Origin of the sequence: Variovorax nitratireducens, assembly GCF_051216545.1 — a bacterium.
In the GTDB taxonomy this organism is placed as follows: Bacteria; Pseudomonadota; Gammaproteobacteria; order Burkholderiales; family Burkholderiaceae_C; genus Variovorax.
Map to the genome: position 1 here is coordinate 560,820 of NZ_JBPJZO010000003.1, position 52,535 is coordinate 613,354.

At 66.9% G+C, this 52,535-nt stretch carries 46 protein-coding genes (1 of these 46 only partly in view); 26 read left to right on the forward strand and 20 right to left on the reverse strand.

The genetic code is table 11. The features are described from left to right. From ACSFA8_RS11875 to tal, 5 genes are all read right to left on the reverse strand, one after another. Positions 1–362, reverse strand: partial view of a carbohydrate ABC transporter permease gene (locus tag ACSFA8_RS11875; protein WP_435479696.1) — the beginning only. 496 nt of this gene lie to the left of the window's left edge; the window shows 362 of its 858 coding nt (coding positions 1–362); its start codon is at positions 360–362; its stop codon lies off the left edge, out of view. A 71-nt stretch (positions 363–433) separates the two neighbouring features. Next, positions 434–1,741 (reverse strand): ABC transporter substrate-binding protein, encoded by a 1,308-nt coding sequence (locus tag ACSFA8_RS11880; protein ID WP_435479697.1) that lies wholly within the window; start codon positions 1,739–1,741, stop codon positions 434–436. Between the two features lie 220 nt (positions 1,742–1,961). After that, positions 1,962–2,294: a DUF805 domain-containing protein gene (locus ACSFA8_RS11885; RefSeq protein WP_435479698.1), complete on the reverse strand. Its 333-nt coding sequence runs from the start codon at positions 2,292–2,294 to the stop codon at positions 1,962–1,964. A gap of 90 nt (positions 2,295–2,384) precedes the next feature. Continuing rightward, positions 2,385–3,905, reverse strand: a complete 1,521-nt coding sequence (gene pgi / locus ACSFA8_RS11890; protein ID WP_435479699.1) for a glucose-6-phosphate isomerase — start codon at positions 3,903–3,905, stop codon at positions 2,385–2,387. After that, the gene (tal, locus tag ACSFA8_RS11895; protein ID WP_435479700.1) at positions 3,902–4,852 is read right to left on the reverse strand and encodes a transaldolase; all 951 of its coding nucleotides are present in this window, start codon (positions 4,850–4,852) and stop codon (positions 3,902–3,904) included. Before tal ends, pgi begins: the two co-directional genes overlap by 4 nt. A gap of 330 nt (positions 4,853–5,182) precedes the next feature. On the opposite strand from tal, the gene zwf reads away from it, so the two are divergent. Next, positions 5,183–6,658, forward strand: coding sequence for a glucose-6-phosphate dehydrogenase (gene zwf / locus ACSFA8_RS11900; RefSeq protein WP_435479701.1), 1,476 nt, complete (start codon positions 5,183–5,185; stop codon positions 6,656–6,658). A gap of 153 nt (positions 6,659–6,811) precedes the next feature. Here zwf and ACSFA8_RS11905 read toward each other — a convergent pair whose 3' ends face one another. The 7 genes from ACSFA8_RS11905 to ACSFA8_RS11935 all read right to left on the reverse strand — a co-directional run bounded on the left by ACSFA8_RS11905 (position 6,812) and on the right by ACSFA8_RS11935 (position 15,101). Further along, positions 6,812–7,849 (reverse strand): ABC transporter ATP-binding protein, encoded by a 1,038-nt coding sequence (locus ACSFA8_RS11905; protein WP_435479702.1) that lies wholly within the window; start codon positions 7,847–7,849, stop codon positions 6,812–6,814. Beyond that, complete coding sequence (locus tag ACSFA8_RS11910; protein ID WP_435479703.1) at positions 7,846–8,835, reverse strand: ABC transporter ATP-binding protein; 990 nt, start codon at positions 8,833–8,835, stop codon at positions 7,846–7,848. The genes ACSFA8_RS11905 and ACSFA8_RS11910 overlap by 4 nt, the downstream gene beginning before the upstream one ends. Beyond that, entirely contained in the window at positions 8,835–9,746 is a 912-nt protein-coding gene (locus ACSFA8_RS11915) for an ABC transporter permease (protein WP_435479704.1), read from the reverse strand. Before ACSFA8_RS11915 ends, ACSFA8_RS11910 begins: the two co-directional genes overlap by 1 nt. 46 nt (positions 9,747–9,792) lie before the next feature. Beyond that, positions 9,793–11,376: an ABC transporter substrate-binding protein gene (locus ACSFA8_RS11920; RefSeq protein WP_435479705.1), complete on the reverse strand. Its 1,584-nt coding sequence runs from the start codon at positions 11,374–11,376 to the stop codon at positions 9,793–9,795. A gap of 94 nt (positions 11,377–11,470) precedes the next feature. Continuing rightward, entirely contained in the window at positions 11,471–12,724 is a 1,254-nt protein-coding gene (locus ACSFA8_RS11925; protein ID WP_435479706.1) for a M20 aminoacylase family protein, read from the reverse strand. Continuing rightward, complete coding sequence (locus tag ACSFA8_RS11930) at positions 12,724–13,704, reverse strand: ABC transporter permease (protein ID WP_435479707.1); 981 nt, start codon at positions 13,702–13,704, stop codon at positions 12,724–12,726. The genes ACSFA8_RS11925 and ACSFA8_RS11930 overlap by 1 nt, the downstream gene beginning before the upstream one ends. Before the next feature lie 134 nt (positions 13,705–13,838). Beyond that, on the reverse strand, positions 13,839–15,101 hold the full coding sequence (locus ACSFA8_RS11935; protein WP_435479708.1) for a porin: 1,263 nt from the start codon (positions 15,099–15,101) through the stop codon (positions 13,839–13,841). A gap of 284 nt (positions 15,102–15,385) precedes the next feature. Between ACSFA8_RS11935 and coq7 the strand changes: the two genes are divergently transcribed. Next, complete coding sequence (gene coq7, locus ACSFA8_RS11940; RefSeq protein ID WP_435479709.1) at positions 15,386–16,015, forward strand: 2-polyprenyl-3-methyl-6-methoxy-1,4-benzoquinone monooxygenase; 630 nt, start codon at positions 15,386–15,388, stop codon at positions 16,013–16,015. 13 nt (positions 16,016–16,028) lie between these two features. Here the strand turns inward: coq7 and ACSFA8_RS11945 are convergent, their stop codons facing one another. Beyond that, the gene (locus tag ACSFA8_RS11945) at positions 16,029–16,478 is read right to left on the reverse strand and encodes an OsmC family protein (protein ID WP_435479710.1); all 450 of its coding nucleotides are present in this window, start codon (positions 16,476–16,478) and stop codon (positions 16,029–16,031) included. Between the two features lie 252 nt (positions 16,479–16,730). On the opposite strand from ACSFA8_RS11945, the gene ilvA reads away from it, so the two are divergent. Then, positions 16,731–18,275 (forward strand): threonine ammonia-lyase, biosynthetic, encoded by a 1,545-nt coding sequence (gene ilvA / locus ACSFA8_RS11950; protein WP_435479711.1) that lies wholly within the window; start codon positions 16,731–16,733, stop codon positions 18,273–18,275. Between the two features lie 6 nt (positions 18,276–18,281). Here the strand turns inward: ilvA and ACSFA8_RS11955 are convergent, their stop codons facing one another. Further along, positions 18,282–18,767, reverse strand: a complete 486-nt coding sequence (locus ACSFA8_RS11955) for a type II secretion system protein N (RefSeq protein WP_435479712.1) — start codon at positions 18,765–18,767, stop codon at positions 18,282–18,284. 47 nt (positions 18,768–18,814) lie between these two features. Here ACSFA8_RS11955 and gspG point away from each other — a divergent pair, with 47 nt between their 5' ends. From gspG to ACSFA8_RS12005, 10 genes are all read left to right on the forward strand, one after another. Beyond that, complete coding sequence (gene gspG, locus ACSFA8_RS11960; protein ID WP_435479713.1) at positions 18,815–19,255, forward strand: type II secretion system major pseudopilin GspG; 441 nt, start codon at positions 18,815–18,817, stop codon at positions 19,253–19,255. After that, positions 19,230–19,757 (forward strand): prepilin-type N-terminal cleavage/methylation domain-containing protein, encoded by a 528-nt coding sequence (locus tag ACSFA8_RS11965; protein WP_435479714.1) that lies wholly within the window; start codon positions 19,230–19,232, stop codon positions 19,755–19,757. Before gspG ends, ACSFA8_RS11965 begins: the two co-directional genes overlap by 26 nt. Next, on the forward strand, positions 19,754–20,119 hold the full coding sequence (gene gspI, locus ACSFA8_RS11970) for a type II secretion system minor pseudopilin GspI (protein WP_435479715.1): 366 nt from the start codon (positions 19,754–19,756) through the stop codon (positions 20,117–20,119). The genes ACSFA8_RS11965 and gspI overlap by 4 nt, the downstream gene beginning before the upstream one ends. Before the next feature lie 2 nt (positions 20,120–20,121). After that, positions 20,122–20,772 (forward strand): PulJ/GspJ family protein, encoded by a 651-nt coding sequence (locus ACSFA8_RS11975; RefSeq protein WP_435479716.1) that lies wholly within the window; start codon positions 20,122–20,124, stop codon positions 20,770–20,772. Then, positions 20,769–21,845, forward strand: a complete 1,077-nt coding sequence (gene gspK / locus ACSFA8_RS11980) for a type II secretion system minor pseudopilin GspK (protein ID WP_435479717.1) — start codon at positions 20,769–20,771, stop codon at positions 21,843–21,845. Before ACSFA8_RS11975 ends, gspK begins: the two co-directional genes overlap by 4 nt. A 136-nt stretch (positions 21,846–21,981) precedes the next feature. Further along, a complete protein-coding gene (gene gspL, locus ACSFA8_RS11985) occupies positions 21,982–23,193 on the forward strand; it encodes a type II secretion system protein GspL (protein ID WP_435479718.1) in 1,212 nt (403 codons plus the stop codon). Beyond that, positions 23,190–23,720, forward strand: a complete 531-nt coding sequence (gene gspM / locus ACSFA8_RS11990) for a type II secretion system protein GspM (protein ID WP_435479719.1) — start codon at positions 23,190–23,192, stop codon at positions 23,718–23,720. The genes gspL and gspM overlap by 4 nt, the downstream gene beginning before the upstream one ends. An 8-nt stretch (positions 23,721–23,728) precedes the next feature. Beyond that, positions 23,729–24,529: a type II secretion system protein N gene (gene gspN / locus ACSFA8_RS11995; RefSeq protein ID WP_435479720.1), complete on the forward strand. Its 801-nt coding sequence runs from the start codon at positions 23,729–23,731 to the stop codon at positions 24,527–24,529. 2 nt (positions 24,530–24,531) lie between these two features. Next, positions 24,532–26,817 (forward strand): type II secretion system secretin GspD, encoded by a 2,286-nt coding sequence (gspD, locus tag ACSFA8_RS12000; protein ID WP_435479721.1) that lies wholly within the window; start codon positions 24,532–24,534, stop codon positions 26,815–26,817. After that, complete coding sequence (locus tag ACSFA8_RS12005) at positions 26,817–28,208, forward strand: GspE/PulE family protein (RefSeq protein ID WP_435479771.1); 1,392 nt, start codon at positions 26,817–26,819, stop codon at positions 28,206–28,208. Before gspD ends, ACSFA8_RS12005 begins: the two co-directional genes overlap by 1 nt. Positions 28,209–28,210: 2 nt before the next feature. Here ACSFA8_RS12005 and ACSFA8_RS12010 read toward each other — a convergent pair whose 3' ends face one another. Beyond that, the gene (locus ACSFA8_RS12010) at positions 28,211–28,780 is read right to left on the reverse strand and encodes a hypothetical protein (RefSeq protein ID WP_435479722.1); all 570 of its coding nucleotides are present in this window, start codon (positions 28,778–28,780) and stop codon (positions 28,211–28,213) included. Positions 28,781–28,878: 98 nt separating this feature from the next. On the opposite strand from ACSFA8_RS12010, the gene gspF reads away from it, so the two are divergent. From gspF to ACSFA8_RS12035, 5 genes are all read left to right on the forward strand, one after another. Next, positions 28,879–30,111, forward strand: a complete 1,233-nt coding sequence (gene gspF / locus ACSFA8_RS12015) for a type II secretion system inner membrane protein GspF (RefSeq protein WP_435479723.1) — start codon at positions 28,879–28,881, stop codon at positions 30,109–30,111. 16 nt (positions 30,112–30,127) lie between these two features. After that, a complete protein-coding gene (locus tag ACSFA8_RS12020) occupies positions 30,128–31,027 on the forward strand; it encodes a 5'-nucleotidase (RefSeq protein WP_435479724.1) in 900 nt (299 codons plus the stop codon). 72 nt (positions 31,028–31,099) lie between these two features. Further along, positions 31,100–32,428, forward strand: a complete 1,329-nt coding sequence (argG, locus tag ACSFA8_RS12025; protein ID WP_435479725.1) for an argininosuccinate synthase — start codon at positions 31,100–31,102, stop codon at positions 32,426–32,428. Between the two features lie 60 nt (positions 32,429–32,488). Then, positions 32,489–34,288: an ABC transporter ATP-binding protein/permease gene (locus ACSFA8_RS12030; RefSeq protein ID WP_435479726.1), complete on the forward strand. Its 1,800-nt coding sequence runs from the start codon at positions 32,489–32,491 to the stop codon at positions 34,286–34,288. Continuing rightward, entirely contained in the window at positions 34,285–34,626 is a 342-nt protein-coding gene (locus ACSFA8_RS12035; protein ID WP_435479727.1) for an antibiotic biosynthesis monooxygenase family protein, read from the forward strand. The genes ACSFA8_RS12030 and ACSFA8_RS12035 overlap by 4 nt, the downstream gene beginning before the upstream one ends. Here the strand turns inward: ACSFA8_RS12035 and queC are convergent. Beyond that, a complete protein-coding gene (gene queC / locus ACSFA8_RS12040; RefSeq protein WP_435479728.1) occupies positions 34,587–35,306 on the reverse strand; it encodes a 7-cyano-7-deazaguanine synthase QueC in 720 nt (239 codons plus the stop codon). The genes ACSFA8_RS12035 and queC overlap by 40 nt on opposite strands. Positions 35,307–35,390: 84 nt before the next feature. On the opposite strand from queC, the gene ACSFA8_RS12045 reads away from it, so the two are divergent. After that, positions 35,391–35,801 carry a DUF2177 family protein gene (locus tag ACSFA8_RS12045; RefSeq protein ID WP_435479729.1) on the forward strand — a complete coding sequence of 137 codons (411 nt, stop codon included), beginning with the start codon at positions 35,391–35,393 and terminating at the stop codon, positions 35,799–35,801. 30 nt (positions 35,802–35,831) lie between these two features. On the opposite strand, the gene ACSFA8_RS12050 is transcribed toward ACSFA8_RS12045, so the two are convergent. After that, complete coding sequence (locus tag ACSFA8_RS12050) at positions 35,832–36,302, reverse strand: cyanophycin metabolism-associated DUF1854 family protein (RefSeq protein WP_435479730.1); 471 nt, start codon at positions 36,300–36,302, stop codon at positions 35,832–35,834. Further along, positions 36,299–38,578: a cyanophycin metabolism-associated ABC transporter gene (locus ACSFA8_RS12055; protein ID WP_435479731.1), complete on the reverse strand. Its 2,280-nt coding sequence runs from the start codon at positions 38,576–38,578 to the stop codon at positions 36,299–36,301. The genes ACSFA8_RS12050 and ACSFA8_RS12055 overlap by 4 nt, the downstream gene beginning before the upstream one ends. A 127-nt stretch (positions 38,579–38,705) precedes the next feature. On the opposite strand from ACSFA8_RS12055, the gene ACSFA8_RS12060 reads away from it, so the two are divergent. The 5 genes from ACSFA8_RS12060 (at position 38,706) to ACSFA8_RS12080 (ending at position 44,932) form a co-directional block, all read left to right on the forward strand. Next, on the forward strand, positions 38,706–40,946 hold the full coding sequence (locus ACSFA8_RS12060; protein ID WP_435479732.1) for a cyanophycin synthetase: 2,241 nt from the start codon (positions 38,706–38,708) through the stop codon (positions 40,944–40,946). Between the two features lie 3 nt (positions 40,947–40,949). After that, on the forward strand, positions 40,950–43,517 hold the full coding sequence (gene cphA, locus ACSFA8_RS12065) for a cyanophycin synthetase (protein ID WP_435479733.1): 2,568 nt from the start codon (positions 40,950–40,952) through the stop codon (positions 43,515–43,517). 245 nt (positions 43,518–43,762) lie between these two features. Continuing rightward, positions 43,763–44,170 carry a hypothetical protein gene (locus tag ACSFA8_RS12070; protein WP_435479734.1) on the forward strand — a complete coding sequence of 136 codons (408 nt, stop codon included), beginning with the start codon at positions 43,763–43,765 and terminating at the stop codon, positions 44,168–44,170. A 31-nt stretch (positions 44,171–44,201) separates the two neighbouring features. Next, positions 44,202–44,579, forward strand: coding sequence for a hypothetical protein (locus ACSFA8_RS12075; protein ID WP_435479735.1), 378 nt, complete (start codon positions 44,202–44,204; stop codon positions 44,577–44,579). A gap of 101 nt (positions 44,580–44,680) precedes the next feature. Then, the gene (locus tag ACSFA8_RS12080) at positions 44,681–44,932 is read left to right on the forward strand and encodes a hypothetical protein (protein WP_435479736.1); all 252 of its coding nucleotides are present in this window, start codon (positions 44,681–44,683) and stop codon (positions 44,930–44,932) included. Between the two features lie 458 nt (positions 44,933–45,390). Here ACSFA8_RS12080 and ACSFA8_RS12085 read toward each other — a convergent pair whose 3' ends face one another. Both ACSFA8_RS12085 and ACSFA8_RS12090 read right to left on the reverse strand, forming a co-directional pair. Beyond that, entirely contained in the window at positions 45,391–46,707 is a 1,317-nt protein-coding gene (locus ACSFA8_RS12085; RefSeq protein ID WP_435479737.1) for an ABC transporter ATP-binding protein, read from the reverse strand. 24 nt (positions 46,708–46,731) lie between these two features. After that, positions 46,732–48,459: an ABC transporter permease gene (locus tag ACSFA8_RS12090; RefSeq protein WP_435479738.1), complete on the reverse strand. Its 1,728-nt coding sequence runs from the start codon at positions 48,457–48,459 to the stop codon at positions 46,732–46,734. Between the two features lie 124 nt (positions 48,460–48,583). Between ACSFA8_RS12090 and yccS the strand changes: the two genes are divergently transcribed. Continuing rightward, positions 48,584–50,866, forward strand: coding sequence for a YccS family putative transporter (gene yccS / locus ACSFA8_RS12095; RefSeq protein WP_435479739.1), 2,283 nt, complete (start codon positions 48,584–48,586; stop codon positions 50,864–50,866). A gap of 160 nt (positions 50,867–51,026) precedes the next feature. Next, positions 51,027–52,184: an alpha-hydroxy acid oxidase gene (locus ACSFA8_RS12100; protein ID WP_435479740.1), complete on the forward strand. Its 1,158-nt coding sequence runs from the start codon at positions 51,027–51,029 to the stop codon at positions 52,182–52,184. The last annotated feature ends 351 nt before the right edge of the window (positions 52,185–52,535 follow it).

Below are 52,535 nucleotides of genomic sequence, written 5' to 3' on the forward strand. Positions count from 1 at the left end.
TGCTTCCACAGCAACGCATTGACCGTGGGCATGACGAAGAAGGGCGAGATCAGCAGCACGCGCACGACGCCGCGGCCCGGGAACGGCTCGTTCACCAGCAGCGCCAGCAGCACGCCGAACACCACCGTGATCACGATCACGCTGCCGATCAGCTGCAGCGTGTTCCACACCGCCGGCCAGAAGTCGGGGTCGGTCACGAAGTAGTGGAAATTCTCGAGGCCCGCGAACGGATGTTCGCCGGGCTGCATGAGGTTGTAGTTCACGAACGAGAAGTACAACGTCATCAGAAGCGGCACGATCATCCAGAGGAAGAGCGTGAGCACGGCCGGCGCCATCAGCGCCCGAGGCAGGAGTCTATTCATGGCGGCAGTCCCCGTCAGCGATGGAAACATCCGGGCCGGCGCGCATCGGCGTGCCGGCCGGGAACCTCACCTCACTTGTAGTAACCGGCCTTCTTCATTTCGCGTTCCGCCGCGGTCTGGGCGGTCTTGAGCGCCTCGTCGACCGTCACCTTGCCCGCGAGCGCTGCGCTCATCTGCTGGCCCACGGCAACACCGATGGCCTGGAATTCCGGAATGGCTGCGTACTGCACGCCGACGTACGGCGACTTGGGCAGCGTGCTGTCGTTCGGGTTGGCCGAATCGATGGCCTTCTTTTCGGCATCGGCAAACTTGGCGACCTTCTGGAACTCGGGCGTCGCGTAGGTTGACTTGCGGGTGCCGGTGGGCACGGTGTTCCACCCCGTTTCCTTGGCGACCAGCTTGACGTAGTCCTTGGAGGTGGCCCACTTGATGAAGGTTTGCGCCGCGGCGTCCTTGGTCGAACTGGCGGGAATCGCGAGGTTCCAGGACCACAGCCAGTTGGCGCCCTTCGGCGTGACCGCAATGGGTGCCTGCGCGTAGGCCACCTTGTCGGCCACCTTCGACTGCTTTGGATCGGAGATGAACGAGGCGGCAATGGTCGCGTCCACCCACATCGCGCACTTGCCTTCGTTGAAGAGCGCAAGGTTCTCGTTGAAGCTGTTGGCCGACGCACCGGGCGGGCCGTAGTTCTTCATGATGTCGACGTAGAAGGTGATCGCGTCCTTCCACGGCTTGGTGTTGATCTGCGGCTTCCACTGCATGTCGAACCACTGGCCGCCGTGGGTGTTGACCAGGGTTGTCAGGAAGGCCATGTTGTCACCCCAGCCGGGCTTGCCGCGCAGGCACATGCCGTACACGCCGGCCTTCGGGTCGTGCGCCTTGGCGGCGAACTCCCTGACCTGGGCCCAGGTCGGCTGCTCCGCAATCTTGATGCCGGCCTTGTCGGCCAGATCCTTGCGGTACATCAGCATCGAGCTTTCGCCGTAGAACGGTGCGGCGAACAATTTGCCGTCGAGCGTCAGGCCGCTGCGAATGGCCGGCAGCAGGTCGTCCGTGTCATAGGCGGCGTCGGTGGCGATGGGCTTGAGCCAGCCCTTCTTCGACCAGATCGGCGTTTCGTAAAGCCCGATGGTCATCACGTCGAATTGGCCGCCCTTGGTGGCGATGTCGGTCGTCACGCGCTGGCGCAGCGTGCCTTCTTCCAGCGTGACCCACTTGAGCTTGATGTCCGGGTTGGCCTTCTCGAAGATGGGCGTGAGCTTCTGCATCTCGATCATGTGGCCGTTGTTCACGGTGGCGATGACGAGTTCGGTGGCGGCCTGTGCCAGGCCGGCGCCTGCGAGTGCGACAACGAGGCCGGCCTTGATAAAACGCTTCATGAAATGTCTCCTTGTAGGCAGCGACCGTGCTGTCGCCGTGGCCGGATTCTGGAGACTCATGGAAGCATTTTTGGTACTTCGTTTGTCAGTCTCAATACTTTCATGCACCAGTTGACTGGTGGATTCCCTAGCAGCGGCAATACAGGATGTAACCTCATTTTGCGATCGCGCATGAAAAAGGGCCGCAAGCTGCGGCCCTGGAGGCGGGGAAGGCGACGGGTCAGGCCGCCACTTCGCCGTGCGTGTTCGATTCGGTCGTGCCGGGCTGTACCCAGAAATAGATGAGGACGAGGATGCCGAGCAGCGGGATCAGCACGATCAACTGCAGCCAGCCCGACTTGCCGATGTCGTGCAGCCGACGCGCACCGACGGCCAGTGCCGGCAACAGAAGGGCCAGGCCAGCAATGGACGCGACGATGTCGCCGAGAAACGAGGCCACGATCGCGACGATGAACTGGAACAGGGAAAACCACCAGAACTCGGAGCGGCGTGCGCGACCGCTGAAGTCGACGTATTTGCTCAGGCAGACCTGAACCGCTTGCATGAAATTCATGTTAAACAACTCCTCTTGTTGGATCCCACGGGAAAACCCCGGGGCCATCATATCGAGGGGTTGTTCGGATTCGGCGACAAATCTGCGCGCTCAGCGCTGCCGCAGCCGCGCCAGCAGGCCCGCGGTCGACGCATCCAGGCCGTTGGCATCGCCGGACGCGAGCCGCGGCTCGATGTCTTTCGCGAGCACCTTGCCGAGCTCCACGCCCCACTGGTCGAAGCTGTTGATGCCCCACAGCGCGCCGCTGGTGAACACGCGGTGCTCGTACATCGCGAGGAAGGCGCCGAGCGCCTCGGGCGTGAGTTTTTCGAACACGAAGAAGCTGCTGGGGCGGTTCCCCGGAAAGTTCTTGTGGCCGCCGGCATCGGCCTTACCAACCATCAGCGCCTGCGCCTGCGCGATGCAGTTGGCCAGCAGCTTGGCATGGTGGCCCTCGAGATCGTGCGAGGCATCGCGCACCGCGACGAACTCCAGCGGCGTCACGTCGGTGCCCTGGTGCAGCATCTGGAAGTAGGCGTGCTGGCCGTTGGTGCCGGGTTCGCCCCACAGCACCGGCGAGGTGCCGTACGGCAGCGGCTTGCCGTCGATGTCGACCTGCTTGCCGTTGCTCTCCATCTCCAGTTGCTGCAGGTAAGCCGGCAGGCGCTTCAGGGCGCTGTGGTAGGGCGCAATGCTGCGCGTCGTGAAGCGGTGGAAGTTGCGGTACCAGACGTCGAGCAGGCCGAGCCGCACCGGCAGGTTCCGCTCGAGCGGTGCGGTGCGAAAGTGCTCGTCCATCGCGTGCGCACCAGCCAGCAGGCGCTTGAAGCCCTCGCAGCCGATCGCCAGCGCAATCGGCAGTCCGATCGCCGACCAGAGCGAATAGCGGCCGCCGACCCAGTCCCAGAAGCCGAAGGTGGTGTCGATGCCGAATTGCCTGGCCGCCTCGACGTTGGTGGTGAGCGCGGCAAAGTGGCGCGCGACATCGACGCTGCCCGACTGCTCGAACCAGCGCTTGGCCGAAAGCGCGTTGGTCATGGTCTCGGCCGTGGTGAAGGTCTTCGACGCGATCAGGAACAGCGTGTGCTCCGGCGCCAGCCCCTTGAGCACCCCGGCCAGTTCATGGCCGTCGACGTTCGAGACGAAATGAAAACGCTTGCCCGGCGCCACGAACTCGTCCAGCGCCAGCACCGCCATCTGGGGCCCGAGATCAGAGCCGCCGATGCCGATGTTGACCACGTCGGTGATCGTGTGGTCGCTGCGCACCCGCTCGGCATAGGCCAGCATCGCATCGAGTGTCTCCAGCACCTCGGGCGTGGCGGCCGGGCTGCGCAGCAGGGTGTGCAGCACGGCGCGATCCTCGGTGCTGTTGATGTGCTGGCCCGCGAACATCGCGTCGCGGTGCGCTTCGAGCCCGCATTCGCGCGCCAGCGTCATCAGCAGCGCCTCGGTCGGCGCGTCGATCAGGTTCTTCGACAGGTCGGCGAAGAGGTGCGGCGCCTCTTGGCTGAAAGCGGCAAAGCGGCCGGCATCGGCAGCGAAGGCGCGACGCAAATCGAAGCCGCGCCCCTCTCCGTCGTGGTGCGCCTGCAGTTGGGCCCAGCTCGGTACCCGGTCGCAGCGCGCGCTCATTGGCCGCCCATGAGCTTTTCGAGCTTGATCGCATCGGCGGCAAACGCGCGGATGCCCTCGGCCAGCTTCTCGGTGGCCATCGCGTCCTCGTTGAGCGCGAAGCGAAAGCCCGGTTCGTCGAAGCCGGCCTTCGGGATGCCCTGCGACTTGGCCGCCTTGGCATCGAGCGCGTGGGTCAGCGGTGCGTCACTGGCGGCCAGCTCGGCCAGCAGCTCGGGGCTGATCGTCAGCAGGTCGCAGCCCGCGAGCGCGGCGATCTGGCCGGTGTTGCGGAAGCTCGCACCCATCACTTCGGTGGCGATGCCGTGGTGCTTGTAGTAGTCGAAGATCTCGCGCACCGACTTGACGCCGGGGTCGTTGGCGCCGGCGTTGGCGGCCTCTTCCCACTTGGCACCTGCCGATTTCTTGTACCAGTCGTAGATGCGGCCGACAAACGGCGAGATCAGCTTGACGCCGGCCTCGCCGCAGGCCACTGCCTGAGCGAACGAGAACAGCAGCGTGAGGTTGCAGTGGATGCCCTTCTGCTCCAGCGCCTTCGCGGCCTGGATGCCTTCCCAGGTCGAGGCGACCTTGATCAGCAGCTGCTTTTCGGTGTCGACGCCTTCGGCGCGGTACATCGCGACGATGCGCTCGCCACGCGCGATGGTGGCGGCCGTGTCGAACGACAGGCGCGCGTCGACTTCTGTCGAGACACGGCCCGGCACCAGCGTCAGGATCTCGGTGCCGAAGCGCACCAGCAGCCGGTCGATCACCTCGTCGATCGGCTTGCCGGCGTGCTTTTTGACGGCCTCGTCGAGCAGCGGCCGGTATTCGGGCTTCTGCACGGCCTTGAGGATCAGCGACGGGTTGGTGGTCGCATCCTGCGGTTTGGAAGCACTGATCTGCTTGAAATCACCGGTGTCGGCGACGACGGTGGTCCACTGGCGAAGGGCATCGAGTTGGTTCATCGAAACATTATCTGACGGCGCTTTGACAGTTGCCTGTACGTTATTGCGTTGTCCCGGCTTGCGGTGCAGCTACGCCTGCAGGCTCAGGACACGTCGGTCTTGGGGTTGTCCTTCTCGGCGATCAGCTGGGCCAGCGCCTCGCCAGCGACGGCACACCCACCAGCGCTGCGGCGCACAGAAGTTTTTTCCTTCGACCCTCGCCTTTAAAAAAGAAAATGGCGCACCGGGCCGCGCGTGAGCATAGTGATGCCGCTGCGTATCGAGCATCCGTACAAGTACCATTAAAGTGACGGGCTGATTCAGCTTCCTACCACCACACGGATATCTTTCATGAGTTTCGACCTCGTTCTGTTCGGCGGCACCGGTGACCTCGCATGGCGCAAGCTCATGCCCGCGCTGTTTCAGGCCTTCCGCCACGGCAGCCTGCCCGAAGGCGGGCGGATCATCGGCGTGGCGCGCGACGACCTGTCTGACGACGAGTACCGCGCGTTGATCCAGTCGCGCTTCAAGGCGGTCGAAGGCGCCAAGCGCCCGACCGAGGAAGAGTTCAAGGCGTTCGCGTCGATGCTCTACTACCTGCGGCTCGACCTCTCGAAACCGGCCGACTATGCGCAGCTCGCCGACATGCTGAAGTCGCGCAACGCGGGCAACATCGTGATGTACGTGGCAACGGCGCCGGCACTCTTCACGCAAACGGTCGAGCAGATCGCCGCGGCCGGCCTGAACGGCCCGAACACCCGCATCGTGCTTGAAAAGCCGCTGGGCCACGACCTCGCATCGAACCGCGCGATCAACGAAGCGGTCGGCAAGGTGTTGCGCGAGAACCAGGTATTCCGCATCGACCACTACCTCGGCAAGCCCTCGGTGCAGAACCTGTTTGCGCTGCGCTTCGGCAACGCATTGTTCGAACCGATCTGGCGCCGCGAGCACATTGCCAACATCCAGATCACGATCGCGGAAGACCTCGGCGTCGAGAAGCGCGGCGCTTTTTACGACCAGACCGGCGCGTTGCGCGACATGGTGCAGAACCACGCACTGCAACTGGTCTGTGCAATTGCGATGGAGCCACCGATCAACTCGCACGCCGACGCGATCCGCGACGAGAAGCTGAAGGTGCTGCGCTCGCTGGCGCGCTGGACGCCCGAGACGCTGGGCCTGCAGGCGATCCGCGGCCAGTACACGGCGGGCACCGCCTATGGTGAACGCGTGCCGGGCTATCGGGACGAGCCCGGCGTCGACCCCGAGAGCCGCACCGAAACCTTCGTCGCGCTGCGCACCGAGATCGAGAACTGGCGCTGGGCCGGCGTGCCGATCTACATCCGCACCGGCAAGCGCCTGGCCTCGCGCGACGCGCGCATCGAGATCAATTTCCGTCCCACGCCGCACGCCATCTTTCGCACGCCTGCCGGCGTGGCGAACAGGCTGGTCATCAACCTGCAGCCGAAGGACGGGCTGGAGTTGCACTTGCTGGCACAGGCGCAGGATCAGCGCGTCACCACCAAAGGCGGCGTGCGCGGCGGCATGCTGCCACTGGCACCGGTGCAACTCGATCTCGACTTCGACAAGCGCTTCGGCACCGAGCGCGTTGGTGCCTACGAGCGGCTGCTGCTCGACGTGATCGACGGGCGCCTCAACCTGTTCGTGCGCAGCGACGAGCAGGAAGAAGCCTGGCGCTGGGTCGAGCCGCTGATCGACAGCTGGGGCACGGATGGCGGCCCGCGCCCTTATGCGGCCGGCACCTGGGGGCCGAGCGCGTCGAGCGCGATGATCGCCCGCGACGGCTTCGCCTGGGGCGAAGAACAATAGGCTCGCCCCCAGTCTGCGGCGCACTGCGTGTCGCCTTCGCCAACCCCCTGCCGGGGGCAACACCAGCGGCCCGGCGGAGCCGGTTCCGCGGTGTTCCATGACAGACAGCCGATTCGACCAGCTGGTTCGACCGCTGTTTGTTGGCAGCGCCGCTTAAATTCGGCGCTCTTCCACCGCGTGGCAGGCGACCTGGATGCCTTCGAAGTTCTGCAGCTTCGGCCGCTCGGCCGAGCAGCGTGCGTTGGCGTGCGGGCAGCGCGGATGGAACGCGCAGCCGGCCGGCGGTGACAGCGGGTTCGGCACCTCGCCCTGCACCGGCGTGCGGGCGCGGCCGGTCGCGTGCATCTGCGGAATCGCGTCGAGCAGCATGCGCGTATACGGGTGCCGCGGCGTGGCGAACAGCGTGCGCTTCTCGGCCACCTCGACCAGCCGGCCGAGGTACATCACGCCGACCTGGTCGCTCACGTGGCGCACCACCGCGAGGTTGTGCGAGATGAAGAGATAGGTCAGGCCGCGCTCGCGCTGCAGGTCTTTCATGATGTTGAGCACCTGCGCCTGCACACTCACGTCGAGCGCCGAGGTCGGCTCGTCGCACACCAGAAACTCGGGCGCGGTGGCGAGTGCGCGCGCGATCGAGATGCGCTGTCGTTGGCCTCCCGAGAACTGGTGCGGGTACTTCACCATGTCGAGCGGGCTCAGGCCGACCGAGCGCAGCAGTTCGCCGACGCGATCGCGCAGCGCGCCCTTGTCCATCGCGAGCCCGTGCTCGACCACCGGCTCGCCGACGATCGCCTCGACCGTCCAGCGCGGGTTCAGGCTCGCGTACGGATCCTGGAAGATCATCTGGATGCGCTGGCGCAACGCCCGACCGCGCGCCGAGGCGAAGGTGCTGTGCACGTCCTCGCCGGCAAAGTTCACATGGCCCCGGCTCGGGTTGTAGAGCCCGACCAGCAGCCGCGCCACGGTGCTCTTGCCGCAGCCGGATTCGCCGACCAGCGCCAGCGTCTGTCCGCGCGGAATGGTGAAGCTCACGCCGTCGACCGCATGCAGCAGCAACCGCGGCTGCCGCTCGATGACGCGGTTGAGCCAGGGGGCCGAGACGTCGAAGGTCTTGGCGATGTCGTGGGCGACGACCAGCGGCGCGGCGTCGGTGGCTGCCGCGGGGGCTGCGTTCTGAAGCACTGCGCTCATGCCACCACCCTCGCGCCATGCGTGGCATCGTGCAGCCAGCAGGCCGCGCTCGTGGCGCCGGCCGCGATCAGGTCGGGCCGCTCTTTCGTGCAGCGGTCGAAGGCGCGCGGGCAACGCGGGTTGTAGGCGCAACCGGTCGGAATCGCATTGAGGCGCGGCATCGCGCCGTCGATCTGGTTGAGGCGTTCGCGCTCGATCGTCATGTCGGGAATGGCTGCCATCAGGCCGCCGGTGTAGGGATGTGCCGGCGCATGGATCACCTCGTGCACCGGGCCGATTTCGGCCACGCGGCCTGCATACAGCACGGCCACGCGGTCGCAGGTCTCGGCGATGACGCCCATGTCGTGCGTGATCAGCATCACGGCCGCGCCACGCTCGTGGCACAGGCGCTTGAGCAGCGTGATGATCTGCGCCTGGATCGACACGTCGAGCGCGGTGGTGGGCTCGTCGGCCACGATCAGCGTGGGCTCGGCCGCGAGCGCAAGCGCAATTACGACGCGCTGGCGCATGCCGCCCGAAAACTGGTGCGGGTAGTGGTCGACGCGCTGCGCCGCCGCCGGAATGCCGGTGTCTTCAAGCAGGCCGATGGCACGCTTGCGCGCTTCGGCCTCGCTGACGGGCAGATGCGCGCGGATGGTTTCGGTGAGCTGCCGGCCGATCGTGTAGAGCGGGTTCAGCGAGGTCAGCGGATCCTGGAAGATCGCGCCGATGCGCCGGCCGCGGATGTGGCGCATCTGGGCATGGTTGAGGTGGTCGATGCGCTCGCCCTGCAGCAGGATCTGCCCGCTGGCGATGCGGCCGGGCGGCTCCAGCAGGCCGATGATGGCCGCGCCGGTGAGCGACTTGCCGGCACCCGATTCGCCCACCACGCCGAGGATTTCACCCGGCGCGATGGAAAACGAAATGTCGTCGAGCGCGCGCAGCGTGCCGCGCCGGCCCGGGAATTCGACAACGAGGTTCTGGACTTCCAGCAGTGGCCTCGACATTAGTGCAGCCTCGGATTCATGGCGTCGCGCAACCAGTCGCCAAGCAGGTTCACGCTCAGCGCAATCAGGACGAGTGCAGCGCCGGGGAACACGATGCTCCACCACTCTCCGGAAAAGAGGAACTGGTTGCCGTTGCTGATCAGGGTGCCCAGGGAGGGCGACGTCGACGGCACGCCGACACCCAGAAATGACAGGGTCGCCTCGGTGATGATCGCGGTCGCGACCTGCACCGTCGAGATCACGAACACCGGCCCCATGACGTTCGGCAGCACGTGCTTGCGCATGATGCGCAGCGGCGAGACGCCGGTGACCCGTGCGGCCTGCACGTATTCCTTGTTGCGCTCGACCAGCGTGGAACCCCGCACGGTGCGGGCGTAGTCGACCCATTTGGTGAGCGAGATGGCAAGGATCAGGACGCCGAAAGCGACCGTGTTGTGCGCATTGGGAAACAGCGCCCGGCCGACGCCGGCGATCAGCAACGCCACCAGAATCGCCGGGAACGACAGCACCACGTCGCACAGGCGCATCAGGAACGCATCGACCCAGCCGCCGCGGAAACCGGCCAGCAGCCCGAGCGTCACGCCCATCAGCATCGACAACAGAACCGAGACAAAACCAACGACCAGCGAGACGCGCGCGCCGTACATCAGGGCGGACACGATGTCGCGACCCTGGTCGTCGGTGCCCAGCAGGTATTTGCGCGAGCCCTCGGCCATCCAGGCGGGCGGCAGGCGTGCATCACTGAGCTCGAGGGTGGCGAGGTCGTAGGGGTTATGGGGTGCGATCCAGCCCGCGAAGGCGGCGCTGAACACGCAGATAAAAGCGATAACAGCCGCCGCAATCGCCATCGGCGAATTGCGGAAGCTGTGGCCGACATCGCTGTCGAGCCAACGGGCGAGTGTTTTTTTCATTCAGCCGACCCGGCACGCAGGGTGCGTGCCAGGGGGTGCGTCATCGTTATGGCTTGATGCTCATCCACTTGAAGAACATGAAGTTGTCGGCAAGCTGGGTCAGTTCGACCTTCTTGCTGACACCCCAGGCCAGCGACTGCTGGTGCAGCGGCAGATGGCCCACGTCGTCGGCATGCAGCGCAAACGCTTCCTTGATCAAGGCGTTGCGCTTGGTCTTGTCGGACTCGGATTGGATCTGCTTGGTCAGCGCATCGAGCTTGGGATTGCAGTAGGCGCCCAGGTTGAACTGGCCCGTGCCCTTGTCGTCGGGACAGGCAGTCAGCGAGCTCAGCGCGTTGTGCGAGTCGTAGGTGGTGGGGGTCCAGCCGAGCAGGTAGAAGCTGGTGTCGCGGCGCAGGATCTTGGGGAAGTACGTGCCCTTGGTCTCGGTCACCAGATTGATCTTGACGCCGATCCTGGCCAAATTCGCGGCGACGCTCTGGCAGATCTGGCCGTCATTCACGTAGCGGTCGTTCGGGCAGTTGAGCGAGACCTCGAAGCCCTGCGGATAGCCGGCATCGGCCAGCAGCTTCTTGGCGGCTTCGACATCGAAGGGCGGGCGCTTGTCCTGCTCGGCGTTCCAACCATTGATGCCAGGGCCGACCAGCAATGCGGTCGGGCGCGAGGCATCACGCATCACGGTGCGCTTGATGCCGTTGATGTCGATGGCCTGGTAGAAGGCCTGGCGCACGCGCTTGTCCTTGAACGGGTTCTTTCCCTTCACGCTCGAGTACAGCAGCTCGTCGCGCTTCTGATCCATGCCGAGGAAGATGGTGCGCAGCTCGGCACCGGCGATCACGCGGGCGCTGGCCGTGGCGTTGATGCGCGCGATGTCTTGCACCGGCACCGGTTCCATCACATCGATTTCACCCGACAGCAGCGCGGCCACGCGGGTCGACGGATTGGCGATCGGCGTGAAGATGATTTCCTGCGCGTTGCCTTCGATCTTGCCCCAGTAGGTGCCGTTGCGCGTGAACACGGTGCGCACATTGGGCTGGCGTTCGCGCACGCGGAACGGGCCGGTGCCGTTGGCCTTGAACGACGCGGTGTTCTCGATGCCCTTGCGGCGGTCGACCGGCATCGTGGCCTTGTTCTCCTCGCACCACTTCTTGCTCATGATCATGGTCAGCGAGATCACGTCGGGCAGGATCGGGAACGGGCCGGCGGTTTCGATCTCGATCGCCAGGTCGCCGACCTTGCGCACTTCCTTGATGTCGCTCAGCGTGGCCCGCAGGTCGGAGCCTTCGCCTTTGGCGCGCATGAAGCTGAACACCACGTCGTCGGCGGTGAACGGCGTGCCATCGTGGAACTGCACGCCCTTGCGCAGTTCGAAGCGCCAGACATTGGGCGAGGTCTGCTTCCAGCTGGTGGCCAGCAGCGGCGCAAGGCTCAGATCCTTGTTGCGCCCGACCAGGGTTTCATAGACGTTGGAGTCGACGCTGAGCTGCAGCGATTCGTTCAGCGAATGCGGATCCAGCGAGAGCGCATCGCCCTGGTTCGCGATCCGGATGGTCTGCGCGCTGGCCATCAGACTTGCAGTACTCAACGCAGCGAACAAGCTGGCCAACAGCACTTTTGACTTGAAACTCATGGGAGGCACTCCTCTTGGGGGTTGGAAACAGGATCTACTGTGGAACGATGCGCCGGCTTGTGACCAACGCAAGGTGGGGGCCCGATCATGTGGGCTATTGCATGGCGCCGATCTTGGCGTTTTCCTGCGTTGCGGCAGCGGCTTTCAGTGGCATGCCCTGCTCGATCAGGCTTGCATGCATGGCGGCGCCGAGGGGCAGGATCTCGTCGTTGAAGTCGTAGCGGCTGTTGTGCAGAAAGGCGCCGTCCCGCACGTCCTGGCCGATGCGCAGGTAGGCGCCGGGTTTCTTTTGCAGCATGAAGGAGAAGTCTTCCGCGCCCATGCTGGGCTCCATGTTGCGCTCGACGTTGCGCGCGCCCACCAGGCCCTGCGCCACGTCGCCCGCGAACAGCGCCTCGGTCGGCGTGTTGATGGTGGCCGGGTAGATACGCTCGAAACGCACCGTGGCACTGGCACCAAAACCCATGGCCACCGCGCTGCAAAGCTCGGTCAGGCGTTGCTCGACCTGGGCCTGCACCTTGGCGCTGAAGGTGCGCACTGTGCCGACCAGCGTGGCCTTGCCCGGCACCACGCTCATCGCACCCAGATCACCGGCCTGCACCGCACAGACGCTGATCACCGCCGCATCGATCGGCCGCACGTTGCGCGAGACGATGCTTTGCACCGCCGTGATGATGTGTGCCGCGACCAGCACCGGATCGACGGTCTGGTATGCGTGGGCGCCATGACCGCCCTTGCCGGTGACCTCGATCGTGATGCGGTCGGCCGCCGCCATCATCGCGCCGCTGTTCAGGCCGATGGTGCCGGCCGGCATGCCGGGCCAGTTGTGCATCGCAAAGACCGATTGCACCGGAAAGCGGTCGAACAGGCCGTCTTCGATCATCACGCGGGCGCCGGCGAAACCCTCTTCGCCGGGCTGGAAGATCAGGACGGCCGTGCCGTCGAAATTACGTGTTTCGGCCAGGTAGCGCGCTGCGCCGACCAGCATCGAGACGTGCCCGTCATGGCCGCAGCCGTGCATCAACCCGTTTTTGGCGGAGCGCCAGGCAAAGCTGTTGTCCTCGCACATCTGCAGCGCGTCCATGTCGGCGCGCAGGCCGATCAAGCGGCCGCTGGCGGTCGACCTGCCGCGGATGACGCCCACCAGGCCGGTCTTGCCGATTCCGGTGTGGATCTCGTCCACCCCGCAGGCACGCAGCGCCTCCTGCACCCGCGCCGCGGTGTAGACCTCTTCGAAACCCAGTTCCGGATGTGCATGCAGATCGCGGCGGAACGCGGTGATCTCCGGATGAAAGCGCGCGATGTGCGCAAAGGCCCGGCCCGCAACCTGCCAGCGTGGCAACCCCATCAATGTCCTCCCGTGGTGGAAACGCGCAGCCGTGGATCGACGGCGAAATACAGCAAGTCGACGACCAGGTTGATGGTCACGAAGATCAGCGCAATCAGGCACAGGTAGGCCGCCATCACGGGGATGTCGGCATAGGTCACGGCCTGGATGAACAGCAGGCCCATGCCGGGCCACTGGAACACGGTCTCGGTAATGATTGCAAAGGCGATCAGCGAGCCCAATTGCAGGCCCGTGATGGTGATCACAGGCACCATCGTGTTGCGCAATGCGTGACCGAAGTGGATCGCCCGATCCGACAGGCCGCGCGCGCGGGCGAACTTGATGTAGTCGGTGCGCAGCACTTCGAGCATCTCGGCGCGCACCAGCCGCATGATCAGCGTGAGCTGGAAGACGGCGAGCGTGACGGTCGGCAGCACCAGATGGCTCCAGCCATCGCGGGTGAACAGGCCGGTGCTCCACCAGCCGAGATTGACTACCTCGCCACGACCAAAGCTCGGCAGCCAACCGAGCCAGACCGAGAACACCAGGATCAGCAGAATGCCGATCAGGAAGGTCGGCAACGACACGCCCAGCAGCGACAGCGCCATCACGGCCTGGCTGCCGACCGTGCCGCGGCGCAGCGCCGCATAGACACCCATCGGCAAGCCCACCAGCAGCGCCAGCAGCGCCGCCATGACGGAGAGCTCCAGCGTGGCCGGCAGGCGCTCACCGATCAGGCGCGACACCTTCGCGCCCTGCCGCAAGCTCAAGCCGAACTCGCCCTGTGCCGCATTCAGCAGGAAGTGCCAGAACTGCACGAAGAAGGGCTGGTCGAGCCCCAAGTCGGCTCGCAGTTGCCGGATCTGATCGGGTTTGGCGTCCTGCCCCAGCAGGAAGACCACAGGGTCTCCCACGTACTGGAACAAGAGGAAGGCAATGAAAGCCACCACGACCATCACGATCACGGCTTGAAGAAGGCGGCGCAGTACGAAAACGAGCATCGGATGTAGGTGGTGACCTTAGCAGAGCAATGTATGTGCCCAATGCAGGATTGCCCCAATAAAAAAAGCCACCCGACTTGCGTCGAGTGGCTTTTCGAGTCTTTCAACATCAGCTGGCGTCAGCCAGCGTCAGATCAGAAAGCGTGACGGATACCGAAGTCGTAGCCGGTCGCGTTGCGGGCTTGGTAGCCAGCAGCGTTGGGCACACCGTAAGCGAAGGTGTTCGTGAACGCCGGCGTGCCGCCGGTGGTCAGAGCCAAGCCATTCTTGTTCGAGGTACGAGCAACCGTGGCGTACAGCGCGGTGCGCTTCGACAGGTTGTGCACGTAGCCAATGGCGAACTTGTTGGCCTTCGCATCAGGCGAGTCCGTTTGGAAGAAGCCAGCGCTGGTAGCGGTGTTGTCGAACTTGACCTTCACCCACGAGTACGAAGCGCGGATCAAGCCAGCACCGACCGGCACGGTCACGCCGAGCAGGTAGCCGTTGCCCTTGAAGTCAGAAACCGCACCGAACACCGGCTGGGTTTCGAAGTCGTTCTTGTTCCTCGTTTGCGAGATTTCGCTGAAGAGCTTGACGACGCCGAAGTCATACGAAGCGCCCAGGTTGGCGATCTTCACGTTCGACGTGATGCCGGGGTAGAACTGGTCACCCACGGTGCTTTGGCCAACGGCAAAAGCGACGTCGAGCGGGCCGTTGGCGTAGCCGAAGCGAGCTGCAACATTACGGCCGGTGCGGCTGTTGTTGGCAACTGCAGGCGTCGTGAGACCCGGATCGTACTTGACCTTTTCGTGGAAGGCGTATTGCAGTTGACCGTAGAAGCCACCCAGGTTCGGCGGCAGGAAGTAGCCGATGCTGTTGCTGGCGCGAACGTAGTTGGCGTTGGTGCTGGCATTGCCCGGGCCAAAGATCGCGGCGCCGTTCATGTTGGAGATCAGGTTGGTGCCAACGCCGTTGGTGCCGAACGGATCGAACACGGTGTCGTTCCAGAAGGTCGGGTTGTAGTCACGGCCGAGGCGGACTTCACCGAAACCACCCGACAGGCTCACGGTCGAACGACGCGCGAAGCTGAAGGTCGTGCTGGTCGAACCGTCGTCGTTGCTCAGGGGAGCTTCGAGCCAGAAGCTGGCAGCCAGGCCACCACCGAGGTCTTCCGTACCACGGAAGCCGAGGCGGCTCGAGTTGTAACCCGAGTTGGCCAACACGGTTGCGCTTTGCTTGCGGTTGCTGTAGTCAACGCCAGCGACCGGCACGAAGAACGGGTTGGTGTTGACGTAACGGCTGCTGGTTTCGTAATGGCTGATCGACGCGTCGACCACACCGAACAACGTGACCGACGACTGGGCCGAGGCAACACCAGCGACAGCCAGGGCAGCCAAAGCAACTAGGGATTTTTTCATTGCAAGTTTCTCCAAGGTTAAACATAGGGCTCCGGTGCAGAGGGCTCACCGTGACTGGCACTTTTTTGTGCTCCCACCGGACCCCGGGCCAACCTCCTTTTGGGAAGTTGTTGCTATTGCACCAGAGCCGCTGCGTCAGGGCAAAGCAATTCAGCCGAAATATGGGAAGGGTTCCGCGTTTCGTTGCAGCGGTGCAACAAAGCTTTGCGCCCATCCGCGACTTCACGATGCGAAATGAAAAAACCTCCCCGTCGCCCGCTCTCGGGATGCGTTCAAATCGCGCCATGACCCGTTCGCTCGACCCCCTATTGAATGTCGCAGACGCAGTACTGCGCACCTTGTTCGCCCGGCCTCACGCCACCCGTGCGGCGCCGCAGCCGGCGCTGCCGCCTGGCCCGCTGACCGACGTCGAGCGCCGTGAAGCCGGCGCACTGATGCGCGTCAACCATGTCGGAGAGATCTGCGCGCAGGCGCTTTACACGGCTCAGGCGGCCGTGACGCGCGACCCGGCGCTGCGCGAGCAGTTCGTCAAGGCGGCCCATGAAGAAACCGACCACCTCGCCTGGACACGCCAGCGGCTCGACGATCTGGGCGCCCGGCCATCGCTCCTGAATCCGCTCTGGTACGCCGGTGCTTTCGGCCTGGGCGTGGTGGCTGGACGACTTGGAGATGCGCTGAGCCTCGGCTTCGTGGCAGAAACCGAACGGCAGGTCGAAGCCCATCTTGATGGGCACCTGGAGCGCCTCCCTCCATCCGATACCGCCTCCCGCGCGGTCGTGACGCAAATGAAAGAGGACGAAGCCCGGCATGCAGCGCAAGCCTGGAGCGCGGGCGCGCGCGAACTCCCCGCACCCGCACGGGCCGCGATGCGCTTGGCTTCACGTGTCATGACGACAGTGGCGCACCGGATCTGAGCGGCGAGCGAACTCAGGTGTCGATCAGCTCGAAGCTGGTCGTGATCTCCGCCATCTTGCCCAGCATGATGGTGGCCGAGCAGTAGGTGTCGTGGCTCAGCGCAATCGCGCGCTCGACAGCGCTCGCGGGAATGCCCTTGCCGGCCACCGTGAAATGCATGTGGATCTTCGTGAAAACCTTGGGATCCTTTTCGGCGCGCTCGCTGGTGAGCTTGACGCTGCAGCGCTCGACCTTGTGGCGGCCGCGCTTGAGGATCAGCACCACGTCATAGGCGGTACAGCCGCCGGTGCCGGCCAGCACGGCTTCCATCGGCCGCGGTGCCTGGTTGCGCCCCCCGTTTTCCGGCTTGGCCGCGTCCGGCGCGCCGTCCATCGCCAGCACATGGCCACTGCCGGTCTCGGCCACGAACCCCATCGGGGACTGGGTACCGGCGGCGCCGGTCCAACTCACTGTGCATTCCATCGAACTACTGACTCCGAGAGAGGTTGGTCGCGGACAAATTTCACGCGGCCATCGGTTTGTGTGGGAAAAGCGTCACTGCTTGTTGCATCGCAGCAAACTGTCGATATACTTTATTTCATCGCACGGCAAATTGCCGTGCACCGGTTGTCTCCTCCACCCTTCCAATTGGTGGATTTAGCCCCGAGTCGCAAGACTCGGGGCTTTTTTATGCCCGGAATCTGCAGCCCGCCACGGCCCTATGATCGCGGCCCTATGCCCAGCCCGCTCACCCCCGCCGACTACCTCAAGAAAATCCTAACCGCCCGCGTTTACGACGTGGCGGTCGAGTCGGCGCTCGAGCCGGCCAAGGCCTTGAGCATTCGGCTCGGCAATACCGTGCTGCTCAAGCGCGAGGATCAACAGGCCGTGTTCAGCTTCAAGCTGCGCGGCGCCTACAACAAGATGGCGCACTTGAGCGCCGAGCAGTTGGCCAGCGGCGTGATCTGCGCCTCGGCCGGCAACCATGCGCAAGGCGTCGCACTCAGCGCGCGCACGCTCGGCACGCGCGCCGTGATCGTGATGCCGGTGACGACACCGCAACTCAAGATCGACGCGGTGCGCGCGCTCGGTGGCGAAGTGGCGCTGCACGGCGAGAGCTATTCCGACGCCTACGGCCACGCGCTCGAACTGCAGGCCGCGCAGGGCCTGACCTTCGTGCACCCATTCGATGATCCCGATGTGATCGCCGGCCAGGGCACGATCGCGATGGAAATTCTGCGCCAGCACCAGGGCCGGCTCGACGCGGTGTTCGTCGCGATCGGTGGTGGCGGGCTGATCTCGGGCGTCGCCAACTACATCAAGGCCGTGCGGCCCGAGATCAAGGTGATCGGCGTCCAGATGAATGACTCCGACGCGATGATGCAATCGGTCGCCGCGCACCAGCGCGTCACGCTGCCCGATGTGGGCCTCTTCTCCGACGGCACTGCGGTCAAGCTGGTCGGCGAGGAAACCTTCCGCATCGCGCGCGAGTTGGTGGACGAGTTCATCACCGTCGACACTGACGCGGTCTGTGCCGGCATCAAGGATATCTTTGTCGACACGCGCAGCATCGTCGAGCCGGCCGGTGCGCTCGCGGTGGCGGCGATCAAGCAATACGTCGAGCAGCACGGCACGCGCGGTGAGACCTATGCGGCGATCCTCTGCGGCGCCAACATGAACTTCGACCGGCTGCGCTTCGTGGCCGAGCGGGCCGAGGTCGGCGAGGAACGCGAGGCGCTGTTCGCCGTGACCATTCCCGAAGAGCGCGGCAGCTTCCGCCGCTTCTGCGAACTGGTCGGCGAATTGCCCGGTGCGTCGCGCAACGTGACCGAGTTCAACTACCGCATCAGCGACACGGCCGAGGCGCATGTGTTCGTCGGACTCACGACCAGCACGCGCGGCGAGTCGACCACCATTGCCGAGACCTTTGTCGCGCACGGCTTCGGCGCGCTCGACCTCACCCACGACGAACTGGCCAAGGAACACATCCGCCACATGGTCGGCGGCCGTACCGGTCTGGCGGACAACGAGCGGCTATTGCGCTTCGTGTTTCCTGAGCGGCCAGGTGCGTTGCTGAAATTCTTGAACCTGATGCGGCCGAACTGGAACATCAGCCTGTTCCACTACCGCAACCAGGGCGCCGACTACGGCCGCATCCTGGTCGGTGTGCAGGTGCCGACAGCCGACCACGCGGCATTCGACAGCTTCCTGCAGACGCTCGGCTACCCGTTCGTCGAGGAAACCGGCAACCCTGTCTACCAGCTGTTTCTGAAGGCCTGAAAAGAATCAGGGCGCCGGCGGCGTGCCCGGCATCGCCATCGGGCGGGCGGGCAATTGCAGCGTGAAGGCAGCCGGCCCCTGCGCGTTGCCGCCGAGCGTTGCGGCGCGCGCGCCCACCGACTGCAGCACATGGCTGTCGCCGAGTTTGGCGCCGACACGGAACGGCCGCGCCGGCTTGCCATCGACCGCAATCAGCGCAGCACCCTGCCCGTCGGTGTCGGCGATCACGCCCAACAGCACAAACCGGCTGGCCGCATCGGGTGTTGCCGCCACTACTGCTGCCGAATCGACCGCGCCAAGCAAATGCCCCACTGCCGCCGGATCGACTGCGGCCGGCGCACTGGCCACGGCAGGGGGCGCCACCGCATCGGCCGGCGCGGCAAGCCGCAATCCCCAGAACACGATGCTCGCAGCGGCCAGCGCCCACAAGACCATCGTCGCAACGGGCGCGGGCCAGCGGGCAGCAGCGAAAGGAACAGTGTGTGCAGACATGTAGGCGGATTATCATTCAGCGCCACCTGTTCCCAAGCCCATTCACCATGACACCTTTGCACCGCACGCCGCGCACGCCCCTGCAACGCGGCTTTACGCTGATCGAGCTCATGGTGGTGCTGGTCATCATCGGCGTGCTGGCCGCGCTGATCGTGCCCAACGTGATCGGCCGCGCCGACGACGCGCGCGCCACCGCCGCCCGCACCGACGTCAACAACCTGATGCAGGCACTGAAGCTCTACCGCCTCGACAACCAGCGCTACCCGACCGCCGACCAGGGGCTGCAGGCGCTGCTCGCACGGCCCACCGCCGGCCCGGCCGCGCCGAACTGGAAGCCCTACGTCGAGAAACTGCCCAGCGACCCCTGGGGCAAGCCCTACCAGTACCTGAACCCTGGCATCAAGGGCGAGATCGATGTGTTCTCGCTCGGCGCCGACGGCCAGCCGGGCGGCGAAGGCAACAATGCCGACATCGGCAGCTGGCAGTAAGCCTTGCTATCAAATCGATAGCTTCAAGCGCCCGACTGGTGGGCGCCGTCGGCTTTTTTCGCTTGGATTTTCCCGCGGTTTCACGCTGCTCGAACTGATCGTGGTGATCGCCATCATGGCGCTGGCCACGGCCGGCGTCGGTTTTGCAATGCGCGACAGCGGCGAGGCCGCGCTCGAGCGCGAGGCTGATCGGCTCGCGGTGTTGCTCGACGCTGCCCGCGCCCAGTCGCGCGCCAGCGGCGCCACGGTGCGCTGGCGCGTGACGCCTGAAGGTTTCGTCTTCGATGGCTTGCCGGTCAACAGCCTGCCCACCGGCTGGCTCAATGCCGGCGTCAGCGCGCAGCCGTTCATGGCGGATGGCCGCGCCGGCAACGTGCTGGTGCTCGGGCCCGATCCGATCATCGCGGCGCAGCAGGTGGTACTGACGATCGAAGGGCCGCCAGTGCGCAGCCTGCGCCTCGCGACCGACGGGCTGCGCCCGTTCTCCGTGGTGGCGCCATGAAGCGCTTTCGGGCCCGCGGCTTCACGCTGATCGAAGTGCTGGTCGCGCTTGGCATCGTCGCGATCGCACTCATGGCCGGCACCCAGGCCACGGGTGCCCTGACGCGCAACGCACAGCGCCAGTCGGACGTGATGCTGGCCCAGCTTTGCGCCGAGAACGAACTGGTCAAGGCCCGGCTCGCGCGCGTGATGCCGGAAGTCGGCGACAGCAGCCTGGTCTGCACCCAGGCCGGCATCAGCTTCGACGTACTCGTGTCGACCACAGCCACGCTGAACCCGAACTTCCGTCGCGTGGACGTGCAGGTGCGCGATGCCGACGCCGCGCCGGTGCTGCGTGTGTCGACCGTGGTGGGGCGGTACTGAGCATGAAGCGGCTGCGTGGCTTCACGCTGATCGAAGTCATGGTCGCGATCGCCGTGATGGCACTGCTTGCCATCATGAGCTGGCGCGGGCTCGACGGCATGGCGCGTGCCCAGGAACGGAACAAGGCGCGCGGCGAAGCGGTGCTCGCGCTGCAGACCACGCTCGCGCAATGGAGCGCCGATCTCGACGCGATGGTGGTGCTGCCGACGACCCGTGCGCTCGACTGGGACGGCCGCCTGCTGCGCATCACCAGGCGCGGCAGCGACGACCTGCGGCCGGTCGTCTACGTGGTGGCCTGGACGTTGCGCAGCGATGCCAACGGCACCTACTGGAGCCGATGGCAATCGGCCCCGCTGACCGCCCGCAACGAATGGCAGCTGGCCTGGAACCGTGCCGCATCCGGGGCGCAGGACAGCGCGACCAGCAACAACGCGCAGGGGGCCGAGGTGGCACTGATGCCGCTCGAAAGCTGGCAGCTCTCCTACTTCCGCAACAACGCATGGGGCCCGGCCGTCGGCGCCGAGGCGCTCGACACCTCCAGCACCTTGCCCGACGGCGTGCGCCTGGTGTTGACGCTACCGCCCGGCCCCGCGCTGGCCGGGCTGCTGACGCGCGACTGGGTGCGCCCCACGGCCGGAGCCCCGAAGACATGACGCCGCGCCGCCCCCCTTCGCTGGCACGCCAGACCGGCGCCGCGCTGCTGATGGCGATGCTGACGGTGACGCTGGTCGCCACCTTTGCCGCCGCCGCGCTATGGCAGCAGTGGCGCGCCGTCGAGGTCGAGTCGGCCGAGCGCGCACGGGTGCAGTCGGCCTGGGTGCTGGTCGGCGCACTCGACTGGGCCCGGCTGATCCTGCGCGAGGACGGCCGGACGGCCGGCGCTGATTACCTCGCCGAACCCTGGGCCGTGCCGCTGGAGGAAGCGCGGCTGTCGAGCTTTCTCTCGGCCGAGAAGAACGTCGCCAGCGACTCGCTCGAAGGATTGCCGGATGCTTTCCTGTCCGGTCGCATCGTCGACGCGCAGTCCAAGCTCAACGTCCTCGGCCTGATCGTGGGTAACAAGCCGGTGCCCGCGGCGGTCGCGACCTTCGCCAAGCTGTTCGATCTGCTCGGCCTGCCCGCCGGAGAACTGAGCCTGCTGACCCTCGGCGTGCAGCGCGCCACCGCTGGCATCGCGCCTGCCACGCCGGCCGCGACCACCGGCGCAGCGGCTGCCAGCGTAGCGGCTGCCGGCGCAGCGCCCACGCCCACTGCGACGGCCAGCGACAGCAGCGACACGTCGTCCACCGGCGCACCCCTGATGCCACAGCATGTCGCGCAGCTGGTGTGGTTCGGGCTTTCACCGCAAACCGTGGCCGCACTGGAGCCCTACGTAACCGTACTGCCGGTACGCACGTCGCTCAACATCAACACCGCCAGTGCCGAAGCCATCTTCGCCAGCGTACCGGCGCTCGACCTGGCCAGCGCCAAGCGGCTCGTGGCGCAGCGTACGCGCAACCCTTTCCGCAGCCTGACCGACACCAGCAGCGTGGTGCGCGACCAGGCCGGGGCGTTCGATTCACAGCGCCACAGCGTCAGCACCAACTATTTCGAGGTGCTGGGCCGGTTGCGGCTCGACAAGACGTGGGTGGAGGAACATTCTTTGCTCCGACGCGACGGGATCACCGTGACCACCGTCTGGCGCGAACGTGGCGCCGGCGCGACGCTGCCCGCACCGAACCCCTAAGTCGAACGTTCTCCTTCATGTTTATCAGGTAAAACCACTTTAAAAGCCCGTCCTGCTTGCGCAAGGTGCTATCAAATCTGGAGCGAAGTACACAAGTGCGCTCCTACAATGGTTACCCTTTTTCACATAGTCCTCCATGCCCGCACTGATCGTCCGCCCGCCACTTTCACCGGCCCATGCCGGTGTCGAGCACGGCTGGGCGCTGGTGGCGGATGACGGTCGCACCCTGTTGTCCCATGGCAGCGCGCCGCTGGCGTTGCTGCCGGCCGGCGACGAAGTGACGGTGCTGGTGCCGGGCGCCGCACTGTCGTGGCACACGGTGACCTTGCCGCAAGGCAACCTCGGCGGCGCGGCGCGCTTGCGCTTGGTGCTCGACGGGCTGCTCGAGGAACGCCTGCTCGACGAACCCGAGGCGCTTCACTTTGCGCTCGAACCCGGCGCCAAGCCGGGCGCGACTGTGTGGGTGGCGGCCAGCCAGCGCATCGCGCTGCGCGCAGCGGTACAGGCGCTCGAAGCCGCCGGGCGGCGCGTGACCCGCATCGTTCCCGAGTTCGCGCCGCAACCCGATGGCGCACCGGCACTGCTGTTTGCCACCGGGGAGCCAGAGGCGGCGCAACTCACGATCTGCGATGCCAGCGGCGTGGCGACGCTGCCGCTCAATGCGGCCGGCCTGGCGCTGGCCGGCTCCGCGCCACTCGACACCGCCGTGGCGAGTGCCGAGCCGGCCGTCGCCGCCATGGCCGAGGCCCTGCTCGGGCAGCGCCTGCCGATTGCGCAGGCCCCCGAACGCTGGTTGCAGGCAGCCCGCGCGCCGTGGGATCTGGCCCAGTTCGACCTGGCCAGCAGTGGCCGCGCGCGCGCTGGCAAGAAGTTCAGCGCGCTGCTGCAAACGCTGCGCCATGCGCCGCAATGGCGCGCCGCCCGCTGGGGCGCCGTGGCGCTGGTGCTGGCGCAACTGATCGGGCTCAACGCCTGGGCCTGGAAAGAGCGCAATGCGCTCGATGCCAAGCGCGGCAGCATCAACGCCATGCTGACCCAGACCTTCCCGTCCGTGAAGCTGGTGGTGGACGCGCCGGTGCAGATGGCGCGCGAGGTGGCGGTGCTGCAACAGGCCACCGGCGGCGTGGCCGCGCTCGACCTCGAGCCGATGCTGGTTGCGCTGGCCGCAAGCCTGCCGCAGGGACGGGTACCGAACGCGCTCGACTACAGCGCCGGCCAGTTGCGGCTGCGCGGGCTCAATCTGTCGGCCGATGAACTCACCGGCCTCTCGAACACGCTGGCGCCGCGCGGCTACAGCGCACGCAGCGAAGGCGACCTGCTGCTGGTGCAGGCGGAGGCCACACGATGAACTCCCGCGAAATGCTTCAGGCGCGCTGGGCCGAGTTGGCACCGCGCGAGCGCCAGATGGTCGCACTGGCCGGGGCGCTGGTGGCGTTGGCGCTGCTGTGGTGGGTCGCCCTGGCGCCGGCCTTGCGCACCTTGTCTGCGGCGCGCGAAGAACATGCCAGGCTCGACGCACAGTTGCAGCAGATGAGCACGCTGCAGGCGCAGGCCAAGGCGCTGCAGGCCCAGCCGCGCGCCAACCGCGACGAGTCGATGCGCGCACTCGAAAGCTCGGTGCGCCAGGGGCTCGGCCCCAATGCACAGTTCGCGCGTGCCGGCGACGGCGCCAACGTGGCGATGCGCGGTGCGCCAGCCGACGGGCTCGCGCAATGGCTGGCACAAGCACGCAGCAATGCGCGCGCCTTGCCACGCGAGGCGCATCTGACGCGCTCCCAGGCCGCGCCTCCCGCAGCCAACCCCAAGGCCGCCGACGAGCCGGCGCGCGTGCGCTGGGACGGCACGCTGGTCATGGCCTTGCCGGCCGCCCGCTGAAATCCGCCATGCTCGCGCGCGCCGCCCGCCCCCTCGCCTCACCTGCCACCGGCTGGCGCTGGGCCGTGCTCGGCATGCTGCTTGGGGTGCTGGCCACGCTGGCACTGTTCGCGCCGGCGCGCTGGCTGGCCCAGAGCCTGAAGGACGCGACGAGCGGCCGGCTGGTGCTGGTGAACCCGCGCGGCACCGTCTGGAACGGCAGCGCCGGCGTGGTGTTCGCCAGCGGCCAGGGCGGCGCCGAATCGATTTCGCTGCCCGGCCTGCTCGACTGGCGGCTGCGCCCGGCATGGGGCGGCGTGGCGGCTGCGCTCACCCTGCCCTGCTGCGCGCCGCAGCCACTCCGCTTCACGGCGCTGCCACACACCGATGGCCTGCAACTCGACTGGCAGGACGGCCAGTCGCGCTGGCCGGCCGCGTTGCTCAGCGGTTTCGGCGCGCCGTGGAATACGCTCAAGCCCGATGGCGTGCTCGATATCTCCACGCAGGCGTTCTCGATGCGCTGGAACGGGCCGCAGCTCGCGCTGGCCGGCCGTGCCACGCTGGCGGCCACCGACATTTCGTCCAGCCTGTCGACGCTCAAGCCGATGGGCAGCTACCGCCTCACGCTCGAAGGCGGTGCCCAACCGACCCTGCTGCTCGCCACGCGCGAAGGCAGCCTGCAACTCAGCGGCAGCGGCCGCTGGAACGGCCGTGCGCTGCGCTTCGATGGCGAAGCCAGTGCCGCCCCGGGGCGCGAAGACGCGCTTTCGAATCTTCTGAACATCATCGGACGGCGCGACGGCGCGCGTTCGCTCATTACACTGGGTTGACCATGAAGCACCTGTCTTCGCTCGGCGCTCGCACCGGCATCGTCGCACTCGCGGTGCAGGTGCTGTTCGCCACCTGCATGCCCGCCGCATTCGCGCAGCAGGAACCGGGCGCGCCCCGGCGCGGCGAGCCGATCACGCTGAACTTCACCAACGCCGAGATCGAATCGGTGGCCCGCACCATGGCGGTGGTGACCGGGCGCGACGTGGTGGTGGATCCGCGCGTCAAGGGCACCGTCACGCTGCAGACCGACCGCGCCATTGCGCCGGTCGCCGCGTTCGACCAGTTTGCCGCGGCACTGCGGCTGCAGGGCTTCGCCGTGGTGCAGACCGACGGGCTCTACAAGGTGGTGCCCGAGGCCGACGCCAAGATCCTCGCCACCAACGTGACGACCTCGACGTCCGGCACTCGCGGCGTGGGCGGCAGCCAGATCGTGACGCAGGTGTTCCGCCTCAACTACGAGTCGCCCAACAACCTGCTGCCGGTGCTGCGGCCGCTGATCGCGCCGAACAACACGATCAACGTGAACCCCGGCAACAACTCGCTGGTGATCACCGACTACGCCGACAACATGCGCCGGCTCGCCCGCATCATCGCGGCGCTCGACGTGCCGAACGCGTCGGATATCGAGGTCATTCCACTCAAGCATTCGGTGGCGACCGACCTGGTGCCGCTGGTGCAGCGGCTGATCGACGGCGGCTCGGGCACCGCCGGTGCCGCGGCGCCCGGCACCGCGGACGCGTCGTTCCGCACCACGCTGCTGGCCGAGCCGCGCAGCAATTCGCTGATTTTGCGGGCCGCCAACCCGGCGCGCGCGCAGCTGGTGCGCACGCTGGTGGAACGGCTCGATCGCCCGCCGATCGAGAGTAGCAACGGCGCGGCCGGCAACATCTACGTGATCTATCTCAAGAACGCCGACGCGGTGCGCCTCGCCGTGACGCTGCGCGCGGCGCTGGCGAGCGACGCGCGCGGCGGCACCAGTGGCGGCGGCGCCGCCGGCGCGGCGGCGCTCAGTGCCGGCACCCAGCCGGTGGCCAACGTCCAGGCGGGCGGCGCGCAGGGCAGTTCGCCGGCCAACGCGCCGCTCAACAACGCCAACCAGCCGTCGACCGGTGGCCAGATCCAGGCCGATCCGGCCACCAATTCACTGATCATCACGGCCTCGGAGCCGCAATACCGGCAGATCCGCGCCGTCGTCGACCGGCTCGACGGCCGCCGCGCGCAAGTGATGATCGAAAGCCTGATCGTCGAGGTCAACGCCACCAAGGCGGCCGAGTTCGGCGTGCAGTGGCAAAGCGCGCTCGGCAAGAGCGGCGACCGCAACGTCGGCGTGATCGGCACCAATTCGAGCCTGGGCGGGCAGAACATCATCGACCTTGCCGTCGGCCTTGCCACCAGCAACACGGCGACGCGGCCCTCGACCGGCCTCAACTTCGGCATCGGGCACCGCATCAATGGCCAGTACGTGCTGGGCTTCCTCGCGCGCTTTCTGGCCAGCAACGGCGAGGGCAATGTGCTGTCCACGCCCAACCTGCTGACACTCGACAACGAAGAGGCCAAGATCGTGATCGGCCAGAACGTGCCGTTCGTGACCGGCCAGTACGCCAGCACCAGCGGCAACACCTCGACCATCAACCCGTTCACCACGGTCGAGCGCAAGGACGTCGGCCTGACGATGCGCGTGAAGCCGCAGATCAACGAGAACGGCACGATCAAGCTGGCGATCTTCCAGGAGGTCTCCAACGTCGACGCCGCCACCCGCAACGACCTGAACGGCCCGACCACCAACAAGCGCAGCATCGAGTCGAACGTGCTGGTCGAAGACGGCAGCGTCGTGCTGCTCGGCGGCCTGCTGCAGGACGACTATTCGTCCAGCACCGAGAAGATCCCGCTGGCCGGCGACATCCCGATCCTCGGCAACCTGTTCAAGAGCGAGACGCGCAGCCGCAACAAGACCAACCTGATGGTCTTCATCCGGCCGGTGGTGATGCGCGACGGCGTGAGCACCGATGCGTTCTCTGCCGACCGCTACGACATGATCCGCCAGCTGCAGCAGGGCACCCAGCCGCAGAGCACGTTGCCGCTGAACTCGGTGCGGGAATCGGCCGTGCTGGCGCCGCTGCCGGAACCCACGCCGACGCCGGGCGTGCCGTCTGATCGCCGCATCGAAGGCACGCGCCTGGTGCCGCCGCCGCTGATGCCGATGAACAACTCCCGCCTCGGCACCGGCCCGCTCAAGGGTGCACTGCCACCCACGGCCGACCCGACCAGCGCGCGCGAGCTGCCGTGATGCGCTACCCGCTGCCCTACGCATTCGCGCGCAGCCAGCAATTGCTGCTGGAGCAGGCCGACGACGGCAGCGCCACGCTGTGGATGCCGCAAAACCCGCCGCGCAGTGCGCTCGGCGAGGTGGTGCGCAAGTACGCGGTGACGTCGTTCGAGCCGCTCACCGCACCGGTGCTTGCGCAGCGCATCAGCGCGGCCTACGCACAGGGCGAATCGAGTGCGGCCTCGGTGGTGAGCGAGGTGCAGAGCGACGCCGACCTCACGCGCATGATGCAGGAACTGCCGGCGGTGGAAGACCTGCTGGAAAACGCCGGTGATGCGCCCATCATCCGCATGCTGAACGCGCTGTTGACGCAGGCGGCGCGCGACGGCGCCAGCGACATCCACATCGAGCCGTACGAGCGAACGTCATCGGTGCGTTTTCGCATCGACGGCACGCTGCGCGAAGTGGTGCAGCCAAACCGGGCGCTGCATGCGGCGCTGATCTCGCGCCTGAAGATCATGGCCGACCTCGACATCGCCGAGAAGCGCCTGCCGCAGGACGGCCGCATCAGCCTGCGCATCGGCACGCGCGCGGTCGACGTGCGTGTGTCGACCCTGCCGAGCGCGCACGGCGAGCGCGCCGTGCTGCGGCTGCTCGACAAGACAGAATCCAAGCTCACGCTCGAAGCGGTCGGCATGCAGGGCGACACGCTGTCGCGCTTCGAGCAGTTGATCAGCCAGCCGCACGGCATCATCCTCGTGACCGGGCCGACCGGGTCGGGCAAGACCACCACGCTCTATGCGGCGCTGGGCCGGCTCGATGCCAGCCGCAGCAACATCATGACGGTGGAAGACCCGATCGAGTACGAGCTGGCGGGCGTCGGGCAAACCCAGGTCAACGCCAAGATCGAGCTGACCTTCGCCAAGGCGCTGCGCGCGATCCTGCGGCAGGATCCGGACGTGATCATGATCGGCGAGATCCGTGATTTCGAGACCGCGCAGATTGCGATCCAGGCCTCGCTCACGGGCCATCTGGTACTGGCAACGCTGCACACCAACGACTCGGTGAGCGCCGTGACGCGGCTGACCGACATGGGTGTCGAGCCTTTCCTGCTGAGTTCTTCGCTGCTCGGCGTGCTGGCGCAGCGGCTGGTGCGCAAGGTCTGCACGGTGTGCCAGGGGACGGGTTGCGAAGCCTGCGGCCAGACCGGCTACCAGGGCCGCACCGGCATCTTCGAACTGCTGGTGGCCGACGACGCGGTGCAATCGCTGATCCACAGCCGCGCCCCCGAAAGCCAGCTGTTCGTGGCGGCCGAACGCGGCGGCCTGCGCTCGATGCGCGAAGACGGCGAGCGGCTGGTGGAAACCGGCATCACCTCACGCGCCGAACTGCTGCGCGTGACCCGAGACTAGCCTCAGTCCATCACCACAAGATTGCGCGTCTGCGGGTCGGTCGTCACTTCGCTGACCCGGCCCGATCTGTCGAACTGCACCTGGAACTCGCTGAAGCTGCCGAGCCACATGCGCCAGGTCGGCGCGTCGAGGTTCGGGTTCTCGCTGCTGATCGGATAGCCGACCGCCATCGCCACCTGCTCGCGCGTCATGCCCTTGGTGATGCGCGCCGACTTGATGGCATCGCGGATCTTCGGTGGAAATTTTGCGATCTTGGCCGCGGGATCCTCGGTCACCACCCAGCGTTTCGCGAAATTGCCCAGATCGAGATCGCGGCTGTAGTCGTTGCCGATGGCCTGCTTGGCGCCGTTGATTTCCACCTGCACGCGGCTGCGGCCATAACCCGTCACGCGGGTCGGCGTACCGACCGGAATCACGCGCTTACCGCTTTCGGCGTAGTTGCTGTCGCTGATCCAGCTGTCGTCGGAGCGCACATTGCAACAAAGATAGCCGTCGTAGGTGGGCTGGGCCGCCGTGGGGAGCGAAAACGCGCCCAGCAGCGCGGCGCCGGCAATGGAATGAAGCAACGACATGGCAGCGTCTCCTCAATGGTCGATTGCGAAACACAAGTCGGCGAAGAACGGTGCCAAACGCCGACAATGCAGGCTCGCGCATTTTGCCGACAACTACCATGCCCGCCTATTCCTTTGAAGCCATAGACCAACAGGGCCAGACCCGCAAAGGCGTGCTGGAGGCCGACACGGCACGTGCCGCGCGCGGGCTGCTGCGCGCGCAGGCGCTGATTCCGCTGGAGGTCGCCTCGGTCGGCGGCCAGAACACGGGCACGCCCGATCGCGGCGACTGGCGGCGCTGGTTCGGCGGCGGACGGGTGTTCAACGCTACCGGACTCGCCGTCTGGACGCGCCAGATTGCCGGGCTCGTCTCGTCCGGCCTCACGCTTGAGCGCGCGCTCACCGCGCTGACCGAAGAAGCCGAAACCGAAGCCGAGCGCAACCTGATCGCATCGCTGCGCGCCGAAGTGAACGCCGGCTCGCAGTTCGGCCGCGCGCTGGCACGGCACCCGCGCGAGTTCACGCCGATCTACACCGCCGTGATCAGCGCCGGCGAGCAGACCGGCAACCTCGGCCTGGTGCTCGAACGGCTGGCCGACGACCTCGAGCAGCGCCAGGCGCTGCAGCAAAAACTGGTGGGCGCAGCGCTCTACCCGGCCATCGTGACGCTGGTGGCCATCGCCATCGTGATCTTTCTGGTGACCTACGTCGTACCGCAGGTCGCCAACGTGTTCGCCGGCACCAAGCGTGCGCTGCCGTTTCTCACCTCGGCCATGCTGGCGATCAGCGCGTTCGTGCGCGACTACGGCTGGGTGCTCCTGGTTGCCTTCGTGCTGTTTGTCGTGGGCGCCCGGATGGCGCTCGCCAACGCCTCGTTCCGCCTGAAATTCGATGCCGCCTGGCTGAAGCTGCCACTGGTCGGCAAGCTGGCCCGTGGCTACAACGCGGCACGTTTCGCCAGTACGCTGGCGATGCTGGCGACCGCCGGCGTGCCGATCCTGCGTGCGCTGCAGGCCGCGGCCGAAACGCTGGGCAACCACGCGATGCGCGCCGACGCGCTCGACGCGCTGGTACTGGTGCGCGAAGGCGCGCCGCTGGCCTCGGCGCTCTCGCAGAAAAAGCGCTTTCCCGGGCTGGTCTCGATGTTCGCGCGACTCGGCGAGCAGACCGGCCAGTTGCCGCTGATGCTGCAGCGCGCCGCCAACCAGCTCGGCGCCGAAGTCCAGCGCCGCGCGATGCACCTGGCGACCATCCTCGAACCGCTGCTGATCGTTGCCATGGGCGGGGTGGTGATGCTGATCGTGCTGGCGGTCTTGATGCCGATCATCCAGCTCAACCAGTTCGTCAAATGAAGCTCAGGGTGCACGCATGCCAGTGACGCTGGGCGACAAGCTCGTCGTCGCGATCTCCTCGCGCGCCCTGTTCAACCTCGAGGAAGAAAACCGCCTGTTCGAATCGGGCGACCCCGAGGGCTACATGCGGCTGCAGTTCGAGCGGCTCGATGTGCCGGCGCAGCCGGGCATCGCCTACTCGCTGGTGCAGAAGTTGTTGCGCTTCAACGAGGACGGCACGGAGCGGGTCGAGGTCGTGATCCTGTCGCGCAACGATCCGGTGTCGGGCATGCGCGTGTTCCGCTCCGGCGGCGCGGCCGGCATCAAGCTGCAGCGCGGCGTGTTCACGCAGGGGCGCCCGCCGTATGGCTATTTGCGGCCACTGGGTGCGCACCTGTTCCTCTCGGTCAATGCCGAAGACGTGCGCGAGGCGCTGAATGCGGGCTTTCCGGCGGCGCGCGTGCTGGTCGAGTCGGTCAAGGCCAGCGACGCGTACCCGAACGAGGTGCGCATCGCCTTCGACGGCGACGCCGTGCTCTTCAGCGACGAGGCCGAGCGCGTGTTCCAGGCCGAGGGGCTCGACGCCTTCCAGTTGCACGAGTCGAGCAAGGCCGCGCTACCGTTGCCGGGCGGGCCGTTCAAGCCGCTGCTGGCCGCGCTGCACCGGCTGCAGCAGGCCGGCAATGCCAAGATGCGCATCCGCACCGCGCTGGTCACGGCGCGCAGCGCGCCGGCCCACGAGCGCGCGATCCGCACGCTGATGAACTGGAACATCCGGGTCGACGAAGCGATGTTCCTCGGCGGCCTGCCCAAAGGCGAGTTCTTGCGCGAGTTCGAGCCCGATTTCTTCTTCGACGACCAGACCGGCCACGTCGACGCGGCGGCACGCCATGTGCCTTCTGGCCACGTATCCAGCGGCGTCAGCAACCCGCGCTGAAAAAGCACCGAAAATACGCGGTTCCCGCATTTTTCCCCTCATTGCGCCGTGGCTCGCCCGGCCCACTTGTCCATGTCCACCATCCTCCAGCACATCCCCACCGGCCAGAAGGTCGGCATCGCGTTCTCCGGCGGCCTCGACACCAGCGCCGCGCTGCTCTGGATGAAGCAAAAGGGCGCCCTGCCCTACGCCTACACCGCCAACCTCGGCCAGCCCGACGAGCCCGACTACGAAGAGATCCCGCGCAAGGCCACGCAGTACGGCGCCGAAGCGGCCCGCCTGATCGACTGCCGCACACAACTGGTCAATGAAGGCATCGCCGCGTTGCAGTCTGGCGCCTTCCACATCTCCACCGCCGGCATCACCTACTTCAACACCACGCCGATCGGCCGCGCGGTCACCGGCACCATGCTGGTCGCGGCGATGAAGGACGACGACGTCAACATCTGGGGCGACGGCAGCACCTACAAGGGCAACGACATCGAGCGCTTCTACCGCTACGGCCTGCTCACCAACCCGGCGCTCAAGATCTACAAGCCCTGGCTCGACCAGCTCTTCATCGACGAACTCGGCGGCCGCGCCGAAATGTCGGCGTTCATGACGCAGCACGGCTTCGGCTACAAGATGTCGGCCGAAAAGGCCTACTCGACCGACTCCAACATGCTCGGCGCCACGCACGAGGCCAAGGACCTGGAACACCTGTCGAGCGGCATGAAGATCGTCCAGCCGATCATGGGCGTGGCGTTCTGGAAAGACGACGTGGTCGTCAAGACCGAAGAAGTCTCAGTGCGCTTCGAGGAAGGCATGCCGGTCGCGCTGAACGGCAAGACCTTTGCCAATCCGGTCGAACTGCTGATGGAAGCCAACCGCATCGGCGGCCGCCACGGCCTGGGCATGAGCGACCAGATCGAGAACCGCATCATCGAGGCCAAGAGCCGCGGCATCTACGAGGCGCCCGGCCTCGCGCTGCTGTTCATCGCCTACGAACGCCTGGTGACCGGCATCCACAACGAAGACACCATCGAGCAGTACCGCATGAACGGCCTGAAACTCGGCCGCCTGCTGTACCAGGGCCGCTGGTTCGACCCGCAGGCGATCATGCTGCGCGAAACCGCGCAGCGCTGGGTGGCCAGTGCGATCACCGGCGAGGTGACCCTCGAGCTGCGCCGTGGCAACGACTATTCGCTGCTCAATACCGATTCGCCCAACCTCACCTACAAGCCCGAGCGGCTGAGCATGGAAAAGGTCGAGGGCGCGTTCTCGCCGCAAGACCGCATCGGCCAGCTCACGATGCGCAACCTCGACATCGTCGACACGCGCGACAAGCTCATGGCGTACGCCCGCACCGGCCTGCTGGCGCCGGGCTCGACGCCGGTGCTGCCGAAGCCGAAGGGCGACTGAGCGGCCATCCGCTTCAGCGCCGCCTAAGGGAGGGGGCGCCGCCGACGCTACGATCGGCAGATGGCCCCTTCCACTGCGCTCGCGCAAACCCAGTCCTTCCTCGCCACCCTGCGCCGCGTCTGGCGCCTCGCGGCGCCGTACTTCCGATCCGAGGAAAAGTGGAAGGCACGCGGCCTTCTGCTGTGCGTGGTGGTACTGAACCTCGGCACGGTTTACGTCACGGTGCTCATCAACGACTGGAGTCGCGTCTTCTACGACGCCCTGCAGGCCAAGAACCAGCCAGTGTTCTGGACGCAGCTGCTGCGCTTTACCTACATTGCGATGGCGGGCATTCTGGTGGCCGTGCTGAAGTTCTACCTCACGCAGTTGCTGCAGGTTCGCTGGCGGGCATGGATGACGCGCAGCTATATGGGGCGCTGGATGGCGCACCACACCTTCTACCGGCTGGAACTCGCACGCTATGCCAAGCCCGCGGTCGGTTCCGGCGCGCAGCCGGTCAATCCCGACAACCCCGACCAACGCCTCCAGGAAGACATGCATCTTTTCACCGCGAGCACGGTGTCGCTGTCGATGGGCATCCTGAACTCGGTCGTGACGCTGGTCACCTTCATCGGCATCCTGTGGTCACTGTCGGGCCCGCTCTCCTTCACGCTGGCCGGGCACGCCTTCAACATCCCTGGCTACATGGTCTGGGTGGCCGTGCTGTATTGCGTCGTCGGCACCACCATCACGCACTTCATCGGTCGCTCGCTGATCGGCCTCAATTTCCGCCAACAACGTTTCGAGGCCGACTTCCGCCATCACTTGGTGCGCGTGCGCGAGCACAGCGAAGCGATCGCACTGGATCGCGGGGAGACGGTCGAGCATGCACAGCTCGATACTCGGTTCTCGAGCGTGCTGCGCAACTACCTCGCGCTGGTTCGGCAGCAAAAGAACCTGGTGGCTTTCACCGCCTCCTTCGCCCAGCTGTCGGTGGTGTTCCCGTTCTTCCTGGCGGCGCCGCGCTTCTTCAGCGGCGCGATCCAGTTCGGTGAGCTGATGCAGATCTCGCGCACCTTCAGCACGGTGCAGGATGCGCTGTCGTGGTTCGTCGAAAACTACGACAGCGTGGCGGCCTGGCGCGCCACCGCCGACCGGCTCACGAGCTTCGACGACGCGATGCAGGCGCATGCCAAGCCAGACGGCGCGCTGGTGCGCGGGCACATGGACAACGCCCTCGCAACGAGGGATCTCGATGTGACCCTGCCGGACGGTACGCCGCTGCTGGCCGGCGCGGCGCTGGCAGTGCAGCCCGGCGACACGGTGCTGTTGCAAGGCCCTTCGGGCAGTGGCAAGTCGACCCTGTTCCGCGCTTTCGCGGGCATCTGGCCCTTCGCGCGCGGCCACGTCAACGTGCCGGGCAACGCGATGTTCATTCCGCAGCGCCCCTACGTGCCGGACGGCACCCTGCGTGATGCCCTCGCCTACCCGAACCCCGCTGCCGATTACAGCGACGAGGCGCTGAAGAAAGCGCTCGCCGACGCCCTGCTGCCCGACCTGGCCAGCCGGCTCGACGACAGCGACGCGTGGAGCCAGAAGCTTTCCGGCGGGGAACAGCAGCGCCTTGCGATCGCGCGGGTGCTGCTCAAGAAACCGGCCTGGCTGTTCGCCGACGAAGCCACCAGCGCGCTCGATGCCGAGGCCGAGAGCACCCTGTACAAACGACTGGCCGCGACCGTGCATTCCGCGGGCGGCGCCATGGTGTCGATCGCGCACCGGGCGGCCGTGGGCGACCACCACCAGCAGCGCTGGACACTCGTGCCGGAGGCCGTAGGCGCGCCGGCACGCTACCACCTGCGCACTGAAGGAGCCCCCGCATGACCATCGCGGACACGCCCGAACCGCCCTACTACGCCGTGATCTTCAGCTCGCTGCGCACCGACGGCGACAACGGCTATGGCGCAATGGCCGAGCGCATGGACACGCTCGCGGCGCAGCAGCCGGGCTACCTCGGCGTCGAGTCGGCCCGGGAAGGCCTGGGCATCACGGTGAGCTACTGGCGCGACCTCGCATCGATCCGTGCCTGGAAGGCCAACGCCGAGCATCTGGTTGCGCAACAAACCGGCCGCAGCACCTGGTACACCGACTACAAGACGCGCATCTGCAAGGTCGAGCGCGACTACGGCCTCGACGACGCGTTCGCTTCGCGCACCGAATAGCGCTCCCAGCCCCGCTGGCGCAGTTCGCAGGCCGGGCAGGTGCCGCAGCCATAGCCCCAGGCATGGCGATGCGCGCGGTCGCCGAGGTAGCAGGTGTGGGTGTCTTCCACGATCAGGTCGATCAACGGCTGGCCGCCGAGCGAATCAGCGAGCCGCCAGGTGTCGGCCTTGTCGATCCACATCAGCGGGGTCTCGATGAGCAGGCGCCGCTCCAGCCCGAGCGACAGCGCGAGCTGCATCGCCTTCATGGTGTCGTCGCGGCAGTCCGGATAGCCCGAGAAGTCGGTTTCGCAGACGCCGGTGACGATCACCTGCAGCCCGCGGCGATAGGCCAGCGCGCCGGCCAGCGTGAGGAACAGCAGGTTGCGTCCCGGCACGAAAGTGTTGGGCAACCCGTCGGCCTGCATCGCGAACGCCACCTCGTCGGTGAGCGAGGAGCCACCGAGCTGGTGCAGTGCGTCGAGCGTGAGCAGATGGTCTTCGCCCAGCCGCGGCGCCCAGGCGGGAAAGCGCTCGCGCAGGTGGGCCAGCACCACGCCGCGCATGTCGAGCTCGACGCGGTGGCGCTGGCCGTAGTCGAAACCGAGCGTCTCCACGCGTTCGTATTTGGAGAGCGCCTGGGCCAGGCAGGTGGTGGAGTCCTGCCCGCCGGAAAACAGGACAAGGGCGGTCGTGTGCATCGGAAGTTTCAGTCTGGAAAGCCGCTGTAGGCCAAGCGCGCAAGTTTCGCAGCATCCCCCGGTTCGGTCGCTACGATCCGGCGCATGACCACCCGATACCTGCTGGCTTGGGCCGCCACCTTCATTGCAATGATCGCGCTGGATCTGCTGTGGCTTGGCGTGATCGCCAAGGGGTTGTACCAGCAGGGGATGGGCAACCTGATGTCGCCGCAGCCGCGGCTCGCCGTTGCCGCGCTGTTCTACCTGATGTACCCGGTCGGGCTCGTGATCTTCGCTGTGTTGCCCGGCATGGCGGCGGACAGCCTCGGGCGTGCGGCGCTGCTGGGCGCGCTGTTCGGCCTGTTCGCGTACGGCACCTACGACCTGACCAACCTCGCCGCAGTGCGCGGCTGGCCGGTCGGCCTGTCATTGATCGACATGGCGTGGGGCACATTCGTCAGTGGCGTCGCGGCAACAGCGGGGTTCGCCGCACTGCGCTGGTTCACCTCGCGCTGACGCGCGCTGACACCCCCGGGCGCACCTGTCCTAGAGAAAGCGCTCCAGCAACCTGCGCGAGCCGCGGTCCAGCGCCTTGACGTCGGGAATCCGGAACTGCACGCCGTGCGCGCTGCCGATAAGAAGCGCGCCGCCTTCCAGCCTGCGGATGTCTTCCTCGGCCTTCAGCACGAATTCGGTCTCGCCGCGATCGGTGCTCACATGCCAGGTGCTCGGCACGCCAAAGCTCGACACGCGATGCAGCTTCTGGAGGGTCGGTGCAAAGTCGCGCGCCGCCAGGTCGGCGTCGAGGGTGGCGCGCATGGCGGCCGGCAGCTGGTCGATGCGGTCGATCCAGACCTGCTCCCGGCCGTCGCTGCCGACCAGCGAGAGCCCCTGATCCGGCGCCGTCAGGGGAAACGCGCGAACGGGCACGATGCCCACATGGCGCTCGCCTTCGGCGTCGATCAGCACCAGCCGTCCGAAGTCGTCGCGCTCGAGTTGAAAGTTCGTCGTCGTCATGCTTCCCCCGCCGGATGCGCCGCATGCGTGTGCAGGACCGCCGCGACCGCGCTGCGCTCGGCGGCTGCCGCGTTGGTGTCTTCCTCGTCGGCCTGCCGCAACTGGGCCTGGTAGAGCCGCCAATAGGCGCCCTGCTTTTCCATCAGCGCGTCGTGCGGCCCGACTTCGACCACCTCGCCACGATCCATCACCACCAGACGATCCGCCTTGCGCAGCGTCGACAGGCGGTGCGCGATCGCGATCGTGGTGCGGCCCTTCACCAGGTTGTCGAGCGCCTTCTGGATTTCCTTTTCGGTCTCGGTGTCGACCGCCGAGGTGGCCTCGTCGAGGATCAGGATGCGCGGATCGATCAGCAGTGCCCGCGCGATGCTGATGCGCTGGCGCTCCCCGCCCGAAAGACCCTGGCCGCGTTCGCCCACCAGCGAGTCGTAGCCATGCCCCAGGCGCAGGATGAAGTCGTGCGCATGGGCTGCACGAGCCGCCGCGACGATCTCCTCGCGCGTCGCCTCGGGCTTGCCGTAGGCGATGTTCTGCGCAATGGTGCCGAAGAACAAAAAAGGCTCCTGCAGCACCAGCCCGACATGGCGCCGGTAGTCGGCCACGGCAAAGCGGCGGATGTCGGTGCCGTCGACCTTGATGGCACCGTCGGTCACGTCGTAGAAGCGGCAGATCAGGTTGACCAGCGTGCTCTTGCCCGAGCCGCTGTGGCCGACCAGACCGATCATCTCGCCGGGCCGGATCGTCAGGTCGAGATCCCTGATCACGGCGCGCGAGCCGTAGCGAAAGCCCAGGCCCTTCATCTCGATCTGCCCCTGCAACTGCTCGACCTTGACCGGATTCGCCGGCTCCGGCACGTTGCTCACGTGGTCGAGGATGTCGAAGATGCGCTTGGCGCCGGCGGCGGCCTTCTGCGTGACCGAGACGATGCGGCTCATCGAATCGAGCCGCGTGTAGAAGCGCCCGATGTAGGCGATGAAGGCCGTCAGCACCCCGACCGTGATGCGCCCGCGCGCCACCTGCCAGATGCCGAAGCCCCAGACCACGAGCAAGCCGATCTCGGTGAGCAGCGACACGCTCGGCGTGAACAGCGACCAGGTCTTGTTGAGCTTGTCGTTGACCTGGAGGTTGTATTTGTTGGCTTCGCGGAAGCGGTCGGCCTCGCGCTTTTCCTGCGCAAAGGCTTTCACCACCCGGATGCCCGGAATGGTGTCGGCCAGCACGTTGGTGACCTCGCTCCAGACGCGGTCGATTTTCTCGAAGCCGGTGCGCAGCCGGTCGCGCACGACATGGATCATCCAGGCGATGAAAGGCAGCGGCACCAGCGTGACCACCGCCAGCAAGGGGTTGATCGACACCAGGATCACCGCGGTCATCGCGATCATCAGCACGTCGGTGAGAAAGTCGAGCGCGTGCAGCGACAGGAACACGTTGATGCGGTCGGTTTCGGAGCCGATGCGTGCCATCAGGTCGCCGGTTCGCTTGCCGCCGAAATAGTCGAGCGGCAGGGTCAGCAAGTGCTCGTAGGTGGTGGTGCGCAGGTCGGCGCCAATGCGCTCGGACACCAGCGCCAGCAGGTAGGTGCGGGCCCAGCCGAGCGCCCAGCCTGCCAGCGCCGACGCCAGCAGCGCCGTGAGGAACATCGCGACCTTGCCGACCGCAATCTGCTGCCCGTTCTGGAACGGGATCAGGATGTCGTCCATCAGCGGGATGGTCAGATAGGGCGGCACCAGCGTCGCCGCGGTCGAGGCGAGCGTCAGCAGGAAGCCGGCAATCAGTTGCTTGCGGTAGGGTCGGGCGAAACGGCCCAGACGCAGCAACACCCATGTCGACGGCGGGGTTTGCGCTTCGGTTTCACCGGCCGCGATGTCTTCGCGCTCGGCCGCGTCGGCCGCGTCGGCTGTCACCTGCGCGACGCTGGCCGAGCGCTGCTCGAACAGCTTGAGCAGCCGCAAGGCCGCCGTCTGGTGCACCAGGGTGTAGCGCCAGCGCGCCAGCAGACCCTGGGCGCCGGTCAGATCGAGCGTTCCGAGGCCCGCGTGGTCGTGCAAATGCAGCGCCAGCCCGGATTCGGCGAGCTGCCAGTCGTGCCACCCGCCGGCCGGGTCGCGCGCGATCAGGCGGGTTTCGGTCAGCGCCAGCACGCCGTCTGCAAACAGAAGTTCCGCGTCGAGGTCAACCGCGAGCGTTGCCAGAACGTTTTCCGCGACTGTGAGCCGGCTTTTTAAAGCCGCCCCTGCTTCGCCCTCCGGGGTGCCGACTGGATCGTGATGTTGCATTGTGTTTCTGTGTCTCTGGCCCACTGCAGGCCCCCTCATGGCACCCGACGGGCGCCGATTCTGACCGATGACAATGGGCGCGCTTGAGAGCGCCTCCGTGCTCGGTCAAAGCACATCGAACGTTTCCATGACCCATTTCGACGACATCCAGCTGCTGCGCACCCACTATTTGCGCGGCCCGAACCTCTGGACCTACCGCCCCGTGCTTGAAGTCTGGCTCGATCTGGGCCGGCTCGAGGACTTCCCTTCCAACCTGATTGCGGGCTTCACCGAGCGCCTGACCACGCTGCTGCCGGCACTTATCGAGCATCACTGCGGCGTAGGTGAGCGCGGCGGCTTCATTCAGCGCCTGAATGAAGGCACCTGGGCCGGCCATGTGCTCGAGCACGTGGTGATCGAGCTGCTCAACCTGGCCAGCATGCCGACCGGCTTCGGCCAGACCCGCAGCACCTCGCGGCACGGCGTCTACCGCATGGTGTTCCGCGCGCGCGACGAGCAGGTCGCCCGCGCTGCGCTGACCGAAGGCCACCGCCTGCTGATGGCGGCCATCAACGACGACCCGTTCGACGCCGCCGACGTGCAGCGCGCGGTCGACGCAGTCAAGGCCAAGGTCGAAGACTGCTACCTCGGGCCAAGCACCGCCTGCATCGTCAGCGCGGCTACCGACCGCGGCATTCCGCACATGCGGCTGAACAACGGCAACCTGGTGCAACTGGGCTACGGCGCCAACCAGCAGCGCATCTGGACGGCCGAGACCGACTACACCAGCGCCATCGGCGAATCGATCGCGAGCGACAAGGAGCTCACCAAGTCGCTGCTCGCCAGCTGCGGCGTGCCGGTGCCGGAGGGCCAGGTCGTGGCCACGGCCGCAGAAGCCTGGGAAGCGGCCGAAGACATCGGCCTGCCGGTGGTCGTGAAGCCGTCCGACGCCAACCATGGCCGCGGCGTCTCGCTCGAGCTGCATACGCGCGAAGAGGTCGAGGCCGCCTTCGCGGTGGCCGAGCCAGAAGGCAGCGACGTGATGGTCGAGCGCTTCATCCGCGGCTCCGAGCATCGGCTGCTGGTGGTCGGCGGCCAGGTTGTTGCGGCGGCGCGCGGCGAGATCATCACCGTCACCGGCGACGGCAAGGCCACCGTGAGCGAGCTGGTCGACAGCCAGCTCAACAGCGATCCGCGCCGCGGCGTCGAAGAAGAATTTCCGCTCGATTTCATCGATGCCGCAACCGACGCCAAGCTGAAGCTCGAACTGCAACGCCAGAAACTCGACGCTGCGGCCGTGCCGGAGGCGGGCCGCGTCGTCACGATCCAGCGCAACGGCAACCTCGGCGTGGACTGCACAGACCAGATCCATCCTGAGGTCGCGCATGCGGCGACGCTGGCCGCCCGTGTGGTGGGGCTCGACATCGCCGGCATCGATCTGGTTGCCCAGGACATCTCCCGGCCGCTCGCCGCGCAGGGCGCCGCGATCGTCGAAGTCAACGCCGGCCCCGGCCTGCTGATGCACCTGAAGCCGGCGGTCGGTTCGCCGCGCCCGGTGGGCCGTGCGATCTGCGACCACCTGTTTCCGGACGACGCGCCGGGCCGCATTCCCGTGGTCGGCGTGGCCGGCTCGCAGGACACGGCCGTGCTGGCGCGGCTGGTCGCCTGGCTCCTCAATCTGGGCGGCCGCCACACCGGCCTGGCCTGCCGCGACGGCCTGTTCCTCGAACGCCGCCGCGTCGACGCGCGCAACAGCGCCAACTGGGAAGCCGGCCACCGCCTGCTGGTGAACCGCGCGGTGCAGGCGGTGGTGATCGAGAACGGCGCCGAAACCATCCTGCGCGACGGCCTGGCCTACGACCGCTGCGAAGTCGGCATCGTGACCGACCTCGAAGGCGCGGGCGCGCTGGCCGAATACGACATCACCGAGAGCGACCAGCTGGTGAAGGTGCTGCGCACCCAGGTCGACGTGGTGCTGCCCGAAGGCACGGCCGTGCTCAACGCGGCCGACCCGCGCGTGGCCGGCCTGGCGCCGCTGTGCGACGGCGCCGTGATCCTCTACGCGTCCGACGCGACCGCGCCGGCGCTGGAGCCCCATCAAGCCGCCGGCGGCAAGGCCGTGCTGGTGCGGCAAGACCGTGTGGTGCTGGCCAATGGCAGCAGCGAATCGTTCCTGCCCGGGCTGGGCCGGCTCACGGTCTGGCGGGCCAACCATGCGGGCGTGAGCATCGACAGCCTGCTGGCCGCCGTGGCCGCCGCCTGGGCGCTCGGCATTCCGCTCAACCTGATCGGCGCTGGCGTCGAAGCCTTCGAATCCGACCTGCAGGCCGGGCTCGCGTCGCTGCAGCTGTCGCAAACCATTCCCTTGCCGGACAAACAACTCGCCTGATCCATGGAAGTCACCCGCATCCGCGCCCTGCGCGGCCCCAATCTCTGGAGCCGCCACACGGCCATCGAAGCCATCGTGGCCTGCCGCGGCGACGAAAACGCCGTACCGAAACTGCCCGGCTTCGAAGCGCGGTTGCGCGCGCTGTTTCCGATGATCGGCGAACTGCACCCGATCGTGCTGGGCCACCCGCTGGCGCTCGCCCACGTGCTCGAAAACGCGGCCATGGCGCTGCAGACGCAGGCCGGCTGCCAGGTGAGCTTCGGCCACACCGCGCCCACCCCCGAAGAAGGCGTCTACCAAGTCACCGTCCAGTACACCGAAGAGGCGGTCGGCCGACTCGCACTGAAGCAGGCCGAGCAACTGATCGAGGCCGCGCTCAACAACACGGCGTTCGATCCCGTCGCGGCGATCACCGAACTGCGCGACCTCGACGAATCGGAGCGTCTGGGCCCGAGCACGGGCTCGATCGTCGACGCTGGCGTGGCGCGCGGCATTCCCTACCGCCGGCTCACCAGCGGCAGCCTGGTGCAGTTCGGCTGGGGCGCCAAGCAGCGCCGCATCCAGGCGGCCGAGATCGACAGCACCAGCGGCGTGGCCGAGTCGATCGCGCAGGACAAGGAACTCACCAAGCAGTTGCTGAATGCCGCCGGCGTGCCGGTGCCGCTGGGCCGGCCGGTGGCCGACGCCGACGACGGCTGGGCCGCCGCGCTGGAGATCGGCCTGCCCGTGGTGGTCAAGCCGCAGGACGGCAACCAGGGCAAGGGCGTCACCGTCAACATCACGACGCGTGAGCAACTGACCGCAGCCTGCGAGTCCGCCGCCCGCTACGGCGAAGTGATGGTCGAGAAGTTCCTGCCCGGCTTCGACTTCCGCCTGCTGGTGGTCGGCGACAAGCTCGTCGCCGCGGCGCGGCGCGATCCGCCGCAGGTAATCGGCGACGGCCGCAGTACGGTGCGTCAGCTGGTCGAGACGGTGAACCTCGACCCGCGCCGCGGCGAAGGCCATGCCACCTCGCTCACCAAGATCCGGCTCGACGACATCGCGATCGGCCGGCTCGAAGCCCAGGGCCTCGCCCCCGACAGCGTGCCCACGCGCGGCCAGCGCGTGGTGCTGCGCAACAACGCGAACCTCTCGACCGGCGGCAGCGCCACCGACGTGACCGACACCGTGCACCCCGAGATCGCGGCGCGCGCGGTCGACGCGGCGCAGATGGTCGGCCTGCACATCTGCGGCGTAGACATGGTGTGCGAGAACGTGTTGCGCCCGCTCGAAGAGCAGCATGGCGGCGTGGTCGAGGTCAATGCCGCGCCCGGGCTGCGCATGCACATTTCGCCGTCGTTCGGACGCGGCCGCGCGGTCGGCGAGGCCGTGATCGACACCCTGTTCGCGCCCGGCGACGACGGCCGCATCCCGGTGGTCGCCGTGACCGGCACCAACGGCAAGACCACCACGGCGCGGCTCATCAACCATCTGCTCGCCTCGAGCGGCCTGCGCACCGGCATGACCAACACAGACGGCGTGTGGGTCGATGGCCGCCAGACCGACAGCGGCGATTGCAGCGGCCCCAAGAGCGCACGCAACGTGCTGATGCATCCCGATGTGGATGCGGCCGTGTTCGAAGTGGCGCGCGGCGGGGTGCTGCGCGAAGGGTTGGGCTTCGACCGCTGCCAGGTGGCGGTGGTCACCAATGTCGGCAGCGGCGACCATCTTGGCCTGAACTACATCACGACGGTGGAAGACCTGGCCGTGCTCAAGCGCGTGATCGTGCGCAACGTGGCCAGCGACGGCTATGCGGCGCTCAACGCCGCCGATCCGAACGTGGCCGCGATGGCGACCGGCTGCCCCGGCAGCGTGATCTTCTTCGCCGCCGATCGCCAGCACCCGGTGATGGCCACGCACCGCGCCCAGGGCAAGCGCACGGTGTACGTCGACAACGACATGCTGGTCGCGGCCGAAGGCTCGTGGCGGGAGCGCGTGCCGCTGCGCGATGTGCCGATCACGCGCAATGGCACGCTGCCGTTCCAGGTCGAGAACGTGATGGCGGCGGTGGCCGCGGCCTGGGCCGTGGGCCTCGACTGGGACACCATTCGCAGCGGCCTGTCGAGCTTCATGAACGATCCGGCCGGCGTGCCCGGACGCTTCAACGTGATGGAGTTCCGCGGCGCAACCGTGATCGCCGATTACGGCCACAACACCGACGCCATGAAGGCACTGGTCGCCGCCGTGGACACCATGCCGGCGAACAAGCGCTCGGTGGTGATCAGCGGCGCCGGCGACCGGCGCGACTGCGACATCCGCGACCAGACCGCGATCCTCGGCGAAGCCTTCGACGACGTGATCCTCTACCAGGACGCGGCCCAGCGCGGCCGCGCCGACGGCGAGGTGATGGCGTTGCTGCGCCAGGGCCTGCAGGGCGCGCGCCGCACGCAGCAGATCGACGAGATCCGCGGCGAATTCATCGCGATCGACGCCGCGCTCGAGCGGCTGCAACCGGGTGACCTGTCGCTGATCCTCGTGGATCAGGTCGAAGAAGCCCTGGCGCACCTGGCCAAACGCATCGCGGCTGGCTGACGCTGCGTTTTCAGCGCCTAATCTGATGCGAGCGCCCGTCTGCCGGGCGCTTGAAGCTATCTTTTTGATAGCAAATCAGCCACAACCGGAACAGCGGAGGCGGCGCTGTCCGACATGGATCCCCGCGTCAGGAGCGCCGATGACGCCCGGCCGTCCCACAGCCGCGTCCGCCATCGGGCCCCACATTGGTGAATCTGGCGGGCCAGCCCGCCTCGCTTTCATCCACATGAAGAGGAAAAACGCCCATGAAAACAACTCGAACATTTGCGTCAGCCGCGCTGACCGCGCTGGCTTGCCTGTCCTTCTCCGCCAGTGCACAGACCAGTGCGCCTCCAGGATCGGCCGCCCGGATGCAAAGCGAGCGCGCCACCTGCGACGGGGTGCAGCAGGACAAGGCGGCCTGCCTGCGTGAAGCCGGTGCGGCGCGCCAGGAAGCCGGCCGCAGCGGCCTGACCAGTGCCGGCCCGGGCGGCAACGAATCGAACGCGATGGCGCGCTGCCAGTTGCAGCCGATGGCCGATCGTGCCGATTGCGAAGCGCGCCTGCGGGGCGCTCCCGGTAGCAGCACCACGACCAGTGGCAGTGTCATGGGCGGCGGCGTGATCCGCGAAACCGTTACGCCGCTGCCGGCTACGCCGGCGCCCGCACGTTGATGCGATGCCCATCGATCGAAAGGAACACACCATGTTCAGATTGACCCATTCGGCCCTCGCCCTTGTGTTGGCAGCGGGTGCCGTCACTACTGCAACCGCGGCCCCGCCGCGCGGCGGTTCCGCTACCTACCAGCAGGAACTCGCGGTCTGCGGCCACATCCAGCAGGATCGCGCCGCGTGTATCCGTGAGGCCGGCGCTGCGCGCCAGGCTGCCGCAACAGGTCAGTTGACCAGCGCGCCGGACTACCGGCAGAACGCGCTGGCCCGCTGCCAGCTGCAACCGGTCAGCGACCGCAGCGCCTGTGAGGCGCGCGTCATGGGCACCGGCGATACCGGCATTCAGGGCAGCGTGCTCGGCGGCGGCCTGATCCGCGAAACGGTCACGCCGATTCCTGCGCCGCTGCAATAAGACCCGCGGCGTGACGGCCGGGGCTGTCACGGGACTGTCATAAAACTCCGGCGACTGCTAGCTATAGTTCTCGATTCATTTCGTCAATCGAGGTTACTCCTATGAACGCCATCAAGGCCGCACGTCGCTTCATCGAAGCGGATTCGGACAACGAATCCGCAAAGATCCTGGCTCGGCTGGTGTTGGCGCTGGAGTCGGAGCGCAGCTTCGAACTCGTGGCGCTCTATGACCTCGACTACAAGAGCTTCCAGCTGGCCATCGACATCCTGCGGGAATGGCGCCTCGATCGCTATTACGCGAGCAAGTCCAAGCTCTACGACATTTCGCTGCAGGTCGACGAACTCGAAAGCTGATAGCAAGTCGGGTTCAGCCTTGGGAATCTAGCCCTTTGCCGAAGGTACCGCGTTGCCGGGGCAGGCTTATTGCGCTGGTGCCTGCGGCTTGACGGTTCGGGCTTGACGTTTCGGGGTAGGCCGCTGGCGGCGGGTGGGCCCCTTCCGCGAATGTCCCCCGGGCTTCGCCCTCCTCCTTTATTTCGCTGCAGGGGCCACCCACCACCAGCGGCCAGGGCACGCTCTGCATGTTCAGCGCGAAACGGTCACATCGCTTCCAGGCTCAGGGCGGTGGGGCACGCTGCGCAGCGAAATAAAGGAGGAGGCCGCAGGCCGGGGGACATTCGCGGAGCAGCGTGCCCCGCCGCCCTGAGCCCACCCCGGAACCGAAGCGCCCCGATCCGCGCCGGAACCACAGCGCCCTGATCCCGCCAGAGCGCGTCTCGGCGTCTTCGCGAGCCGGCAGCCAGCTTCCGCGCCTATGCAGCTGGCGCGCTCGCAGCCGGTGCGTCCGGTTCCGGCAGATGGATCAGGCCGGTGTGGAAGTCGTACTCGAACACCTCGCCGTAGCGGCCCCATTCGATCGCGGTGCGCAGCACACGCTCGGCTTCGGCTGCGTCCATGCTTTCCCGCAGCAGCGCGAGGAACGGCTCCTCCGGCAACTCACCGGAGGCATCCTGCTCCAGGCTGTGGCGAATGTGCGCGGCCAGCGGCACATGCTCCAGCAACTGCTGGCCAAACAGGCGCTGCCGCGCGATGTGCAAACCCTCCACGTAGCGCCGGCCGAGCGGCGTCAGGAACAGGTCGCCGTCGGCCAGACGCGCCAGGTTGAGCAACGACAGCGCCTGTGCGTTCGGCAGCAGATCATGGTCGGCCAGTCCGGATTCTTCCGCCAGGCGCGGCAGATCGGCCCGGCCCTGGAATCCGTTCTCTGCCAGCAATTCCAGCAGCGCCTCCATGTGGCTCACGTCGCCGTCGGGCAGGCGATCTGTCAGGCTGGCGCGCGCAGGCCCCGGCGCGGCGCGGGCACCTGCGCCGGCCGTCATCAGCGCATAGATTTCGTCGACGAGCACGCGCACGCCGGGGCTGTCGGCATCTCTCGGGCGCGGCAGGCTGATCGCCAGTTCCACCCGAACGCGGCCCGGATCGCTCGCGAAGATCAGCACCCGGTCGGCCATGAGCACCGCCTCTTCGATGTTGTGCGACACCACCAGCATCGACTGGGTCGGCATCGCGCCGCTGTCCCACAGCTTGAGGATGTCTTCGCGCAGCCGTTCGCCGGTCAGGACATCGAGCGCCGAAAAAGCCTCGTCCATCAACAGCACCTCGGGCTCGACCACCAGCGCACGCGCAATGCCCACGCGTTGGCGCATGCCGCCTGACAACTCGCGCGGCAGCGCGCCCTCGAAGCCCGCGAGACCGATCAAGGCAATGGCCGCTTCAGCCCGACGCGCGCGCTCGGCTGCAGCCACGCCGCGCGCCTCCAGGCCCAACTCCACGTTCTGTTGCACTGTCAGCCAGGGGAACAGCGCAAACGACTGGAACACCATCGCGATGCCGCGTGCCGGTGCATAGAGCGGCTGGCCGCGGTAGCGCACCTCGCCCGCGTCCACGCCGATCAGCCCGGCCAGGATGCGCAGCAGCGTCGACTTGCCGGAGCCCGAAGGCCCCAGCAGCGCGACGATTTCCCCGGCGTGGAGCCGGAAGTCGACCTGCTCCAGAACAGGCCGTGCAGCGCCGTCGGCCGAACGGAACGACTTGCCGACGCCGGTGAGTTCAATGATCGGATTGCCCATTTTTTTCGAAGGTACGGTGGATGCTCAGAAGTGCATCCGGTTTTCGGCGAGCTGGTAGAGCTTGCGCCACACGAAATGATTCAGCGCCATGACAAACACGCACATCACGCCGATGCCCAGCGCGATCCGCGGGAAGTCGCCCACCGCCGTCATGTGCGCGATGTAGCTGCCGAGTCCCCGTGCCTGCAGCGTGGTGTCGCCCCAGGTCACGTACTCGGCCACGATGCTGGCATTCCATGAGCCGCCGCTGGCCGTGATGGCGCCGGTCACGAAGCTCGGGAACACCGCCGGCAACAAATAGCGCCGCCACTTCAGCCAGCCGCCGAGGCCGAGGTTCTGCGCGGCATAGCGCAGCTCCGTCGGCACGCTCGATGCACCGGCGATGACGTTGAACAGCACATACCACTGCGTCCCCAGCACCATCAGGGGCGAGAGCCACACATCCGGATTGAGATGCCAACGCACGATGAAAAGCACGGCCACCGGAAACATCAGGTTGGCCGGAAAGGCCGCCAGAAACTGGGCCGCCGCCTGCAGCCGGCCGGCCCAGCGCGGATTCATGCCGACCCACACGCCGACCGGCACCCAGATCAACGCCGCCAGTGCAACGAGAACGAGGACGCGGCAGAGCGTGTAGAAGCCAAGCCCGAACACATGCGCCGCTTCGCCCCACCCTACCTCGGTGTGGATGAAGCGCACCAGCCAGAGAACCGACAGCAGCACGGCCGCGGCAAGCAGCGCATCGCCGACACGCGCCGCCGCCGCGCCCGCCTTGCGTGGACGCGCGCGGATCGAGGTGCCGTCATGCCGGCGACGGAACCACGGCATGGTGCGATCCAGCAAGGCGGCGACCCCGCTTCCGACGAGGCGCAGGCGATCGGTGCGGCGCAGCCACGTCAGCAGCCAGGAGTCAGGCGTGTCGCCGCTGCTGCCCTCCTCGAAGCGGAACTTGTCGGCCCAGGCCACCAGCGGGCGGAAGAACAACTGGTCGTACAGCACGATGCCTATCAGCATGCCCAGAATGGCCCATCCGATGGCGCCCAGGTCGCGGGCCTCGATCGCCAGGGCGATGTAGGAGCCCACGCCCGGCAGCTTGATGTTCTGGTTCGATACCGAGATCGCCTCCGACGCGACCACGAAGAACCAGCCGCCCGACATCGACATCATCATGTTCCACAGCAGCCCGGGCATCGCGAACGGCAACTCCAGCCGCCAGAAGCGCTGCCAGCCCGACAGCTGAAACACATCGGCCGCCTCACTCAGCTCGGCCGGCACCGTGCGAAGCGACTGGTACAGGCTGAACGCCATGTTCCAGGCCTGCGAGGTGAAGATCGCGAAGATCGCCGCACACTCCACGCCCAGCAGGTTGCCGGGAAAGAGCGCGATGAACGCGGTGACGGTGATCGACAGGAAGCCCAGGATCGGTATGGACTGCAGCACGTCCAGCAAAGGCACCAGCACCCGCTCGGCAGCCCGGTACTTGGCCGCCAGCACGGCGAACACGCACGCGAACACCAGCGACGCACCGAGCGCCAAAAACATCCGCAGCGTGGTCCGAAGCAGGTAATACGGCAGATGCAAGGGGTCGAGGCTCAGCGGCAGCGCCTGGCCGAGCTGATACGGCCGCGCCATCTGCGAGCCGCCGAAAGCCAGGCCGAACAACAGCGCCAGCACCAATGGCAGCAAGGCCCAGTCCCACCGGTTGCCACCGGCCTCCACCACCTGGCGCGGGAAGAAACGTTTGTCGATCATGGTTGTCGCGGAAAGAAGCGCCGCGCGCCATTCAGCCCCGGGCAGAGGGCAAGAATATGCCAGCCCCTACCTGACCAATCCATGACGAGCGGCGGCATGATCGTTGCGTTCGACACCCGTTCTCATGCCGACTTCGACCCTCTCCATCACCCTGCGCCGCCTCTGGGCACTCAACAGCTTCGCCTACAGCATCCGTGTGGCCATCGCACTCGCGGTGCTGATGGCGGGCTGCTGGTCGCTCGACCACATGCCGGCCGTCGTGCCGTTGTTCCTCGGTGTGGTGGCCTGCGCGCTGGCCGAGACCGACGACAACTGGCGCGGCCGGGCGCAGGCGCTGCTGCTCACACTGGCCTGCTTCGCAGCGGCCGCTTTCGCCGTGCAGGCCGTGTTTGCCCAGCACACGGCGTTCGTCGTGGTGCTGGTGGCCGCCACCTTCGGACTCACCATGCTCGGCGCGATCAGCCGGCGCTACCAGGCCATTGCCTATGGCACGCTGATCCTCTCGATCTACACCGCGATCGGCATGGACCAGCGCGGCGATGCCGGCCAGGCCTTCTGGCTCGAACCCGCGCTGCTGTTGGTCGGTGCAAGCTGGTACGGCCTGCTCTCGGTCATCTGGTGCGCGCTGTTCCTGCACCAGCCGGTGCAGCAGAACCTGGCGCAGCTGATGCGCGAGCTCGAGCGCTACCTGCGGCTCAAGTCGACGCTGTTCGAGCCGGTGCGCGACCACCAGGGCGAAGTGCGGCGCATCCAGCTTGCGCAGCAAAGCGGGCGCGTGGTGATGGCGCTGAACCAGGCCAAGGAGACCATCTTCAACCGCGTCGATGCCACCCGGCCCGGCAGCCGCATGAAGCAGTACCTGCACCTGTACTTCATCGCGCAGGACATCCATGAGCGCGCGAGCTCTTCGCACTACCCCTACGACGCGCTGATCGAAGCCTTTTTCCACAGCGACGTGCTGTTCCGCTGCCAGCGCCTCATGCGCGTTCAGGGCCGCGAGTGCGGCGCGCTGGCACGCGCCATCCTGCTGCGCGTGCCTTACGTGAAAGGCGACGAAAGCGCAGCCGCATTGCAGGATCTGCACAGTTCCATCGACCAGTTGCAGTCGCACCGGCAACCGCAATGGGCCGGCCTGCTCGGTTCCCTGAACGCGCTGGCCGACAACCTCGGCACGCTCGATGCGCAGCTGGCCGAAGCGGGGCAGCCCGAAGCGCCGGTTGGCGCCCACGACGGCGCGCTGTACGACCGCACGCCGCGTTCGTGGGCCGATGCGCTGGGCCGGGTGCGCGAGCAGTTCAGGCTGTCGTCGCCACTGCTGCGCCACGCCTTGCGGCTGAGCCTCGCATTGGCGCTGGGGTATGTGCTCATGAGCACGATTCATGCGCGCCAGGGCTACTGGATCCTGTTGACCACGTTGTTCGTGTGCCAGCCGAACTTCAATGCCACGCGCCAGCGCATGCTGCAGCGGGTGAGTGGCACCTTCCTCGGCCTGGCGATCGGCTGGGCCCTGTTCGACCTGTTTCCGAGCCTGCTGCTGCAGGCCATGTTCGCGGTGGTGGCCGGCGTGGTGTTCTTCAGCACGCGCACCACGCGCTATACAGTGGCCACGGCCTCGATGACGCTGGTGGTGCTGATGTGCTTCAACCAGACCGGCGACAGCGGCGTGCTGATCGTTCCGCGCATGGTCGACACCCTGATCGGCAGCGCACTGGCAGGCGCGGCCGTGTACTTCATCCTGCCCGACTGGCAGGGGCGCCGGCTCGATGCGCTGGCCGGCCGCGCGCTGGCGGCGCTGGCCGTCTACCTGCGCGAGCTGACCGCCCAGTACCGGCGCGGCCGCCTCGACGACCTGGCCTACCGGCTGGCACGCCGCAACGCGCACAACGCCGATGCCGCGCTCTCGACCGCCATGACCAACCTGCTCGCCGAGCCCGGCGGGCGCGCGCACGAGGGCGACCGCGGCCTGCGCTTCATGGTGCATTCGCACACCGTGCTCAACTACTTGTCGGGCCTGGGTGCCCATCGCTCGCAACTGGCCGAAGACGTGGCATCCGCCAACCTGCTGGAGAGCGCCGACCGGATCGCGACCTTGCTGAAAACGCTGGCCGACAGCCTGGTGCAAGGCCAACCACACGTGCCCGAGGCCACCGCCCTGCAGCAACTCATCGAAGGCCTGCCGGCCCTGCCCGACGGCGCCGACGCCGCGCAGCGGCTGGTGGCCGAGCAACTCCGGCTGATCGGCGGCCAGCTCGCGCCCCTCAGCCGCGCCGCTGCCGCACTGGCGACTGACGCGATAGCCACGATAGGCACGATAGCCAGCGACGATGGCGGCGATCGAAACGCCGGTGCGCACGGGCTCGCCGAAGCCGGCACCATCAAGGCTTCGATTCCGGAGCAAAAACCATGAAGACCTTTCGACGCCTCATCGGCGCCGCCATTTCGCTCGGCGGCGTGGCGGTACTGATCTCGCAGTTCCTGTAGTCCGCGAGCTCGCACGGGCGATTCGGTGTAGTGAGGGTGTTGATAATGGGCGGCTGCACCCCGAGACAGCACCCAAGGAGACCCCCGTGCCCGACCTTTCCAGGATCACCTGCATCGAAGACCTGCGCGTGGTCGCCCAGCGCCGCGTGCCGCGCATGTTCTACGACTACGCCGACTCCGGCGCCTGGACCGAAGGCACCTACCGCGCCAACGAAGACGACTTCCGCAAGATCAAGCTGCGCCAGCGCGTGGCGGTGAACATGGAAGGCCGCAGCACCAGCAGCACCATGGTCGGCCAGGAGGTCGCCATGCCCGTGGCCATCGCGCCGACCGGCATGACCGGCATGCAGCATGCCGACGGCGAGATCCTCGGGGCGCGTGCGGCCAAGGCCTTCGGCATCCCGTTCACGCTCTCGACCATGAGCATCTGCTCGCTCGAGGACATCGCCGCGGCCACCGGCAACCACCCTTTCTGGTTCCAGCTCTACGTGATGAAGGATCGCGACTTCATCGAACGCCTGATCGACCGCGCGAAAGCGGCCAACTGTTCGGCGCTGCAACTCACGCTCGACCTGCAGGTGCTGGGGCAGCGTCACAAGGACATCAAGAACGGCCTGACGGCACCGCCGAAACCGACCATCGCCAACCTGATCAACCTGGCCACCAAGCCGCGCTGGTGCATGGGCATGCTGGGCACGCAACGCCGCAGCTTCGGCAACATCGTCGGCCACGCAAAGAACGTGGGCGACCTGTCGTCCCTCAGTTCCTGGACGGCCGAGCAGTTCGATCCGACGCTGAGCTGGGCCGACGTGGAGTGGATCAAGAAGCGATGGGGCGGCAAGCTGATCCTCAAGGGCATCATGGACGTCGAAGACGCGCGGCTCGCCGCCTCCAGCGGGGCCGATGCGCTGATCGTCAGCAACCACGGCGGCCGCCAGCTCGACGGTGCGCAGTCTTCCATCGAGGCGCTGCCAGCCATCGCTGAAGCGGTGGGCACCGAGATCGAGGTCTGGATGGACGGCGGCATCCGCAGCGGGCAGGACGTGCTGAAGGCCCGCGCCCTGGGTGCGCGCGGCGTGCTGATCGGCCGCGCCTTCCTGTATGCACTCGGCGCCTACGGCGAAGCCGGCGTGACGCGCGCGCTGCAGATCCTGCACAAGGAACTCGACATCACCATGGCGTTCTGCGGCCGCACGCAGATCGACGAGGTGGACTCGAGCATCCTGCTGCCGGGCACGTTCTGAACGGGCACCGCTGACCCGGTCGCGCCGGAGCGCGGTGCGGCGTTGGCTGAGCGCTTCGGTTCAGGGGCGGGCTCATGGCGGCGGGGCACGCTGCTCCGCGAATGTCCTCCGGCCTGCGGCCTCCTCCTTTATTTCGCTGCGCAGCGTGCCCCACCGCCCTGAGCCTGGACGCAGCGTGACTGTTCGCGCTGATCACCACGAGCGTGCCCTGGCCGCTGGTGGTGGGTGGCCCCTGCAGCGAAATAAAGACACCGTTGTGCCTGTCAAGCGGTGCCCGTCAAGCGCAAGCCGTCTTGCGGTAGTTCGCATCGAAGGGCTTGCCCGACCTCAGGACGCCGTAGGCGATGGCCA

Coding starts and splice junctions, on each gene's coding strand:
- ACSFA8_RS11880 (WP_435479697.1), bottom strand. CDS start 1,741: ATGAAGCGTTTTATCAAGGCCGGCCTCGTTGTCGCACTCGCAGGCGCC.
- ACSFA8_RS11885 (WP_435479698.1), bottom strand. CDS start 2,294: ATGAATTTCATGCAAGCGGTTCAGGTCTGCCTGAGCAAATACGTCGAC.
- pgi (WP_435479699.1), bottom strand. CDS start 3,905: ATGAGCGCGCGCTGCGACCGGGTACCGAGCTGGGCCCAACTGCAGGCG.
- tal (WP_435479700.1), bottom strand. CDS start 4,852: ATGAACCAACTCGATGCCCTTCGCCAGTGGACCACCGTCGTCGCCGAC.
- zwf (WP_435479701.1), top strand. CDS start 5,183: ATGAGTTTCGACCTCGTTCTGTTCGGCGGCACCGGTGACCTCGCATGG.
- ACSFA8_RS11905 (WP_435479702.1), bottom strand. CDS start 7,849: ATGAGCGCAGTGCTTCAGAACGCAGCCCCCGCGGCAGCCACCGACGCC.
- ACSFA8_RS11910 (WP_435479703.1), bottom strand. CDS start 8,835: ATGTCGAGGCCACTGCTGGAAGTCCAGAACCTCGTTGTCGAATTCCCG.
- ACSFA8_RS11915 (WP_435479704.1), bottom strand. CDS start 9,746: ATGAAAAAAACACTCGCCCGTTGGCTCGACAGCGATGTCGGCCACAGC.
- ACSFA8_RS11920 (WP_435479705.1), bottom strand. CDS start 11,376: ATGAGTTTCAAGTCAAAAGTGCTGTTGGCCAGCTTGTTCGCTGCGTTG.
- ACSFA8_RS11925 (WP_435479706.1), bottom strand. CDS start 12,724: ATGGGGTTGCCACGCTGGCAGGTTGCGGGCCGGGCCTTTGCGCACATC.
- ACSFA8_RS11930 (WP_435479707.1), bottom strand. CDS start 13,704: ATGCTCGTTTTCGTACTGCGCCGCCTTCTTCAAGCCGTGATCGTGATG.
- ACSFA8_RS11935 (WP_435479708.1), bottom strand. CDS start 15,101: ATGAAAAAATCCCTAGTTGCTTTGGCTGCCCTGGCTGTCGCTGGTGTT.
- coq7 (WP_435479709.1), top strand. CDS start 15,386: ATGACCCGTTCGCTCGACCCCCTATTGAATGTCGCAGACGCAGTACTG.
- ACSFA8_RS11945 (WP_435479710.1), bottom strand. CDS start 16,478: ATGGAATGCACAGTGAGTTGGACCGGCGCCGCCGGTACCCAGTCCCCG.
- ilvA (WP_435479711.1), top strand. CDS start 16,731: ATGCCCAGCCCGCTCACCCCCGCCGACTACCTCAAGAAAATCCTAACC.
- ACSFA8_RS11955 (WP_435479712.1), bottom strand. CDS start 18,767: ATGTCTGCACACACTGTTCCTTTCGCTGCTGCCCGCTGGCCCGCGCCC.
- gspG (WP_435479713.1), top strand. CDS start 18,815: ATGACACCTTTGCACCGCACGCCGCGCACGCCCCTGCAACGCGGCTTT.
- ACSFA8_RS11965 (WP_435479714.1), top strand. CDS start 19,230: ATGCCGACATCGGCAGCTGGCAGTAAGCCTTGCTATCAAATCGATAGC.
- gspI (WP_435479715.1), top strand. CDS start 19,754: ATGAAGCGCTTTCGGGCCCGCGGCTTCACGCTGATCGAAGTGCTGGTC.
- ACSFA8_RS11975 (WP_435479716.1), top strand. CDS start 20,122: ATGAAGCGGCTGCGTGGCTTCACGCTGATCGAAGTCATGGTCGCGATC.
- gspK (WP_435479717.1), top strand. CDS start 20,769: ATGACGCCGCGCCGCCCCCCTTCGCTGGCACGCCAGACCGGCGCCGCG.
- gspL (WP_435479718.1), top strand. CDS start 21,982: ATGCCCGCACTGATCGTCCGCCCGCCACTTTCACCGGCCCATGCCGGT.
- gspM (WP_435479719.1), top strand. CDS start 23,190: ATGAACTCCCGCGAAATGCTTCAGGCGCGCTGGGCCGAGTTGGCACCG.
- gspN (WP_435479720.1), top strand. CDS start 23,729: ATGCTCGCGCGCGCCGCCCGCCCCCTCGCCTCACCTGCCACCGGCTGG.
- gspD (WP_435479721.1), top strand. CDS start 24,532: ATGAAGCACCTGTCTTCGCTCGGCGCTCGCACCGGCATCGTCGCACTC.
- ACSFA8_RS12005 (WP_435479771.1), top strand. CDS start 26,817: ATGCGCTACCCGCTGCCCTACGCATTCGCGCGCAGCCAGCAATTGCTG.
- ACSFA8_RS12010 (WP_435479722.1), bottom strand. CDS start 28,780: ATGTCGTTGCTTCATTCCATTGCCGGCGCCGCGCTGCTGGGCGCGTTT.
- gspF (WP_435479723.1), top strand. CDS start 28,879: ATGCCCGCCTATTCCTTTGAAGCCATAGACCAACAGGGCCAGACCCGC.
- ACSFA8_RS12020 (WP_435479724.1), top strand. CDS start 30,128: ATGCCAGTGACGCTGGGCGACAAGCTCGTCGTCGCGATCTCCTCGCGC.
- argG (WP_435479725.1), top strand. CDS start 31,100: ATGTCCACCATCCTCCAGCACATCCCCACCGGCCAGAAGGTCGGCATC.
- ACSFA8_RS12030 (WP_435479726.1), top strand. CDS start 32,489: ATGGCCCCTTCCACTGCGCTCGCGCAAACCCAGTCCTTCCTCGCCACC.
- ACSFA8_RS12035 (WP_435479727.1), top strand. CDS start 34,285: ATGACCATCGCGGACACGCCCGAACCGCCCTACTACGCCGTGATCTTC.
- queC (WP_435479728.1), bottom strand. CDS start 35,306: ATGCACACGACCGCCCTTGTCCTGTTTTCCGGCGGGCAGGACTCCACC.
- ACSFA8_RS12045 (WP_435479729.1), top strand. CDS start 35,391: ATGACCACCCGATACCTGCTGGCTTGGGCCGCCACCTTCATTGCAATG.
- ACSFA8_RS12050 (WP_435479730.1), bottom strand. CDS start 36,302: ATGACGACGACGAACTTTCAACTCGAGCGCGACGACTTCGGACGGCTG.
- ACSFA8_RS12055 (WP_435479731.1), bottom strand. CDS start 38,578: ATGCAACATCACGATCCAGTCGGCACCCCGGAGGGCGAAGCAGGGGCG.
- ACSFA8_RS12060 (WP_435479732.1), top strand. CDS start 38,706: ATGACCCATTTCGACGACATCCAGCTGCTGCGCACCCACTATTTGCGC.
- cphA (WP_435479733.1), top strand. CDS start 40,950: ATGGAAGTCACCCGCATCCGCGCCCTGCGCGGCCCCAATCTCTGGAGC.
- ACSFA8_RS12070 (WP_435479734.1), top strand. CDS start 43,763: ATGAAAACAACTCGAACATTTGCGTCAGCCGCGCTGACCGCGCTGGCT.
- ACSFA8_RS12075 (WP_435479735.1), top strand. CDS start 44,202: ATGTTCAGATTGACCCATTCGGCCCTCGCCCTTGTGTTGGCAGCGGGT.
- ACSFA8_RS12080 (WP_435479736.1), top strand. CDS start 44,681: ATGAACGCCATCAAGGCCGCACGTCGCTTCATCGAAGCGGATTCGGAC.
- ACSFA8_RS12085 (WP_435479737.1), bottom strand. CDS start 46,707: ATGGGCAATCCGATCATTGAACTCACCGGCGTCGGCAAGTCGTTCCGT.
- ACSFA8_RS12090 (WP_435479738.1), bottom strand. CDS start 48,459: ATGATCGACAAACGTTTCTTCCCGCGCCAGGTGGTGGAGGCCGGTGGC.
- yccS (WP_435479739.1), top strand. CDS start 48,584: ATGCCGACTTCGACCCTCTCCATCACCCTGCGCCGCCTCTGGGCACTC.